This is a genomic window from Gordonia sp. (in: high G+C Gram-positive bacteria) (assembly GCF_052106715.1).
GTDB lineage: Bacteria > Actinomycetota > Actinomycetes > Mycobacteriales > Mycobacteriaceae > Gordonia.
The window spans coordinates 84397-125359 of record NZ_JBQEDL010000006.1 but is presented as its reverse complement, the minus strand read 5'-3'; the positions used below and the strand labels follow the sequence as shown (position 1 = coordinate 125359).

General features: G+C 65.0%; 34 protein-coding genes and 4 pseudogenes. 13 read left to right on the top strand and 25 right to left on the bottom strand.

Going from position 1 to position 40963, the window contains the following annotated elements; all coding sequences use genetic code 11:
• The first annotated feature begins 144 nt into the window (after nt 1–144).
• The gene (locus ACTIMF_RS05045) at nt 145–4965 is read left to right on the top strand and encodes an amino acid adenylation domain-containing protein (protein WP_442349175.1); all 4821 of its coding nucleotides are present in this window, start codon (nt 145–147) and stop codon (nt 4963–4965) included.
• A 285-nt stretch (nt 4966–5250) separates the two neighbouring features.
• Here the strand turns inward: ACTIMF_RS05045 and ACTIMF_RS05040 are convergent, their stop codons facing one another.
• Nucleotides 5251–5742 carry a hypothetical protein gene (locus tag ACTIMF_RS05040; protein WP_442349174.1) on the bottom strand — a complete coding sequence of 164 codons (492 nt, stop codon included), beginning with the start codon at nt 5740–5742 and terminating at the stop codon, nt 5251–5253.
• A 576-nt stretch (nt 5743–6318) separates the two neighbouring features.
• Nucleotides 6319–7200, bottom strand: a complete 882-nt coding sequence (locus ACTIMF_RS05035; protein WP_442349192.1) for an SDR family oxidoreductase — start codon at nt 7198–7200, stop codon at nt 6319–6321.
• An 84-nt stretch (nt 7201–7284) separates the two neighbouring features.
• Between ACTIMF_RS05035 and ACTIMF_RS05030 the strand changes: the two genes are divergently transcribed.
• On the top strand, nt 7285–7857 hold the full coding sequence (locus ACTIMF_RS05030; protein WP_442349173.1) for a TetR/AcrR family transcriptional regulator: 573 nt from the start codon (nt 7285–7287) through the stop codon (nt 7855–7857).
• Nucleotides 7858–7966: 109 nt separating this feature from the next.
• Here ACTIMF_RS05030 and ACTIMF_RS05025 read toward each other — a convergent pair.
• A pseudogene (locus ACTIMF_RS05025) lies at nt 7967–8071 on the bottom strand (transposase); the annotation flags it as partial.
• A 756-nt stretch (nt 8072–8827) separates the two neighbouring features.
• Here ACTIMF_RS05025 and ACTIMF_RS05020 point away from each other — a divergent pair.
• The 5 genes and pseudogenes from ACTIMF_RS05020 to ACTIMF_RS05000 all read left to right on the top strand — a co-directional run bounded on the left by ACTIMF_RS05020 (nt 8828) and on the right by ACTIMF_RS05000 (nt 11830).
• Nucleotides 8828–9457: an HAD family hydrolase gene (locus ACTIMF_RS05020; RefSeq protein ID WP_442349172.1), complete on the top strand. Its 630-nt coding sequence runs from the start codon at nt 8828–8830 to the stop codon at nt 9455–9457.
• A gap of 217 nt (nt 9458–9674) precedes the next feature.
• Nucleotides 9675–9917, top strand: a pseudogene (locus tag ACTIMF_RS05015) (glyoxalase/bleomycin resistance/dioxygenase family protein); the annotation flags it as partial.
• A gap of 82 nt (nt 9918–9999) precedes the next feature.
• Nucleotides 10000–10362, top strand: coding sequence for a metalloregulator ArsR/SmtB family transcription factor (locus tag ACTIMF_RS05010; RefSeq protein WP_442349171.1), 363 nt, complete (start codon nt 10000–10002; stop codon nt 10360–10362).
• Complete coding sequence (gene arsB, locus ACTIMF_RS05005) at nt 10359–11447, top strand: ACR3 family arsenite efflux transporter (protein ID WP_442349170.1); 1089 nt, start codon at nt 10359–10361, stop codon at nt 11445–11447. Before ACTIMF_RS05010 ends, arsB begins: the two co-directional genes overlap by 4 nt.
• Nucleotides 11444–11830 (top strand): arsenate-mycothiol transferase ArsC, encoded by a 387-nt coding sequence (locus ACTIMF_RS05000; protein WP_442349169.1) that lies wholly within the window; start codon nt 11444–11446, stop codon nt 11828–11830. The genes arsB and ACTIMF_RS05000 overlap by 4 nt, the downstream gene beginning before the upstream one ends.
• Nucleotides 11831–12027: 197 nt before the next feature.
• Here the strand turns inward: ACTIMF_RS05000 and ACTIMF_RS04995 are convergent, their stop codons facing one another.
• Complete coding sequence (locus ACTIMF_RS04995; protein ID WP_442349168.1) at nt 12028–12873, bottom strand: helix-turn-helix transcriptional regulator; 846 nt, start codon at nt 12871–12873, stop codon at nt 12028–12030.
• A 92-nt stretch (nt 12874–12965) separates the two neighbouring features.
• Between ACTIMF_RS04995 and ACTIMF_RS04990 the strand changes: the two genes are divergently transcribed.
• Nucleotides 12966–13727: an SDR family NAD(P)-dependent oxidoreductase gene (locus ACTIMF_RS04990; RefSeq protein WP_442349167.1), complete on the top strand. Its 762-nt coding sequence runs from the start codon at nt 12966–12968 to the stop codon at nt 13725–13727.
• A gap of 399 nt (nt 13728–14126) precedes the next feature.
• Here the strand turns inward: ACTIMF_RS04990 and ACTIMF_RS04985 are convergent, their stop codons facing one another.
• The 6 genes and pseudogenes from ACTIMF_RS04985 to ACTIMF_RS04960 all read right to left on the bottom strand — a co-directional run.
• Nucleotides 14127–14942, bottom strand: coding sequence for an ABC transporter ATP-binding protein (locus tag ACTIMF_RS04985; RefSeq protein ID WP_442349166.1), 816 nt, complete (start codon nt 14940–14942; stop codon nt 14127–14129).
• Nucleotides 14939–16003 (bottom strand): FecCD family ABC transporter permease, encoded by a 1065-nt coding sequence (locus ACTIMF_RS04980; RefSeq protein WP_442349191.1) that lies wholly within the window; start codon nt 16001–16003, stop codon nt 14939–14941. Before ACTIMF_RS04980 ends, ACTIMF_RS04985 begins: the two co-directional genes overlap by 4 nt.
• A 2-nt stretch (nt 16004–16005) precedes the next feature.
• Nucleotides 16006–17076 carry an iron chelate uptake ABC transporter family permease subunit gene (locus ACTIMF_RS04975; protein ID WP_442349165.1) on the bottom strand — a complete coding sequence of 357 codons (1071 nt, stop codon included), beginning with the start codon at nt 17074–17076 and terminating at the stop codon, nt 16006–16008.
• A gap of 36 nt (nt 17077–17112) precedes the next feature.
• Nucleotides 17113–17487 carry a hypothetical protein gene (locus ACTIMF_RS04970; protein ID WP_442349164.1) on the bottom strand — a complete coding sequence of 125 codons (375 nt, stop codon included), beginning with the start codon at nt 17485–17487 and terminating at the stop codon, nt 17113–17115.
• An 82-nt stretch (nt 17488–17569) separates the two neighbouring features.
• Complete coding sequence (locus ACTIMF_RS04965; protein ID WP_442349163.1) at nt 17570–18154, bottom strand: hypothetical protein; 585 nt, start codon at nt 18152–18154, stop codon at nt 17570–17572.
• A gap of 243 nt (nt 18155–18397) precedes the next feature.
• A pseudogene (locus ACTIMF_RS04960) lies at nt 18398–18638 on the bottom strand (ArsR/SmtB family transcription factor); the annotation flags it as partial.
• Between ACTIMF_RS04960 and ACTIMF_RS04955 the strand changes: the two are divergent.
• Nucleotides 18636–18839: pseudogene (locus ACTIMF_RS04955) on the top strand (hypothetical protein); the annotation flags it as partial. The pseudogenes ACTIMF_RS04960 and ACTIMF_RS04955 overlap by 3 nt on opposite strands.
• Nucleotides 18840–18848: 9 nt before the next feature.
• Here ACTIMF_RS04955 and ACTIMF_RS04950 read toward each other — a convergent pair.
• The 6 genes from ACTIMF_RS04950 to ACTIMF_RS04925 form a co-directional block, all read right to left on the bottom strand.
• Nucleotides 18849–19613 carry a hypothetical protein gene (locus ACTIMF_RS04950; protein ID WP_442349162.1) on the bottom strand — a complete coding sequence of 255 codons (765 nt, stop codon included), beginning with the start codon at nt 19611–19613 and terminating at the stop codon, nt 18849–18851.
• Nucleotides 19610–21265, bottom strand: coding sequence for an asparagine synthetase B family protein (locus ACTIMF_RS04945; RefSeq protein ID WP_442349161.1), 1656 nt, complete (start codon nt 21263–21265; stop codon nt 19610–19612). The genes ACTIMF_RS04950 and ACTIMF_RS04945 overlap by 4 nt, the downstream gene beginning before the upstream one ends.
• A gap of 72 nt (nt 21266–21337) precedes the next feature.
• Nucleotides 21338–21826 carry a hypothetical protein gene (locus ACTIMF_RS04940; RefSeq protein WP_442349160.1) on the bottom strand — a complete coding sequence of 163 codons (489 nt, stop codon included), beginning with the start codon at nt 21824–21826 and terminating at the stop codon, nt 21338–21340.
• Nucleotides 21827–21845: 19 nt separating this feature from the next.
• A complete protein-coding gene (locus tag ACTIMF_RS04935) occupies nt 21846–22613 on the bottom strand; it encodes a hypothetical protein (protein ID WP_442349159.1) in 768 nt (255 codons plus the stop codon).
• Nucleotides 22598–23644, bottom strand: a complete 1047-nt coding sequence (locus ACTIMF_RS04930) for a hypothetical protein (protein ID WP_442349158.1) — start codon at nt 23642–23644, stop codon at nt 22598–22600. Before ACTIMF_RS04930 ends, ACTIMF_RS04935 begins: the two co-directional genes overlap by 16 nt.
• Before the next feature lie 145 nt (nt 23645–23789).
• Nucleotides 23790–24443, bottom strand: coding sequence for an LGFP repeat-containing protein (locus ACTIMF_RS04925; protein ID WP_442349157.1), 654 nt, complete (start codon nt 24441–24443; stop codon nt 23790–23792).
• A gap of 214 nt (nt 24444–24657) precedes the next feature.
• Here ACTIMF_RS04925 and ACTIMF_RS04920 point away from each other — a divergent pair, with 214 nt between their 5' ends.
• Nucleotides 24658–25221, top strand: coding sequence for a L,D-transpeptidase (locus ACTIMF_RS04920; protein ID WP_442349156.1), 564 nt, complete (start codon nt 24658–24660; stop codon nt 25219–25221).
• Nucleotides 25222–25240: 19 nt separating this feature from the next.
• Here ACTIMF_RS04920 and ACTIMF_RS04915 read toward each other — a convergent pair whose 3' ends face one another.
• A complete protein-coding gene (locus ACTIMF_RS04915; protein WP_442349155.1) occupies nt 25241–25456 on the bottom strand; it encodes a DUF2255 family protein in 216 nt (71 codons plus the stop codon).
• A gap of 273 nt (nt 25457–25729) precedes the next feature.
• Between ACTIMF_RS04915 and ACTIMF_RS04910 the strand changes: the two genes are divergently transcribed.
• Entirely contained in the window at nt 25730–28540 is a 2811-nt protein-coding gene (locus ACTIMF_RS04910) for an aconitate hydratase (protein WP_442349154.1), read from the top strand.
• A gap of 6 nt (nt 28541–28546) precedes the next feature.
• On the opposite strand, the gene ACTIMF_RS04905 is transcribed toward ACTIMF_RS04910, so the two are convergent.
• Nucleotides 28547–29047, bottom strand: coding sequence for a DUF309 domain-containing protein (locus ACTIMF_RS04905; RefSeq protein ID WP_442349153.1), 501 nt, complete (start codon nt 29045–29047; stop codon nt 28547–28549).
• Between the two features lie 123 nt (nt 29048–29170).
• Between ACTIMF_RS04905 and ACTIMF_RS04900 the strand changes: the two genes are divergently transcribed.
• Nucleotides 29171–29914, top strand: coding sequence for an SDR family oxidoreductase (locus tag ACTIMF_RS04900; RefSeq protein WP_442349152.1), 744 nt, complete (start codon nt 29171–29173; stop codon nt 29912–29914).
• Between the two features lie 78 nt (nt 29915–29992).
• Entirely contained in the window at nt 29993–30856 is an 864-nt protein-coding gene (locus ACTIMF_RS04895; protein WP_442349151.1) for a TIGR03620 family F420-dependent LLM class oxidoreductase, read from the top strand.
• A gap of 48 nt (nt 30857–30904) precedes the next feature.
• On the opposite strand, the gene ACTIMF_RS04890 is transcribed toward ACTIMF_RS04895, so the two are convergent.
• The 7 genes from ACTIMF_RS04890 to ACTIMF_RS04860 form a co-directional block, all read right to left on the bottom strand.
• Complete coding sequence (locus ACTIMF_RS04890) at nt 30905–31561, bottom strand: response regulator (protein WP_442349150.1); 657 nt, start codon at nt 31559–31561, stop codon at nt 30905–30907.
• Entirely contained in the window at nt 31558–32850 is a 1293-nt protein-coding gene (locus ACTIMF_RS04885; protein WP_442349149.1) for a sensor histidine kinase, read from the bottom strand. Before ACTIMF_RS04885 ends, ACTIMF_RS04890 begins: the two co-directional genes overlap by 4 nt.
• Nucleotides 32851–32855: 5 nt before the next feature.
• Nucleotides 32856–34433, bottom strand: coding sequence for a nitrilase-related carbon-nitrogen hydrolase (locus tag ACTIMF_RS04880; RefSeq protein WP_442349148.1), 1578 nt, complete (start codon nt 34431–34433; stop codon nt 32856–32858).
• Between the two features lie 132 nt (nt 34434–34565).
• Complete coding sequence (locus tag ACTIMF_RS04875; RefSeq protein ID WP_442349147.1) at nt 34566–35189, bottom strand: LutC/YkgG family protein; 624 nt, start codon at nt 35187–35189, stop codon at nt 34566–34568.
• Nucleotides 35186–36700, bottom strand: coding sequence for a LutB/LldF family L-lactate oxidation iron-sulfur protein (locus ACTIMF_RS04870; protein ID WP_442349146.1), 1515 nt, complete (start codon nt 36698–36700; stop codon nt 35186–35188). The genes ACTIMF_RS04875 and ACTIMF_RS04870 overlap by 4 nt, the downstream gene beginning before the upstream one ends.
• The gene (locus ACTIMF_RS04865) at nt 36697–37452 is read right to left on the bottom strand and encodes a (Fe-S)-binding protein (RefSeq protein ID WP_442349145.1); all 756 of its coding nucleotides are present in this window, start codon (nt 37450–37452) and stop codon (nt 36697–36699) included. The genes ACTIMF_RS04870 and ACTIMF_RS04865 overlap by 4 nt, the downstream gene beginning before the upstream one ends.
• A 126-nt stretch (nt 37453–37578) precedes the next feature.
• Nucleotides 37579–40963 (bottom strand): AMP-binding protein (locus ACTIMF_RS04860; protein WP_442349144.1); only part of this gene is annotated, 3385 nt, incomplete at its 5' end.

The following is a 40963-nucleotide window of genomic DNA, read 5'->3' as shown; positions in this document are numbered from 1 at the left end:
GGCCTTCTCGACAAGCCCCGTGCAGGCGACCTCGCCGCACGGACCGTCGACCGACTGGCCTGCATCGCAGTGCACCGGAGCGCCGCTGACTTCGCCGCTGACACCGGCCGCAGTGGAGCGAGACTCCTCGCCGAAGATCGCCGCGTGATCCGCCTCGATCTCGTCGACGACGGCGCCGACCCGAACCGACTCGATGCGGCGGCCGCTGTCGTCGCCGCCCTTCTCCACGAACCAGACGCCGTCGTGCGTTTGGGCTCGCACGCACAGTGGGTCTCGGATGAACTTGCGCGTGCCAAATCGGACGATCTAGTAGCCGACGGATACTGGATCGACTTCGTCGAAGAGGCGATGGACGCTGAAGAACCCGGTGACAGTCCTCGTGCCTCGGTGCGGACCGCGAGCGCGCACGCGCCGCGCACCGCGTCCGACGGCTTCGTCGACGTAGCCGTGATATCGACTGCGGTGACCGCGACCGCCGAAGCGCTCCTCGCCGCAGGTGCCGACCTCGGCGACGTCTTCATCGTCGACGTCGAGGAGTCTGCCCGCGCCGACGCCGACGCCGCGTTCGTGACCGGCGACCTCGTATGGCGCTATCCGGTGATCGTCGAATCGGGGGCGGAGATCGCGTTGCCGCCCGCCGCCGAGATTGGCGACTACATCGCACTCCGCGACCACAGCGTCCACGCCCAGGGGTTGTTCGCCGACGTTCCGGACGCTGCACTCCTGGTGCGGGTCCATCGCACCGACACCGTGGTGACCGCGGGGGCCGACGCCGGCGCAGATGGGTTCGGCGATCACCGTGCCGTCGTCGTCGTGACGGTCGACCGCGACGGACTCTACGTCCACATCCACCTCGCACACGACTACGACGTCGACGTCGACGTCGACGCGATCGCCACCGCGGTCGCCGACGCGCGGGACGGCGGGAACCGCATCGACCGACGCGTCGTCGATTTCGCCGAGGCCGCGCACGCGCAACGCGAGTCGGCACACCGGGATCTACTCAGCCTGCGCGCCGTCGACCGCGAGCAGTTGGAGATCGGATTCGGTCCACTCGCCGACGTGTGGCCGGTGACGGCACTCGGCGAAGGCCTGCTGTTCCACCTGCGCATGGCGGGCGACTCGGGGGATACCGATCTGTACGCGTCTCAGTCTGTGGTGACCGTCCGCGGTCGTCTCGACGTCGACGCAATGCGGACCGCGATCGCAGGAGTGATGGAACGCCATCCGAGTCTGCGGGCGGCCTTCACCACCGTGACAGGCCGGTCCGTCGCGCTGATCGCCGACACAGTGAACGTGCCCGTCACCGTCTACACGCGCAGTGACGTCGAGCGCGACGGCGTCGAAGAGATACTCGGCACAGAGCGGTTCGCGCCGTTCCGCGCCGACCGGGCCCCGCTTATCCGGTTCGCCCTCGTCCCGACCAGCGACGACCAGTGGCTCGTCGTGTTCTCTTTCGAACACGTGCTGATGGACGGCTGGTCGATCGGCCGGCTGCTCGACGATCTATTCGCGCTCTACGCAGGCGACGCCGTCGAGTCGCCTGCGTCGATGAGGGCCTACCTCGAATGGCTCGACGCCCGCGACGACACGTCCGCGCGGTCGTCGTGGAAGGGGTATCTGTCCGGCGTCGACGAACCGACCATCCTGTACCCGGCGGCGATGGCGTCGCAACCGGATGCACTCGCGGCAGCAGATCATCACCAGGTGCTAGATGCCGCGACCAGCGATCGGATCCGCCGCGCAGCCGCCGACGCTGGCGTCACGCTCAGCACCTTCCTGCAAACCGCGTGGGGCATCACCCTCGGCAGACTGACCGGACGCACCGACGTCGTCTTCGGGACGACGGTCGCCGGAAGGCCCGCCGATGTGGCAGGCGCCGAACGCATCGTCGGCCTCCTGTTCAACACGGTGCCCGTGCGCGTCGACCTGTCGCGGGCGTGCACCGTTGCCGACCAGGTGCGAACTCAGCAGGACGCGTGGATAGGCGTGCTCGACGCCGAACACGTCGGACTCACCGACATCGGCGACGACACCGGCGTGCCGACCCTCTTCGACACGCTGTTCATCATCCAGAACGTGCCCGCGAGCGTGGAAGGCCGCCGCTACGGTGACCTCGACGTCATCGGCCGCTCGATCAACGACGCGACGCACTATCCGGTGTCGTTCGCCGCCGACCCCGCCGAGCGCATCGTACTGCGCTGCGCGTACCGGTCCGATGTCCTCGACGCCGACGAGGCGCGGCTCCTCACTGACCGGTACGTCGACGTCCTCACAGGGATGGCGGGGGATCTCGACGCCGCCGTCTCGCGGATCAGCGTCGCCACTGAAGCAGAACGGGAACTGGTGCTTCGCACCTGGAACGACACCGAGTGCGACGTTCCCGACGTCACCATCGCCGATCTGTTCACGGAACAGGCCTGCCGCACACCCGATGCGACGGCCCTGGTCGCCGGATCAGTGAGTCTCACGTTCGCTGAGATGTCGGGACGTGTCAACCGTCTCGCGCGCCTCCTGATCTCCCGAGGCGCGGGGCCCGAGCAGCGGGTGGTGCTGCTGCTGCCTCGCGACGAACGCATGGTGCTCGCGATGTTCGCGTGCTTCGCCGCCGGGGCGGCCTACGTTCCGGTGGACGCCGACTATCCGCCGGAGCGGATCGCCTACATGATCGAGAGCGCCGGCCCGGCGGTGGTCGTCGGAACCTCGGCGCTCCTGCCTCCGGACGGCAATGTCGCTCGCGGCGAGGTTCTCGACCTCGACGATCGCGGTCTGCTCGCCGAGCTGGCGGGATTCGCCGGTCACGATCTGACCGCAGACGAGGCACTGCGCGCCGCAGGAGACAACCTCGCCTACGTGATCTACACGTCGGGGTCGACGGGCCGACCCAAGGGCGTCGCCGTCGGCTATCGCGGGTTGACGAACATGCTCGTCAACCACAGGGCGAAGATCTTCGACCGTGTGGTCGCCGAACAGGGCGGGCGCAGGATGAGGATCGCGCACACCACGTCGTTCTCCTTCGACGCGTCCTGGGAACAGCTGTTCTGGATGCTCGATGGGCACTGCGTCGACGTGATCGACGAGGACCTCCGTAAGGATCCGGTCGAACTGCTCGCATACTATGACCGGGCCTCCGTCGACGGATTCGACGTCACCCCGTCGTACGGCCAGGTCTTGCTCGACGCCGGGCTGCTCGAGCGCCCTCGCGCCGCCGGCCGGTCGTCGGCCCCCGACGATGCGGGCGTTGTCTTCGTCTCACTCGGCGGTGAAGCGGTCCCGGACGCAGTCTGGACGGCGCTGCGCGATGCGCCCGGTGTCTCCGGATACAACCTGTACGGGCCCACCGAGTACACGATCAACGCGCTGGGCGCCGATGTCGCCGATAGTGCGACGTCCTGTGTCGGTGCGCCGATCTACAACACACGCGCCTATGTTCTCGACGCCGGTCTGTCCCCGGCGCCGCCCGGCACGCCGGGCGAGCTCTATCTCGCTGGTGCGGGCACGGCGCGAGGCTATCTCGGCCAGCCGGGTATGACCGCCGAACGGTTCGTCGCCTGCCCGTGGGGCGACGGTGAACGGATGTACCGGACCGGCGACGTCGCCCGGTGGCGCGACGACGGCACCCTCGACTACCTCGGTCGGTCGGACGCCCAGGTTAAGATCCGCGGATTCCGTATTGAACCGGCCGAGGTCGCCGACGTCATCGCTGGATGCGACGGCGTTAGCCGCGCCGCGGTCCGGGTCATGACATCACCGTCGGGCATGCCTGCGCTCGTCGGATACGCAGTGCCGGACGGCGCGGATCTCGATCCCGGCACGATCCGTGACTCGCTGCGCGACATGCTGCCCGACTACATGGTTCCCGCTACGATCGGCGTAGTCGACGATCTGCCGCTGACGGTCAACGGAAAGCTCGATGTCGCCGCCCTGCCCGAGGTGCCGCTCACCGCGGAGGAGATCGTCGCGCCTATCGGGGCGGTCGAGGAGTTCGTGTGCGCCGTGTTCGCGGACCTCATCGGCGTGCCCGCGGTGTCAGCGACGGCGGACGTATTCGAGTCCGGTGCGAACTCGCTGATCGCCATGAAGGCCGCCGCCAGGCTCAACGACGGCGACCACGGGTTCTCGGTCCGTGTCCGCGACGTGTTCACCACACCGACGCCGCGCGGCCTCGCCGCACTCGCCGAGAGCTCGACCGTCGATGCGTCCGCGGCGCACCCCGCGATCACCGAGTTTGTCGAGTCGACTGCCGGTCGCCGAGTGATCTGTTTCCACGAGGCATTTGGCTTCGTCGCCGCGTACGCGGCGCTCGCAGACCGACTGCCCAGCGGGTGGGGACTGGTCGGCGTCGGCGACGTCGCCGACGTGCCCGGCGTGGAGGAACCCGCGTCGTTCGGCGACCTCGCCTCCGACTACGCCGACGTCGTTCAGTCCGTACAGGACCACGGTCCGTACGATCTCCTCGGATGGTCGTACGGCGGCCACCTGGCGTTCGCCGTCTCCCGGGAACTGCGCCGTCGAGGTGAGGACGTCGTCTCGCTGACGATCGTCGACGCCTACGCTGTCGACCCGGCGGAGGCCGAGCAGATCGACGTCGCAGAATCCGAGCGTCGCGTCCGCGTCATCGCGGGAGCGACGCCCGACACCCCGGCGGCCGAGGTCGTCCGTGCCGCACTCGCCGAATCGCCGATCGTCGGACTCACCGACACCGACCTCGAAGCATCCTTCCGGTCGCACGCGCGGTGCGAACGGATGCTTGTGGAGCCGACTACGGGATCGGTCGACGTGCCGGCGGTCCTCGTGTACTCGCGGGTCGAAGCGGAGTCGTCGACGCCGATCGAGTCGACGTGGACCGCGCATCTGACCGCCGGTGTCGAAGTCGTCGGTGTCGACGCCGCCCATGACGAACTCGTCACCGACCACTATGTGAGCGACTGGATCGAACCGGTGCAGTGCATCTGGGAGGGGTGACACGGACCGCGCTGCCGGTGGACTCCGCCCGGGGCCACAAGAGAAGCTGGGTAGTACTTGACTCCCTCCCAGCTTGACGCTGGCGACATCGGACCACACGGAGCCGAGGTCATCCGCGACCCAGACAGACTCTGAGTGGCGATGCAATCCTGGTCGAACCTGCGCTGATCGGAGAGCGGAGAAACGGTGCAACGTCACTGTGACGTTAACCGAATCCTCCTCCAGGGTTGGATAGGGGAGGAGCGACGTGTCTTTCGCCAAGTGTTCCCGGCCGGCGTCCGCCCGTTACGCGATCTCGATGTCACCGTCGAATCGGAAGGGCGTCGTCTCCGGCGCGCAGCCGCGGAACGACGACGTCGGCGCAGGTCCCATCACGCCGACACGGTCCGCCGCGCCCTTGCGGACCGAGATCTTGACCGCGAGCATGTCCTTCAACGGGTCAGGCACGAGGTTCGGGGCGGTGGCCGAGATCGGGTACACGAGTGCCGCAGCGTCGCCGCGGGTGTCAATGCACGTTACCGGCCCCTTGATTTGGAACGGCACCTTCGACATGCCGTTCATTAGGGTGGCCGTGTAAGTCCCGGACGTCTTTCCAGCGTCGGTGCGGGTGCCTTCGGCATCGATATTCAGCAGGTGGACGCCGGGCATGATCTCCAAGTCGCCGTCGATCGACAGCGACGCGGATTCGGCGGCTTGTGCCGGAGCGCCGGTCGCGCCGAGAACGGCGACGGCCGCGAGCCCGGCGACAGGCAGGAGACGGAGTGTACGAGTGTTCATGACGAGTCCTCCAAGTTGAGGACAGGAACGTCCTCGACTGCTGACGTTACGCCTGAATAATGCGGCGGAGAGCGTTTACTCGGAGAGTGCGTAGCTGATGTTCGGCAGTATTGGCGGTGACCACAAGATGTAGGCGGGCCCTGCGGTGTGAGAATGCTGACCGCGAGATCGGTGGCGATCTGGGCTACGGGTCGCCGAGCGGCGACCAAGTCGAGAACCTTCCGACGAGACTCCTCGGGGTAACTCTTCGGCATGTGTACGACTCCTTCGCTGAGACGTCAAAATCAGAAAGCCAAGAACACCGACTCCGGGCAACCCGGGACATATCACTCAGTCAATTGGATCCGACCTCGCCGACGACCGATTCGTGCGGTAGTGCCAGGCTGCCTGGACTACCCAGTGGTTGGCCTCGAACTCTGCGTGTGGGGTGCTGTACCTTCGGCGAGTCTTTCGGTCTACCGGATGGCTCGGCATTGGGCTCCGCGGTCGCTGTGATGGGTCAGGCTAGTGACGTCATGGCCGACCCGTCTGCGCGCCCACCCGCCACGGCGGCGTAGGCGCATGTCGGCCGCGAGTTCAGGGGCGGATATTCCCCAAGTCAGGCAGCAGGCTCGGATGCTGGGGAGTCCAGCCCAGCATCTCGCGGGTGTGCGCGGAGGAGGCCGGTTGATCGATGCTGAAGATTTCTCCCAATGGTCCGTAGATCTGCGGGTCGACCGATTCGACCGGGACATCCAACCGATCTCCGATGACAGCGGCGATATCTCGAACTGCGTCGCCCTCGTCGGCCACAGCGTGCCAGGCGTGACCGGCCGGTGCATTTTCCAGAACGAGTCGAAAGAGGACCGCCGCATCGAGCGCGTGAACGGCCGGCCAGCGCTGGGAGCCATCACCTGGATAACCGGACACCCTGGACTGACGTGCAATGCTCGTGAGCATCCCGGCGAAGCCCCCATCGCCGTTGTTATGGACGGTGCGCGGCAATCGGACGCTCGCGCTGCGGACACCCTGGGAGGAGAGCTCGAGAACTCTGCGTACAGCGCGACTCCGACCTCCGACTGGGCCGATTTCTGACAACGGGTCGGATTCTGTGGCGGGACGGCCAGGCACAGCTGGTGTGCCTGACGAGGTGACTAGCGGTCGATGGGTGCCGATCAGCGCATCGCCCATCGCAGCGAGCGCTGCCGCCTCCTCCTCGACCCCCGCGGTGAGCGCACCCTCACTGCTGAAATCATTGCTGAACGCAAGGTGCAATACACCGTCCGCTCGCTCAGCGCTTGCGCGCAGGACCTCGAGGTCCGTAAGACTGCCGCGGACAGGCTCTGCGCCCGCCGACGCCAGCGCATTTGCCGAGACGTCTGAGCGAGCGAGTCCGAGGACCGCGTGACCACTCGCGATCAACTCGGCAACCACTGAGGTGCCAATTAGGCCTGTACCTCCGGTGACGAAGATTTCCATTGCCTTGCCCTTCATCTGATGAGACCTTTGTCCCATGACACTACCAGCCGATGCGACAATAGTCTCATCACATACGATGGGCTCATGGCGCGGTGGAAGCCCGGGACACGGGAGCGACTCGTACTCGCAGCGGTCGACTTATTCGCAGAACAGGGGTACGACGCGACGACGGTCGCGGAGATATCTGAGCGCGCCGGAACGACGAAGAGCACGTTCTTCCGATATTTCCCGGACAAGCGCGAGTTGCTCGTCGCTGGCCAGGCAGCTCTTAGCGAACTGCTGACGGAGGGGATCGCGAACGCGCCGGACGGGGCGACGCCACTCGAGGCCGTCGCGGCCGGGCTGGACCGCGCTTCTTCGATGATGGGCCCCATGAATCGTGAACTCGCTCCACGTTTGGCAGCGGCGGTAGCTGCGAATGCCGAACTACAGGACCGCGACGCACTCAAAAGCGTCGGTCTCGCTGCCACGATCACCCAGGCGTTGAAGGCTCGGGGTGTCGATACGGTGAGCGCTCAACTAGCTGCCGAACTCGGAGTGCTCGCCTTCAAGCAAGGATTCAGCAACTGGGTGGAGGCAGATGACGACTCGAGTATGGCGGCGCACGCCGCTCGTGCACTCAACGCCCTTCGCGACGCTGCGTCCACACTCGGCTAGACGAGACTGTCATTTGACAACACAGACACCCAATCCGGGAGCTTGTGACAAGTAGTTGGCGAGGAGCGGCACCCTTCAGCCCATTAGTCGGCGTGTTCAACCAGGTCGTGCCAATGAGCCCGACGGTGGCGTCCTGGTTGGGGAACACGCCCACGACATCGGTGCGACGGCGCATCCCGCGGTTCAGACTCTCCGTGGTGTTGTCGGACCAGATTGGCGACATTCCAGTGGTAGCCGACTCGGCACTGCTCGCTCACGTGACCCTTCCTTTTGCATCAGTTTCGTCACCTGTGACGATTCGTTGCTGGATCGCTTGAAGTCTGCTCAGGCCGGGGAAGTAGAGCGCGGCGGCCGATGAGTAGGCGTGGCCGACCTACTGCTGGACGAACGATGGATCATATCGGCTTCAAGGAAATGGGTGACGCATCACTGGCGCAGACAGTGCATCTTCAACCCGCTGCCCATTCTGCGGCATTTACGTCACTGTGACACTTTGGAGGGGCCGAACCCACCGAGCATGCGACCCAGGAAAGGCGCCAGCCAGGCCCCATTCGGCCCAGTGCGCCAACACTGCGGCCAGTCGACATTCAGGGGCAGTCAGCTTGCGAGACGCTCGCAATTTTCAACGATCGCCACCGCGATGAAAATCCGCACATCCGCGGATGACACGTCGCCAAGCGCGAAGTGTCCGATCCACGATTACGTGACTGAAAGGCATCGCAATTGCATGGCAGTTATCGGCGTTTGCGTTGTACATGCGTTTCGCCTCGTACACCGATAATATACATTATGTCAAGTGTGGTTGACATGATGGAAGTTTCATCGGATGAAGCATGCTGCCACTGTCGGATGACAAGCTAGTTGAGGCGTTGACACCCTAGTTGAGACTCAGTGACAGGCAACTGAGACTTTTGTTGGGATGTCCTGGTGAACAAGGAGTTCCGGTTCGGAGTGGTGAGACTATCGTCTGGTGAGTGATCTGCAGCTACGGAACGGGATCCGCGCCACTGTCTTCGATGTCGGCGAGACGCTGGTCGACGAATCACGGATGTGGGCGGAACGAGCACGTGCAGCGGGCGTAACGCCTTTCGCGTTGATGGGCGTCATCGGCGCGCTCATCGAACGCGGCGAGGATCATCGTCTTGCCTGGGACATCCTCAGCGTCGATGCCTCCACGGCGCCACCGGCGATCAGCGCCGACGACCTGTATCCGGATGCCCTGGACTGTCTGTGCACGGCTAAGGCCGCAGGTTTGATCGTCGGGATAGCCGGCAACCAACCGGCCGGTACCACCGAACAGCTACTCGCACTCGACTTCACAGCCGACGTCGTCGCGTCGTCCGCTGAATGGGGAATCTCCAAGCCGTCCGAGGAGTACTTCACGAAACTGGTCGACGTGCTCGGGCTCGAGGCGCACCAGATCATGTACGTGGGTGATCGTGTTGACAACGACGTCGTTCCGGCACGTGCGATCGGCTTGCGAATGGCGTTCATTCGCCGCGGCCCCTGGGGCTTCGTCCATTCCACTCAGCCGGAAGCGAATATCGCTGACCTGCAACTCGATTCACTCGCCCAGCTCGCCGCGTGGCTGAGCCGCTGACCGACGCCCCGGATAGCTCGGCTTTGCAGCCCCGCCGTTGCGCTGCCATTCCGTCACACTGTCTCACATCTTCTGTCACTCAGCGCCTGGCCAACTACCTTGTCATCCGACACACCTCACCGGTACCGCTCCCCTAGTCCCAGCTACCGGTCATTAGTCCCAGGTGCGGTGTCATCCGACAACCGTGGAGATCACCGTTGTCTCGAAGGCCGCTGGGCGCCTCGCAGGCGAAGAGCTGTTCACCGAGGAGCAGATCAACACCACCTGCTGCTTCGCCACCCAGGACAAAGTGTGGGTCGGCGCACCCGACGGCGAACGCTGGGAGGTCTACACCGTCCCGGCCGACTCGAACACGTTCGGCGAAGCTCCTGCCCTCGCCTCGGAGGGCTCCGACCTGGGCCTGACGCAGGCTTCGCAAGGCTCGTCGGCGTGCTGCACACCGGCCTCCTCGTGCTGTTGACGACAGGTTGATCCCGGGCGCCGCCCAGCTGGGTGGCGCCCTTCGTGTTGCACCCCATATCGACATACATCAATATTGATTTATGTCGAAGTCACTGGAGATTGAGGCCTCATCAGTACGGTGCTCGCCGCTAGTGCGTGAGCCGTTGACACCTGATCAGTCGGTACACGCGGCCGCGGTATTCAAGGCACTCGCCGATCCGGTGCGATTGCAGCTCTTCAGTCTGATCGCCAGTCACGACGGCGGCCAGGCGTGCGTGTGCGACATCTCGCCAGCGGTCGATGTCTCGCAGCCGACGGTCTCGCATCACTTGAAAGTCCTGCGAACCGCCGGGCTCCTCGAGTCCGAGCGCCGAGGATCGTGGGTGCACTACCGGGTGGTTCCGGCCGCCCTCGACGCCGTCGCCGCTATCGTGGCGCCTCTGACTGCGCAGGCCACGCCGTGAGCGTCCCGACGTCCAGCCGCAGCGTCGCTGGAAAGCTGTCGACGCTCGATCGGTTCCTTCCGGTGTGGATCGGGTTGGCGATGGTCGCCGGGCTGCTACTCGGCCGCCTAATACCCGGCATGGATACCGCTATCGACAAGATCCAGGTCGACGGGATCTCACTGCCGATCGCACTCGGGTTGCTGATCATGATGTACCCGGTGCTGGCGAAGGTCCGCTACGACCGCCTCGACACCGTCACTAGCGATCGACGCCTGCTGATCGGATCGCTTGTCCTGAACTGGGTCGTCGGCCCGGCACTGATGTTCGCTCTCGCCTGGCTACTTCTGCCCGACCTCCCCGAATACCGCACCGGTCTGATCATCGTCGGCCTGGCGCGCTGCATCGCGATGGTGATCATCTGGAACGACCTCGCCTGCGGCGACCGGGAGGCCGCCGCCGTGCTGGTGGCGATCAACTCAGTGTTCCAGGTCCTGATGTTCGCTGCGCTGGGCTGGTTCTACCTGTCCGTACTGCCTGGCTGGCTGGGTTTGGAGCAGACCACTATCGATGCCTCGCCGTGGCAGATCGCGAAATCGGTGTTGATATTTCTCGGCATCCCCCTACTCGCCGGATATCTGAGCCGCAGAATCGGGGAACGCCGACGCAGCCACGACTGGTACGAGGAGACCTTCCTACCTCGGGTCGGGCCGTTGGCCCTCTACGGGCTGCTGTTCACGATCGTGCTGCTGTTCAGCTTGCAAGGCGACCAAATCACCTCACGCCCCGTCGACGTTGCCCGCATTGCATTGCCACTGCTGGCGTACTTCGCGATCATGTGGGGCGGCGGCTATCTCCTCGGCGCCTCCCTGTGCCTGGGCTATGAGCGCACTACTACCCTCGCGTTCACCGCCGCAGGCAACAACTTCGAGCTGGCGATCGCCGTCGCGATCGGCACCTACGGCGCTACCTCCGGCCAAGCCTTGGCCGGCGTCGTCGGACCACTCATCGAAGTCCCGGTCCTGGTCGCCCTGGTTTACGTCTCCCTCGCACTCCGACACCGCTTCACCCCCACCACTCGGCCCACCGAAAGGGACTTGCCATGACGCCGTCCGTGGTGTTCATGGCTGAAGGCCTCCTACGACAGGCCGCAGGCGACGCGATCGGGGTTCACTCGGCCGGCACTCGCCCCGGCACCGCGGTCAACACCCTCTCCGCTCAAGCGCTTTCCGACGTCGGCGTCAACATCACAGGCCATACCCCGGTCGGAATCGACCCAGCCTTGCTCGCCCGCATCGACAAGGTCATCACTTTAGGCAGAGAAGCCGTCGTCGACGTCCCCGGCGTCACCGTCATCAACTGGGACACCGACGAGCCCTCCGAACGCGGCATCGACGGCATCGACCGAATGCGCCTAGTCCGAGACGACATCACCACCCGCACACACAAGCTCGCCACCGAACTACTTCATAAACGATCGTCTGAATAGACGACCGAAGCGTCGCCAACGCGCGGCCCGATCTGGCAGCTACGCACGAAGTCAATACGCAGGGTGTTCAGTAGACCTTTGCATCTTGAATCAGATGAATCATGGCTGGACCTGCGTGATCGCCGTTGCTGTCGGCTTTCGTCGCACGAGCGAAGTCCGTTAACCAGGCGCACCTGGGTTTCTGCAGGCCACATCTGCTAGACGAAGCGGCGCGCACCGATCACCGCGAGAAGTTGTAGCTTCTCGACCGTCGCCGACCCCGGCGTGGCAGTGAACACCAGCAACGCCTGACGGCTCTCGGTGTCGATCAGTGTCTGGCAGTCAAGCTCCAGCTCCCCGACCTCCGGGTGCGAGAATCGTTTGCGCCGTGGATGTTTCATTCGAACATCGTGTCGATCCCATACCTCGGCGAACTCAGGGCTGGTGGCGAGCAACGCTTCCACAACCTCAGTCGCCCGCTGACGAGTTGCCGGAGTGGAATATGCACTACGCCACTCGGCCGTGAACACCGCCCCGTGCTCAGCCTGATCCTCAAGCGGGTACACGTCGCGAGTCGCTGGGTTGGTGTACCAGCGATAGGCATTGATGCGATCCAGGCCCGTGTAGCCGGAATGACCGCCGAGCAGAGCACAGGCGAGCGGCGTCTGTATCAGCGTCTCCCCCAGATCGGTCAGCACCATCGCAGGGGTGTCAGACAGTCGGTCGAGGATCCGCTGCATCCCCGGCGCCACGTGCTGCCATGCGCTGCCCGGCTCAGGTGACGGATGGCCGGCCAATCGGAACAGGTGCGCACGTTCGTCGACGGTGAGCCGGAGTCCGCGCGCGATCGCGCCCAGTATCTGCTCCGATGGTTGCGGCCCACGCTGCTGTTCGCGCCGACTCCAGTAGTCGGTCGACATGTCGCAGAGTTGGGCGATCTCTTCACGTCTCAGGCCACGTGTTCGTCGACGAATTCCCTGCTGTAGGCCAACATCTTCCGGCTGTAGCGCCTCCCGTCGACTACGCAGGAAGTCAGCCAGCTGACTGCGATCCATGAATGCCATTGTGCCTCGACTAAATCACTGTATCCGCGGATCGTTGATCCCTGGATAGGCACGCCCTGGAGAGACATCCGTTATCGGTGCACGGTAATTGCATGACCGATAACAAGATCACTCTCATCACCGGCGGCGGACGTGGCCTGGGACGCGCCGCCGCGCTCGCTCTGGCCGATTCCGGGCAGGACGTCGTCATCACCTATCGCGCATCAGCTGAGTCCGCGGCCGATACTGTCGCCGCCATTGCGCAGAAGGGTCGCAAAGCCGTTGCACTGCAGCTCGATACTACCGAATTCTCGACGTTCCACGCCTTCGTCGAACAGCTTCGCGAAGCGCTCGCGGAAACCTGGGGACGCGATAGCTTTGATCACCTCTTCAACAACGCCGGGATCGGCGTCCTGACCCCGGTCGCCGCCACCACCGCTGAACAAGTCGACCAGCTGCTCGACACCAACGTGAAAGGCGTTGTGCTGCTGACCGAAGCCGTGCTGCCGCTGATCGCGGACGGCGGACGCATCCTCAACGTCTCGAGCGGATTGACGCGCTTCACGGGCGGCACCCCGTACGCGGTCTACGCTGCGACAAAGGGGGCGATGGAGGTCTACACCCGCTACCTCGCGGCCGGTCTCGGCGAGCGTGGGATCAGGGCAAACACCCTCGCGCCCGGCGCAACCGCGACCGACTTCGGTGGCGGTTACCTCATGAGCGACGAGTTCCAGCGCGAAGTTGCGAAGGTGACCGCGCTCGGTCGTGGCGGGCAGCCCGACGACATCGCGGCCGCCGTCGTTCTGCTGTTATCGCCGGACGGACGCTGGATCAACGCTCAGAGAGTGGAGGCTTCGGGCGGCGCCTACCTCTGAGCCCACCAGCCCAAGCATCGGATTTCGTCGGCAATCCGACATGATCCGCCATCTTTCTCCTGGAATATGCAGCGATCGAATATGCCGGGCTACCAGCAGTAGATTGGTTATTCGCGCGCGACGCGAATAACTCAATACCATGTAACCCCTCCACCGCCCGTTCGAACAGGCCTCTGCCTGCGACTTCACTCCTAACGATGTCCGCCTACGGCGGCAAGTGCGGTCGCCGAACGATGCGAATCGTGACGCGCCCGCAAGTTCACTCACCAGGCAAGACGCACCATATGGTTGCGTATTTTGCACTCGGAATGCAGAACATCAGATGAAACAATCGCCCACTCCAGCGCTTAACCCGCTACCGGTGAACGCCCGAAGCCGCCCGCGCTACGCCTTCGGTGTTCAGCGTGGGCGGCGAGCCCGCGGAATGACCAGTGGAGTGTGTGACTCGGGGTCGTCGATGATCGTGCACTCCAGCCCGAAGACATTCTCAACGAGTTCGGCGGTCACGATCTCGTTCGGTGCACCCTCGGCGACGATCGAACCGGCCTTCATGGCGATGATGTGGTCGGCGTAACGGCACGCATGGTTGAGATCGTGCAAGACCGCAACCAGCGTCCGTCCGCTCTCCCGGTTCAAATCCGAGCAGAGATCGAGGAGATCGATCTGATAGGCGATGTCCAGGAACGTCGTCGGTTCGTCGAGCAGAATGATCGGAGTCTGCTGAGCAAGCACCATCGCGACCCACACCCGCTGCCGTTGCCCACCGGACAGTTCATCGACCAGCCGGTTGGACAACTCGCTCACACCAGTGGCCGCCATGGCATCGACGACGGCGACCTCGTCGTCGTCCGACCACTGTCGCAGAAGATTCTGATGCGGGTAGCGACCGCGCGCAACCAGGTCGCCGACCCGGATGCCGTCCGGGGCGATCGACGACTGCGGGAGCAGCCCCAGTTCGCGAGCCAACTTCTTGGCCGGATACGAGCTGATCGACTTCCCGTCCAACAGGACTCGCCCGTCGTGAGGAGCGAGCAGCCGGGCGAGCGCGCGGAGCAGGGTGGACTTCCCGCACGCGTTCGGCCCCACGACCACGGTGAAGGCGCCGTCGGGTATGTCGACGCTCAAGCCTTCGCTGATCACCGTCTTGTCGTAGCCGGTGGTCACCTTCTCGGCGCGAAGCCTGCTGGATCGGCGTACGTCGGTCGTGTCGGTCATTGTCGCTTCGCCTCTCTCGCGAGCAGCCAGATGAGATAGATTCCGCCGATCGCGACGGTGATCACGCCGACGGGTAAGCGGGCGGAGAACGCCTTCTGTGCGATGAGATCGCTGGTCGCCAGGATGAAGCAGCCCATCGCACCCGAAGCCACCACGGTGACGCCCGCGGAGCGGGTGAGTCTGCGGGCCAGTTGCGGTGCGGCCAGCGCGACGAAGGCGATGGGACCGGCGACCGCAATCGACAAAGCGGTGAGTCCGACGGCCACGACGATCAGGACGAGCCGGGTGGGCTCGGCCCGCACGCCGAGTGACTTCGCGGCGTCGTCGCCCATTGCGAGCAACGGCATGCGGTACGCGGCGTAGACCGCTCCCACCACAAGCACGGCCGCACCGATGAGGGCGGGACGAGCTTGGGCCCACACGATGCCGTTGAGGGTTCCGGCACCCCACGTGGCCGCCGACATGGCGTTGGCGAGGTTCGCCTTCAAGATGAGCCACGTGTTCGCCGATGACAGGACGGCGCTGACCGCGATTCCGACGATGATCAGTCGGAACCCCTGCACGCCGCGTTTGAAAGCGAGCAGATACACCGCGAACGCGGTCGCTACCCCGCCGACGAGGGCACCGCCACCAATGGCGAGGTAACTGGTCGAATTCAAGGTGAGGATGACGATCAACGCACCGGTGTATGCACCAGTGTTGAATCCGATGATGTCCGGACTGCCCAGTGGATTCCGCGTCAGCGATTGAAAGATCGCTCCGCTGATCCCCAGCGCGCCGCCGAGGACGAGTGCCATGAGCACCCGCGGCAGACGCCATTCGAGGACGACCATCGAGTCGATGTCGTCGCCTCCGCCGAAGATCGTAGCGAGCACTCGCAGTGGCGGGATCGAAAAGTCACCGCTGCCCAACGACACGACCGAGACGGCGAGAGCCCCGGACAGAAGGGCGATGACGACCACCGTGGAACGGATGTCCACTCGGGTCGACACCGTGCCACCGAATCTGCGAAGGATCAGCAGTCGACGACCGAAGTCGATGCCGCCCGAGCCGTGCGTCACGCTCACAGGCCGCTCGCTCGTGCCCGCCGGACCATGATGATTAGAACCGGAGCTCCGACGAATGCCGTCACGACTCCTGCAGGCATCTCACCGGGGCGCACGATCACCCGCCCGATAATGTCCGCTGCCATCACCATGATCGGACCACCGAGTAGCGAATAGGCGAGGATCCATCGCTGGTCTGAGCCGACTATCCAGCGGGCGATGTGAGGCACCATCAGTCCCACGAACCCGATGGGACCCGCAACTGCGGTGGCCGACCCGCACAGCAGAGTCACCGCGACGACCCCGACTGCCCGTGTTCGCCCGATCCGCGCGCCGAGTGCGTGCGCCATATCGTCGCCCAGCGCTATCACGTTCAGCGGCCGAGTGATCAGTATCGCCAGGATCACGCCCGCTGCGATGAACGGGATCACCGACAGTGTCATCGACATGTCCCTGTTCGCGAGCGAGCCCGAACTCCACCAGCGCATCTGGTCGAACGCCTGCGGGTCGAGCAGCGTCACGCCGCTGGTCAGTCCGGACAGCAACGCCCCGATCGCCACCCCGGCGAGGGTGAGACGGACCGGCGTCGCTCCGCCTCGCCCACGCGATCCGAGCGCGTACACGACGACGGTCGCGATCACGGCGCCGAGGAACGAGAACCACACCAACGAGTTCGTCTCGCCGAATCCGAGAACTCCGACGGCCAATGCCACACAGAACGCGGCGCCCGCGTTGACACCGAGCACACCCGGATCGGCGAGCGGGTTACGGGTCAGGGCCTGCATCAGCGCCCCGGCGACCGCCATCGCGACGCCTGCCACGATCGCCAGCACTGTCCGACCGAGGCGTCCGTCGTGGACTAGGAACTGGTCGTACACGGTCGGGTCGTAGGAGAACAGTGCGTCCCACACCACCGGCAGAGGGATGTACTTGGTACCCACCGCCACGCTGAGAAGGCCGATGACCGCCAGTACGCAGACTCCGACCAACCAGCCGACTGCGCGCAACGACGTCGCGGCAACCGACGCAGACGGCCCCGCGGGAGCCTTAGGGCTCTCGCGGGGCGTCTGCACAGCGGCGTCGCTCACACGACCGCCATCGACTCGATCTGAATGGACGGCGTCCTACCTGACCTTCTTGCTCTTCTCGAGAGCATCGGCGAACGCGTTGATCGTCTTCGTGTAGCGGGGGTAGCTCTTGTTGGCGCCGTAGTCCCACAGCACCATCTGATTCGCTTTCACCGCAGCACTCTTCTGGAAGACCGGGAAGCGCTTACCGATATCGGCGAGCTTCACATTCGCTGAGTTCGCGACGTCGTGGTACACGAACATCAGATCTGCGGCGTCCGGCGGGAAGGTCTCCCACGCGTACTTGCGCCAGTATCCGTCATCCGTCGTGCCGGGGCTGAACATCTTCAGTCCCCACCGCTCGTAGTCGCTGAAATCAGGATCGGCCTTCGGGTCGAGAACATACGCGACCTCCAACGGCCACACGCCCATGCCGACGACATCCTGACGTTCGCTCGCGACTTGCTTGAACCGTGCGACGGCGGCATCGAAGTCGTCCTTGATCTTCTTCTGATCATCGCTGTTGACTGACGTTCACGCCGAGCGCGGTGTCGAGCTTCTGGTAGTTCTCGATCGTCTTGGTGGTCGACCCGGTGTCGAGGTTGACCCCGACGGTCGGAGCGATGTCATCCAGTCGGTCAGCCTTCGACGTGTCGTCCTTCGAAGTGAGTTTGCCGAACTGCTCGAACCGAGGGTTGTACTCCCCGACGAACAGGTCGGGCTTCAGAGCGAGCACCTTCTCCATGCTGACCTCGCCCCACTTCTCACCGACCGCCTCGACGCCGTCGAGGTCGAGGCATTTGAGGATGGGGCTCACGCTCAACGGCGTGGTCGACCAGATGCCCACCGGCTTGATTCCGGCGGCGTACAGAGCGGCTGCGGACTCTTCGTCGGCGATGATGCGTGTCGGCTGCTTGTCCAGGTGGATGTTTCGGCCGCGGCCGTCCGTGAACTGAAAGGCGCCGTCGGCGCGGTCCGCGGCGGGTACGGTGTCCGAACTCGCGCACGCAGCAGGGTCTGCGTTGAGATCGACCGGCTCCTTGTCGTCTCCACCGTCCGACCCGCAGGCCGAGACGGCCACAAGTGCCACTGTGGTCACGAACGTCGCAGTCAGTGTCTGGACTCTACGTCGCGCAGATTGGGATCCTTCACTCTTGGCCAGCTTCATCGAACTCCTCAATCATTCCAACGATGTCGTATCGCGCCGCAGACCAGAATGTGGCTCACTTCCCGATTGGGATTAGAGCAGCGTGCCCTAACCTTGGCCGTGTTTCGGGTATCGGTCGACGGGCGAAGGGCACCGACCCCCCGGACCGCGGATGGGAGGAGTCTGCGTCTCGCATCAGGCGTTGTCGATCGTCGTGTCCTGTTCACCGAGGCCGAGATGTTTGATGTGATAGATCGCTTCGTCGAGGAGCATGGCGACGTAGTTGTCATAGAGCCGGTAGGTGACACTTCGTCCGGCACGGGAGCCGGTCACCAAGCCCAGAGCTCTCAACAGTCGAAGCTGGTGAGACTGCGGACTGCTCCATATCGACCGCATCGGCCAATGCGGTCACTCCGCACGGCCCATGGCGTAGCTCGGCATTGCCGCGTCATTCATCATCACTCTCGTGGCGTGGGATCTGACGGCCACGCTCCCCTTGCCGCTGGGTGTCGCAGGTCACGAGAGCTCGACTGTCATCGTCGCACTCGACGGGATGCGACTGTTGTCCCAACGAGCGTGGACGCGGACGGAACCAGGAGGCACGCAAGGCCTCCCGTCGAGTCAACCGCGTCGGTGAAACCGCGACCTACGCGAGGGGCCTCGGAACGTCTAACACGCAGGACTCGGCGCTGGGCAGCTTGTCCGCCAAGAATTGCGTCTGTGCCATCATTCGGTAGCCGGACATCGACTCGCGGAACACCTCGATGGACTCTTCGGGATGCACTGAGTCGATGACCGCATGCGGACCGATGGCGTTGAACTGGTGGCTCACGCCACGGGGCACCTGCATGTCGACGAATGCACAGGGTGGGACGATCACGTTGTACCGAATGCGTTCCAAGCCGGGGCCGGCGTCCGGCACATCGTCGGTGAATGCTTCGAGCTGAAAGTCGGTGACGCCGGGAACGTCGGTGACCACGATCGGCGACAGACTGCTGACTCTGACCTGGGTGTCCGGTCCCGTCATGATCCGGACGAACCGGAGGCCGGTGTGCAGATGCATTCGTGAGCAGAGATCACGGTCGGTCACGTCGTAGAAGTCCATGATGTATCGGTCGGCTACGTAGTCGTCGAACGGCTTGTCGATCATGTAGACGTCGCCCTCCTCAAACACCTGCGATCGAGTGACTCCGTCCTCATCGGGTGTCGTGGCGGCAGCACTCGCGTTTCCTCGAGTGACGACAGCTGCGAAAGCCGAGACGACAGCAAGGGCGACGTCGGCCTCGAGTCGTAACACCGGCGTCACCACATTGCGTGACGCGTCGGTGAACTCGACCAGGTCGATCACCTCGTCGACGGCGTCCGCATCGGTCTTCATCGGCGTCTCTTTCCCGTCGGCATCGCTGTTCATCGGCCCACCTCGAACGACTGCAACCACATCTCCAATGTCAGTACCAACCACAGCTTTCCGCCGTGGCGCGGAAGCAGGGCGCCGTCGTTGCGGAGCCACGCGCGAACCGTCGCGGGATTGAGCAGCCCCCGATCGCGTGCGGTCCGACTCTCGAGCACATCGTGCGTGAGGTCACGCAGCGGACCGTCGAGCCACTGCTGCACCGGGACTCGCATACCGCTCTTCGGCCTGTCGACGATCGTCGCGGGCAGCAGGTCGCGCACGGCCTCTTTGAGAATCCATTTCTCGCTTGTGCCGTACAGCTTCTGCTGCGGCGGAACCCTGAACGCGTAGTCGATCACGTCACGATCGAAGAGCGGCGCATGACCCTCGACGCCGCTGGCGGCAGTCAACCGCTCCACCTTGGTGAGGATGTGGTGAGCACCCTTGGTGCGGAGGTTGGTGTGCAGCAACTGGTTCAGCAGACTGCGCATGGCCCCGCGCTCCAAATACGGCATCAGTACGTCGGTCGGCGGCGCCGTGGTCTCCAGTTCCGCGAGCGCTTCCGCGGTCAGGAGCACAGGGAGGTCATCGAGACACTTGCGGTAGCTCGTGAGGTAGGCCGCCGCTCGCGCCGCCGTCCCCTCCCGGCTGCGGAAGAGTTCGAAAATGAGCATCGGGAGATTCTTGGGGCCACCGAACACCGGGTCGCCGCCCTCCCCGTTCAATACAACCGAATTACCTTGTGCTGCAGCCGCTTCGGCGAGCATGAGGTTCGGGACCGTCAACGGGTCGCCCACCGGGCTGTCGAGCAAAGCGACAGTCTCGGCCATCCGCGACGCGATCGCGTCTCCGGAAACAGTCAGGACGTGCTGGTCGACACCGCAGTACGCCGCGACGAGACCGGAGTAGCCGAGCTCGTTGGGTGTGTCGGTGTCGAACGCGATCGAGTAGGTGGTCACGGGATGACCGTGCAGTTTGGCTGCGAGCGCCGTCACCAGGCTGGAGTCGACACCGCCGGACAGCAAGACACCGACCGGTTCCGCCTCGGGCAGTCGCCGGACCACGGCCTCCTCCAGCCGTTCCCGCAGTCCCAGAGCATGCTGGTGGGCGTCCCGCGGGTCGTCGACCTCCATTGGCTCCCAGAACGTCTCCTCGACGACTCGGCCGTCCGGGCGCAGACGCAGTGCGCGTCCGGGAAGTGCCTCGGCGATACCGCGAAAGAAGGTCTCCGTACCGGGCAGGTACGCGAAGGTGAGGAACGAACGGACCGCGCGGACATCCAAGGCGTTGTCATACCCGGGGGCGCGGGCGAGCTCTCGGATCGATGTGGAGACCGCCCACCGGCTTCCGGTGCGGGCATAGAACAAGGTCCGTGAGCCAACGTGATCGCGGATCAAGACCAGGTCGTCACCGTCGATGATCGCGAGCGCGAACATCCCCTCGACCTCGGCGACACCCGGTAGACCGCGCTCGCGATAGATGTGCAGAAGCAGTTCAGTGGCGGAGACGTCGGCGGGGATGCGTCGTGAGAGCCCGCGCCGGACGGCCGACGCGTTGAACACCGTCGCCTCGCCGACGGCAGTCAGATCTCCGACGACCAGAGGTCCCTCTGCTGCCCCGGGGCCAGGGACGAGTGTCGCGACGCCGTCGATCACGCTGAATCTAGCCACCACTGTTCCTTCTGGCTCCAAGTCCCCTCATCCGAAGTCCCCTCATCCGAAATCCCGTCACCCGAAATCCCGTCACCCGAAATCACCGCCGTCGTCCCCGTCGCCTCCCCAATCGGAGTAGTTGTCGCCGCTCGAGCCGTCACCACTCGATTCGCCCGTCCCACTGTTCGCTTGTAGATCTGCCTCCTGCTCGGGCGTCAGGGCTTCTGGCGGATAGACGAGAGTGCCGATCAGCGCTGCCCCCGCCAGACCCGCGACTGCAGCGCCCATCCGACCGCCGAACCTCGACTTGTTCAGGGTCAGGACGCCGTCGCTCCACAGCGTGCGGCCGAAGCCGTTCTCCCGCCCGTAGATCACGACGCCGTCGCTGTGCGTCCGTTTGACGATCTTGCGGCCGAGCGCCACGTCGATTCCGGTCCGACCGTGGTCGTCATGCCAGCGAACCTCATCGCCGGGAGTCCGACTCCGCCACTCCTGGCGTCCGTCGGAGTACCGGCGGTACACGGTCCCGTCGGTCAGAAGCTCGTCGGTGTAGGCCACTTCGTATGGTTTCGATGTCATCGTGTCTCTTTCGGCACTGCTAACGCTGGGGCCAGGTGAGGAAGCCCGCCGAGCGGGCGGCCGATAGGTCGACGAGCGGTTCGCGGCGCCGATGAACGTCTCGGACCAGGCGATGGACGCTGCGCAGAAGCACTGCGGGAGCGACGGACTCGACCTCGACGTAGCTCGCCGGGTGCCAACCGGAACGGGTCAGGTGCAGGGGTGCGGTCTGTGACCGTCGGAGCCCGATCGGCACGACGACCGCCGACTCCGGGAGCCCTGCCGTCTCAGCGAGTCTCTGAGGCAACGCGAGCCCGACGGGCGAATCGTCGTGCAGGACGTAAACACGCGCACCGTCGCCGGTGACGGAGGCCGTGTCGAGCATCCGCACAAGCCCAGGAGCCAGCGGCAGGTCGTCGGCGCTGAGCACTGGGCACGCGGACTCCATGGGCAGGCCGTTCGCTCGCAGCATGTCGGCGACCGCGGAGGACTGGCAGATGAGCAACCGGGGTAGCGCGTAGTCGAAGAGATCGTCCTCGACAGTCGAGCTCCCCGGGTCAGGTGTTGTGGCCTCGGGCGGGTCCAGAAGGCCATCGATGACGCCGCATCGTTGCAGGCAGGACTCGAACACGCCGATCGGAATCAGAGCCGGCACGGTGAAGGCCAGGCGACGCGGCAGGAGGTGCACGGGCAGCAACAAGCGGCAGAGCTCGTAGTACAACTGACGTTGGGTGAAGCGCAGTCCGGTCGGCCGGCCCGCACGGGCCGCGGCATAGTGCACCACACCGCTGATCAGACGGTCGGCCATGTAAGAAATCCGATGGTCCGGGCTTCGGCAGTGCCGGGCTCGAAGCGATCAACAGCACGATTGACGGCGGCGATCAGTCTGCGCGGCGGCACCGCAGCCACCGGTGTCCACCAACCGATCTCCAACCACGCCCGCTCATCGTCGGAGAGGTCTGTCGGCAACCCGGCCCTAGCATCGCTCGACAACGTCGGCTCACGTAGCCACACGCGAGGCGGCTCGGCGTTCATTGCAGTCTGAGGCGACAGACCGACGTCGACGGCGAGCGAACCGAATCGTCGCCGCGCCTGGGTGACCGAACGCAGGCCGGCGGGGCTTGCATCGTGAATCACCAGGACTGGGATGTTCGGCGGCACTTGGTCAGGGTGCAGCGCGAGGATGAGGTCCCGTTCTCGCACGACATCGTTGCACGAGAGACACACCAGCACGCTCCGGCTGGGGCAGAGCACCGCGTAGCGGGGCGACGTCGCGTGCTCGATCGGTGCTCGCCACTCGTCGATCAGTCCCGGGATCGTGGTGCCGTACACAGACTTCCAGCGATCGGCGAGCGTTGCGGCGAAGTCGTCGAGCGAACCGTCCAGGTCGATGCGATGATTGCGCAGCATCGCCGGACGTCGCAGACCGTTGATGATCATGCTCAGTGCGATCAAGCTGGCCGAGCAGACGAACAGCCACGTGACGAGTGTCCCTCCGGACACCCCGATGAGATCGGGGCCGAAGGCCAGTGCCACCGGCAGGCCCGGAGTGAGCGTCAGAAAGAAGATGAATGCGGGCGTACCCCAGAACGCTAATCGCCATGGCGAGTCGAGGCTCGTCTCGAGCGCTCGTTTGCCTGCTGCGTACCGCAATTGCTCATAGGTGAACCGCAGGTTCTCATCGGTGCGGAGCTTCTCGGCCAGGCGCAGAACGCGGAGGTCGTTCAGGCGCAGCGGTGCGGTCGTGGGGTCCAGGGCGAACTCGCGATTGCACTGGCTGCACGTGGAATCGGGCCGCTCGCGGTAGTTGACATCGACGCCACAGTGCGGACAGATCACCCGACGCTCCTTCGTGGCGGTCGCGACAGCGCCGCGACGTGTCCCCTATTCGGGTCACTATACGAGAGTTTCGCGAAGTCTGCCCTTTCGACTGGTCAACTGTCTAGATGGCGCGGCAACGCGGCGTGAACAGCGGCCGCGGTCATCACTCGGTGGGTACGACCTTCCCGTTGACCGTGACGGTGACTGTGCCGGACTTCGTGTCGTGGGAGATGGAACCGTGCTCGAATCGGGTGGTCTGCACGTGGCCGCGTGTCACAAGATCGCTGGTCACCGGACCGAGCGGACCCGCGGAACCGTTTGTGCCGACGACAGTCGGGACGCCCTGGTCGTTGCGCTCGACGTTCCATGCGTCACGGATCTTGCCGTACGTCAGGTAGGCCGGGGTGCCGGGGTGATCGTTACGAGCTGTGATCACACCGCCCTCGAATTGTTGGTAGACCACGCCGCTCTCGCGGGTCCCCGCGTTGCGGGAGCCGGTGAGCGGAAGTCGCAGGATCTTCTTCTCTGCGGCGGTCGTGGACGAGAAACGTTCGGCGATGGGTCCGGTCAGCGTGACCTCGACGCCACGAGCGCCCCCTACTTTCACGCTCGCCGCTTGTGCGACCTTCGAAGCGCCCGCCGTCGGCGAGGTGTCCGCAGTCGCCTCATCCGAAGCGGAGGTCTCAACTGCGGAGGCCTCAGCCGACGTCGGGGTGCTCTCGCCTGAGTCGTCGGTGCCGCACGCGCTGCCGATCAGCGCGACAGCCGCCGCTCCAACGATGACGCCGACTATGCGAACACTCGCGATACTCCTCATGAGTCCCTTCCGCCTCGCTGTCGACACAGGTTCCGCCTAGGGTGCGACAGACTTGTTCTACGTATGGGTGCCGGATGCACCGCATCGACCGTGTCATAGTGAGCGCCACCACGCGAGTTCGAGTACTCGGTGCGTGTCTGCCGCCCACGGCGGGACTCCGCTGTAGCCTCGACTGTAGATAACGATAGTCGTTTACGTTTGATCGGGAGTTGTGGTGGGTACGACGCTGCGTGGGTACGCATGGGTGCTGGCATTGGGCACGGCCGTGCTGATCATGACTGTCGTCCTCCTCGCGCATTCGACGGTCCGTGCCGCGGCTCGCACTCCGCAGGCGGCCTCGCCGACGACGACATTCGCAACGCCCACTACGACCACCGACCCGCAGTGCGCGCTAGGAAACGACGAACGGCGAATCGTCGTGAGTGTGTCGCAGCAGCGCCTGTGGCTGTGCGAGCACGGACGCTCGATCAAGTCGTCTCCGGTCACAACGGGCCGCTCAGCCACCGGCCATGGAACTCCGATCGGGAGCTGGCACATAGTCAGTCACGAGACCGCACGGTTCCTTGAGGGACCCGGCTACCGAATCCGGGTCACGTACTGGTTGCCGTTCGTCGGCGACGTGGGCTTCCATGACTCGCCCTGGCAACGGTTCCCGTACGGCGACCGGGAACGCTACAAGATGCGGGGATCACGTGGATGCGTCCACGTTCCGGGCCCGATGATGGCGCAGCTCTACCGATGGACGAGAGTGGGTACCGCGGTGACCGTCGACCGTTGAGGGGCGAGGACGACGTAGCTCACTCAGCGAGCTGCCCGAGCGTGGTGGCGGCTGCCTCGTCGGAGACCATTCCGCCGGTCGTCCGGCAATACCAAGTGCGCACATAGACGTCGCCGCCTACGCACACCACCCAGATCGGGGTCCACGAACGAAGCGTTCCGTCTGCGCGACGCACCGCGATCTCCAGCTCGCGGACTGCGTCGAACCGTTCGAGTTGCTCGTCGGTCCAGGTCAACGTACGGCCCGACGACGCGACGAGTCTCGACGAGGGGCAGGACGGTCTATGAGTCTGTATGCCACACCAGATGGTGGTCTCGAGTCTCAGCATCTGTCCAGGCGGACTCGTGGCAGCAGACCTGCTGAGCGTTGGGTTCCCCGTCGGGCGCAGTTCAGCAGCTAATGGCAGCACTTCCGCGTACGGTCGGAAGTAGTCGCCACGAGCACCCGGCTCTCAGCGTTCTCAGCCCCCTTCGAAGCCGTGTGCAGGCGGCGGAAGGTGGACGCTCTGATGATTTCGAACAGTTTCAACGCCCGGGACCAGGTCGACGTGGGTGGCACAGCCTACGAGATGTACCGAGTCGACCGGATCGATGGTTCGAGCCGTCTTCCGTACAGTCTCAAGGTGCTCCTGGAGAATCTGCTTCGTAACGAGGACGGGCGACTCGTCACCGACGCCCAGATCGAGGCATTGCGCGACTGGGACCCGACATCGGAGCACAACCCCGAAATCCAATACACGCCGGCGCGCGTGCTCATGCAGGACTTCACCGGCGTGCCGTGCGTCGTAGACCTGGTCGCCATGCGCGATGCGATGACCGACTTGGACGGCGATCCAGCGAAGATCAACCCGCAGATCCCTGCCGAACTCGTCATCGACCACTCGGTGATTGCCGACGCGTTCGGGCGGCCCGATGCATTCGGCATCAACGCGCAACTGGAGTTCGAACGGAACAGGGAGCGGTACCAACTCCTACGATGGGGCCAGCAGTCGTTCGACGACTTCCTGGTGGTGCCGCCCGACACCGGCATCTGTCACCAGGTGAACCTCGAATATCTCGCGCGCGTCGCCTTCACTCGGGACCGCGGCGGCGTCACCCAGGTCTATCCGGACACTCTCGTCGGGACCGACTCGCATACACCGATGGTCAACGGCCTCGGAGTGCTCGGCTGGGGCGTCGGCGGCATCGAAGCCGAGGCAGCGATGCTCGGTCAGCCGATGAGCATGCTCATCCCCCAGGTGGTCGGCATCAGACTCAGTGGCGAGCTGCCCGACGGCACTACCGCGACCGACCTCGTTCTCACCGTCGCAGAGCTGCTGCGCGGGATCGGCGTCGTCGGCAAGTTCGTGGAGTTCTTCGGGCCGGGCGTCGCCAACGTGCCGCTGGCTACCCGCGCGACGATCGGCAATATGAGCCCCGAGTACGGGTCGACGGCGACGATGTTCCCGGTCGACGCCGAGACCCTCGACTACCTGCGACTCACCGGCCGCGGCGAGCACGAGATCGAACTCGTCGAAGCGTACGCGCGAGAGCAGGGCCTCTGGCACGACCCCGACCACACGCCCGACTTCTCGCTTGTCGTCGATCTCGACCTGTCGTCGGTGGAGCCGTCCATCGCCGGACCGACGCGTCCCCAGGACCGCATTCCGCTGGGCGACGCGCCCCGGACCGTGCTCGGACTACTCAGCGGCGACGCGGACGGATCGCGTTCGGCCACAGACGGCGTCGACAACGCGTCCGCGGACTCGTTCCCGGCGAGCGATCCGATCGCGTTGGGGTCCAGCGACGGCGACGACGCTCCCCCACGACATACCTCGAACGAGCAGCTCACCGCCAACGCGCAGCTCGGCTGGCCCAGCGATCCGGCCGACGTGGTCATCGACGGGACCGCAGCCATCGTCGACCATGGCGACGTCGTCATCGCTGCGATCACCTCGTGCACCAACACGTCCAACCCGGCCGTCATGCTCGGCGCCGGGCTCTTGGCCAAGAAGGCTGTCGAACACGGGTTGCGGACGCGTCCATGGGTCAAGACGACCCTCGCGCCCGGGTCGCGGGTCGTCACCGACTACTTCGAGCGTTCCGGGCTGACTCCGTACCTCGACGAATTGGGGTTCAACCTGGTCGGATACGGATGCACCACGTGCATCGGGAACTCCGGCCCCCTCATCACCGAGGTCAGCGAGGCCGTCGGCGCCAACGACCTCAACGTCTCCGCCGTCTTGTCGGGAAACCGCAACTTCGAGGGCCGTATCCACCCCGAGGTGAAGATGAACTTCCTGGCCTCTCCCCCGCTGGTGATCGCCTACGCTCTCGCAGGCAGCCTGCACACAGATCTGCTCACCGAACCGCTGGGGACCAACGACGACGGCGAGCAGATCTACCTCCGCGACATCTGGCCGACCGGCGAGGAGATCAAACAGGCGGTAGACGAGAACGTCGAAGCCCGGATGTTCACCGACGGCTATTCGGACGTCTACGCCGGCGACGACAATTGGCGCGGGATGAGCGTTCCCGAGAGCGCCGTCTACGACTGGGACGACGAGTCCACCTACATCAGGCGGCCACCGTACTTCGACGGCATGGCTCGCGAACCCGACCCCGTGCGCGACATCGACTCGGCACGAGTACTGGTCAAACTCGGCGATTCAGTGACGACCGATCACATCTCCCCCGCCGGCGCGATCAAGACCGACAGCCCCGCCGGTCGATACCTCGCCGACAAGGGCGTCGCACGGTCGGACTTCAACTCGTACGGTTCGCGCCGCGGAAACCACGAAGTGATGATCCGTGGAACGTTCGCGAATGTGCGGCTGCGTAACCGACTCGTCCCCGGCGTTGAAGGCGGGTTCACTGCCGCGTGGCCCGGCGGCGAACAGACAACCATCTACGACGCATCGACGACCTACCAGGAACAAGGCGTCCCGTTGATCGTCATCGCCGGCAAGGACTACGGTTCGGGTTCCTCGCGTGACTGGGCAGCCAAAGGCACCAGGCTGCTCGGTGTGCGGGCGGTGATCGCCGAGTCATTCGAGCGGATTCATCGCTCCAACCTCATCGGAATGGGCGTGCTGCCGCTGCAGTTCACCGGCGGCGAGACCGCCGACTCACTGCACCTCGACGGCGACGAGGTCTATTCGATCTCTGGGATCACGTCCGGAGACGGACTCGCCGACGAGGTCACTGTGAACGTCGAGAAGGACGGGCAGACGCGTGACTTCACGGCGACCGTCCGGGTCGACACGCCTGCCGAGGCGGCTTACTACCTCAACGACGGAATCCTCCCGTACGTGCTGCGGAGGCTACTGGCCGACGACTGACGTCACCTACTGACGGACATCGCATACCAGCCGCGGCGCCAACTGCGCAGGCTCGAGGCCGACTCCTCGTCGTAGATCGGTCATGGCCTGCTCTGCATAGGCGATGAGGCCTGCCGCGTCGATGTCGTACGGCACCGGACCGTCATGGCTCGCAATGCGACGTATTGCGCGCTCGAACAACGACAGCGCGCCCTTGGTGTTGCCGCGCTGAACATGTGTGATGCCGACCGCCAATTGCGCCAGCCCCTGCCACAACATGCGTTCCTCGTACGGGCAACTCTTCCACGCCCCTTCGAGTACCTCGTGTGCGTTGAACGCGAGGCCTTGATCGAGGAGGTCCTGCGCCCACGTCAACGAGTCAGCAGGAAGCAGATCGAGGTCGTCGGGAATCCGCTCGACGCCGACGCTCCCGAACGGGAGTGGACGGCCGAGTCGGTCGCGGGGCCGTGAATTGCGGGCACGACCGTCGTCGTCACGATCGCGGTCCAAGTCGCCGGGAGTGGGCATGCACCCATCGTCGCACCCGGCCGGCGTCGATGCGCACATCCATTGCCCGGTGACGTCCGGGCCGTACGCTGAACAGTGAGACGGGCCGGTCTCGGCCTCACGAACCCACGCGAAGGAGAGCCGATGAAGATCGCAGTCCTCGGAGCAACCGGAACCGCAGGTCGGCTGGTCGTGCGCGCCGCGCGTGCTGCCGACCACGACGTGGTCGAAGCGTCCCGTGCAAGCGGGGTTGACCTGCACACCGGGGCCGGGTTGTCGGACGCGATCGCGGGCTGCGACGCCGTCATCGACGCGTCGAATCCCTTCCCGACCGACCCTGCCGGCGATGTGGTCTCGGCGTTCGCCGACGCGAGTCGGCGTGTCGCAGACGCGTGCGAGCAGACCGGCGTGCGGGCGCTCGTGCACCTGTCGATCTGCAACATCGACGCCGCGGCCTTCGACGAGTTCGATTACTACGTCGCAAAACGAGCCCAGGAGAAGGTCGTCACGGCGTCGTCGGTGCCGCACGCGATCGTCCGATCGGCGCAGTGGATGGAGTTCGCCCTCAACCCCGCCGCCGTGGAGCAGTCTCACGACCGCGTCCTGGTTCAGGACTGGTTCATCCAACCGATCGCGGTGGCGACGGTGGCCGACGTCCTGGTCGAGACATGCACAGACCGCCGGCATCGCGACATCGCCGGACCCGAGCAGATCAGGCTCCCGGATCTGACCGGTCGGTACCTGCGCGCGATCGACGATCACCGGAAAGTCGAAGGTGTTGCGGCACCGTTCCCCGAAGTCTCCGAGGGCGTCCTCCTCGCCTCGCCGAACACCGAGATCCTCGGTCCGGGGCCGACCGAATGGCTCGCCGGACTGGAGCACGGCTGACCTCCGTTCCGACTGCCTGAAGCAAGAACCCCGCACATCGTTCACACGTCCGTGCGCCGACGCAGGTAGCGTCGAGTTATGGCTCAACGACGCACCAGTGTGTGGCAACCATTCTTCCTGGCCGGTGACAGCCGGAGCGCTGTCGTCGACGCTGCGCGTGAACTCGAGAGCCTCGGGTATTCGCGAATCTGGTCGTCGGCCGGCTTCGGTACTAGTGTGCCGCCGCGCTTTCGCGAGATATTGGACGGGACAACCGATATCGGGGTCGCAACCGGGATCGCCAGTATCTGGCACGTGCCGGCGACCGACGCGGTCGATTTCACCGATTCTGCGACGCGCGCTCACCCCGGCCGCTTCCTACTCGGACTCGGAGCGAGCCACGCCGCAGTGGTGGACGGCGACAGCACCAAGTACCGCAAGCCGTACTCGAAGATGGTCGAGTACATCGACGCTCTCGATGCCGCCGGACAAACACCTGAGCAACGAGTACTCGCCGCACTCGGACCGAAGATGCTGAAACTCGCACGAAACCGTTCGGCCGGGGCACACCCCTACTTCACGACCGTCGAACACACCGTCGAGGCCCGCGAAGCTCTGGGTTCGGATCCGCTCCTCGCGCCGGAAGTCGCGGTCGTCCTCGACGACGACCCGGCCGCTGCGCGTGCCACGGCCCGGCAGTACACGACCGGCTACCTGGCACTACCCAACTACACCAACAACCTGCGTCGCTTCGGATGGTCAGGTGCCGACTTCGCCGACGGAGGAAGCGATCGACTCGTCGACGCTCTCATTCCGTGGGGATCGATCGAGCAGGTGACGGCCGGGATTGAGGCGCACTTCGCCGGTGGCGCCGACGAGGTGACGATCCAGGTCCTCAACGGCGGCAACGCAAAGCAGTTCCCCGCGGAGGAGTTCCGGGCATTGGCCGCCGCTTTGATCTGAGGGCTGGACCGGCCAGCGTCCGCGGCCGCGTTAACCGCCCCGTCGCGCTCAACGGCGGGCGATCCCGTTGCGCCACGCGAAGACTGCGATCTGTGTCCGATCCGCCAACCCGAGTTTGTCGAGCACGCGTCCTACGTGCGCTTTGACTGTCTTGTCGCTCAGATGGAGTCCTGCCGCGATCTGCCGATTGTTCTCACCTTGGGCGATATGGCCGACCACTTCGAGTTCTCGGTCCGTCAGCGAGTCGATCGCGGAGCCGTTCTGATCGGCGCCCCGGAGCCTGCGAACCACACGTGCCGCGATGCGCGGGTGCAACACAGTCTCACCGTGAGCGGTGCGGCGGACAGCGACGGCCAACTCATCCGACCCGACGTCCTTGAGCACGTAAGAGTCCGCCCCGGCACGCAAGGCTGCGAAGACCCACGAATCGTCGTCGAACGACGTGAGGACCAAGGTCTTGGTCTTCGGACTGAACTCTTTGATGCGCCGGAGCGTCTCGATGCCGGAGATACCGTCCATGACAAGGTCTACCAGCGCCACATCCGGCCGATGACGGGCTGCGAGGTCGGCACCTGTTCCACCGTCGTCTGCCTCTCCGACGACTCTGATGTCGTCTTGCGTTGATAAGAACGCGCAGACTCCGCGCCGGACCATTCGGTGATCGTCGACGATGATGACCGTCAACGGAGAGTCGTCGCTGTTCATCTGTCCCCGTTCGTGTCCTCTTCGACGGCAGCACCGCCCACCTCCGCATACACTCTGGTCCCTGCGCCGGGAGACGACGTCACCTGCAACGTGCCATCGGTCGCTTGGACACGTTCGGCCATCGTCTGCAATCCGAGTCCGCTCCGCTGTGCCGCCGTATCGAAACCGCAGCCGTCGTCGATGACCAGCACAGAGATCCGCGACTCCGGGCAGTCGACGGCCACCCTGACCGCGGAGGCCCCGCTGTGCCGCTCCACGTTGGCCAGCGCCTCTTCGACGACGCGGATCACGACGGCAAGGCTCCGAGAGCAATCGGTCCGTGTTCGCACGTCGGCGCACACGTCGAGGACCGTGGTGACGCCACTGCGTCGCGACCATCTGGTGGTTACCGTCTCCAACGCCGCCCGTAGCCCGACTCCGCCGAATCCTGCGGACGGCTGCAATTCGTGGATCACGAGGTTGAGTTCGGCACCAGCCCTGCGGGTCAGTCGATCCGCCTCGAGCAACGAGTCGTCGGCGGCGGCGAGGTCTCGCCTAATCATCGAGCGCGCCGCGCCGATCTGCATGCCTGCGGCGAACACCTGCTGTTTGACGCTGTCGTGCAAATCCTGTGACAGTCGTCGGCGCTCCGCCGTGACGGCGAGGTGCGCGATCTGCGCCTGTGCTTGTTCCAGACTGGTCATCGTGTGTTCGAGGTCGGCCTTCGCCGTGTACAGCCGACGCACTGTGTAACCGAATGCGCCGCACGCCAAGTAGATTCCGAAGTTGAAACCGACCACCAGCCACTCGGCGGGTCCTAGATCCGGCGACGAGAGGCAGTGCAACCCCCACAGCGCTGCGCCCCAGCAAGCGGCTGAAGGCGGACGTAGGACGATCGCCGCCCGGACGGCGAGAAGCATCAGAAGGAAGCCGAACGCTTCGAAGGTGTCTGAACCGAGTCGCATCGCGGTGACCACCGCAACGGTTGCCAGCGCCAATGCGACCGCGTAGCTGCGCGGCGACCGTGCCGCCCGCGAAGCCCACACGATCAGTGCCCCGTACGCGATGCAGAGCAGCACGCTCGCGATGCGAGGGGCCACACCATCGATTCCGGCCGTCCCGATACCGCCCATGAGAACGAGGACCAGATAGGTCATTGCATCGAACGCGTGCGACCGAGGAATGCCGCTTCGGCCGGAATGGGTGGACTGCACTCCCGCGAGGGCACGGATCTGCTCGGCCGGGTGAGTATCGGTCACCGTCTGGCGACGGTGACCGATGTCGCTCCAGAGAGCACGTCGCGCGGCCATCGAGTTCAGTGTCCCACGCGGACGCCCGGCCCGAGTCCACCACGAGACACCCGGCTGGCCCGCACTGCCAACACGCCGGCCCCGACGAGCAGGGCGATCGCCGCCCATGCGAAGGCGTCGCCGACGATGGAGTACGGCGTTCGGTGACCGTTCGTGGGCACTTGGGCGATCATCGTCTGCTGCTCAGTCGACTCGTACTCCACGAAGGCCAACCGGTCCCCGCGCGGGCCGAATGTCGCAGCCGCTCCCTCGTCGTCCTGGCGGATCACCGAGTAGCCCTGTTCGATGGCGCGGATTCGAGACTTCTGAGTGTGCAGCCGTCCGAAGCCCGGCCAATCGGCAGCAGGAGTAAGTACGATGTCGGCGTCAACATCGGCGGTATCGCCGAAGTCCAGGTCATAGCAGATGATTCCGGCCAGCCTCCCGAACTCGGTGTCCAGCGTCGGCACCGGATCCGTGCCGGGCGGCGTCGGTTCCATGCCGACGAGCGGATGGGTCTTGTCGTACTCCCACCGCAGTTCTCCATCGGGCCCGACCAGTGCGGCGATATTCCGCGCGTACGGCTCGACATCGGTGTAGACGGCCGTCGCCAGTTGGATGTAGGCCGAATGCTCGGCGGCGATGGACCCGCCGCGGCGGTACAGGTCGCCGAGATCCTTCTCCATCACCTGGGTCGACGCTTCCGCCCAGACGATGATCTTCGCTCCGGCTCGTGCTTCGCGTGCGCTCTGCGCGAGAAGGTCGGCCGTTACCGGCGCCATTGTGCGAAAGATGAGATCCCCGTCGCCCCCGTGGACCACGTCCTCGGGGTCCGGCAGGTCCGCACTCACGTTCTGCAAGGACCGTGACGGGGTGATTCCCGCAATGCGGACTGTTTCCTTGGTCTGCTCGGCCCACAGCAGGAACGAACCCGCAGCGACGACGAGTGCCAGCGTGGCGGCGAACCACGCCGCCGGACGCAGATGCGGTGTTCTGCTCCAGATCTCGTTGACCACAGGCGCTGTCCAGGCGACGAGGAAACTCACGCCGTACGCACCGGTCAGCGAAGCGATCTGCAACAGTGACAGATTCTCATGCTGGGTGGCCGACAACATCCCGAACACCGTCCCGTACGGGCTGACGGCAGCAATCAGGAATTCAACCGCAACTCGTGCGGAGGGAAAGACCAGGGTGGAGATCACTGTGTGGCGCTCGCGAAGTCGAGTCGCGATCAATCGGTCAGCCAGGAAGGGCAACACCAGTAACGCATTCAGAGCCGATGCGCCGATGATGGCCGCCGTCGGCGGTCCGTCTGTCGGCAAGCGGATGCTCAGGACCCATACGGCCGCGGCGACGATCTGGACTCCGAGTAGGACCGAGGTTCCCGCCAGGATCGAGGTCCAGCGGAACCAGCGCAGCAGCGGGATCGCGAACAGCCACGCTGCGATCCAGATATCTGGGTTGCCGTGCTGTGCGGCAAGAAGTAGGAGCAGCCCGCAGATCAGCAACCACGGCCGCTGTCTGCGTCCCGGCACCTCTGAGCGGTTCGGTAGTTCGGGATCTGACTGCCGAGCATGCGATGGAAGACGAAGCGAAGCGGACATACCAGAACGCTACGAACATCGTCGGCGCGCCGGTAGGGACCTCAGAACACAATGCACAGCGACCGCAGGCGCAGTAGCCCCTCGTTCCGGCGAGCGGGGTGAGGTGACCGAACGGCGAACCGTGACTACGGTTCAGCGGGCGATCACCACGTGCAGATTGCGCGGGCCGTGGACCCCCTCCACACGCTGCAACTCGATGTCCGACGTCGCAGACGGCCCGCTGATCAGGGTGGTCGGGCGTTCGGGCACGAGTCGGCTCATCGCCTCGGGCACTCCGACTTCCACGGTAGACAGATCGACGACGCAGACGTGCAGATCCGGTACCAGGGTGAGCGCCCGACGTCCTTGGTCGGGGCTGCCGTCGAGGAATATCGTGCCGGTCTCAGCGCAGGTCACACGCGAGCCGGTGACGACGCCGTCGAATGAGTCGAGCTGTGTGGCGGGTACGTCCGGCGAGTCGATCACCACGTCCCCGTCGAACTCCGAGAGCCACGAATCATCGAGTCCCGGAGGTAATCCCACGCACGTGACTCCGGCCCCGTGTAGGACACGCGCAACGGTGCCGGGTACATCGCCCGCCGCACAGGGATGCACGGTCGCCTTGTAGTCGAGGAGACGGTCGGTCAGCAGATCTTCGAGTTCTTTGCTTGTCATTGACCTTCCGGTCCGGTATTCGCGAGGAATTTCCCGTCGCACCGGGGGCGCCAGCTTCAGGGCGTCGCGGATCTGTCCGAGTATCACCTCGCGCGAGCTCATTGGCGAGCATCCTTGCGTGCGTCGGCGATCTCCCGACGTCCTTCATCGGAGTTCCACCAGTGCCGAAACGTATGTTTCGGTGGCGACGGGATGTCGCGCGCGTCGGTCCAGCCGCTCAGGGGCGGCGGCAACGTCGAGATCTTCCCCTTCCTCCCTGCCACGAGACGGCCCAGCCCGGCCGCCTTCTGTGCTGCAGTGAATCTCCCCGCTGACGACATCGCGACCGATGCCGCTCGCATCGCGGCCGCCTCGGCCCCGAACGCCGCTCCTTCGACCTTCTGATGCCGCAATTCGACGAGCAGTGACGGGATGTCGATCTTCACCGGGCACGCGTCGAAGCACGCTCCGCACAGACTGGAGGCGAACGGCAACGACGAATTCGGGTCGTGGCTGCCATGCATCCCGGCCAGTTGCGGCGTGAGGACGGCGCCGATCGGTCCCGGATACGTCGAGCCGTACGCATGACCACCGGTCCGTTCATACACCGGACATACGTTCAGGCATGCCGAACAACGGATACAGTTCAGCGCCTCCCGCCCGATCTCATCGGCCAACGCCGCGCTGCGACCGTTGTCCAGGAGCACCAGATGAAACTCCTGAGGGCCGTCGTCGGGCGTGACTCCGGTCCACATCGATGTGTAAGGATTCATGCGTTCGCCTGTCGACGACCTCGGCAGCAGCTGCAGGAACACCTCGAGGTCGGCGTACGTCGGCACCACCTTCTCGATGCCCATCACCGTGATGAGGGTCTGCGGCATGGTCACGCACATGCGTCCGTTGCCCTCGGACTCGACCACCCCGAGTGTGCCGGTCTCGGCGACACCGAAGTTGGTACCCGAGATCGCGACTCGCGTCGTCATGAACTTGTGTCGCAAGAACTTTCGAGCAGCGGCCGCGAGATGAACGGGGTCGTCGTCGAGGTTGGGGTCGACGTCGCTCATCTCTTTGAGGAAGATCTCCCGGATCTCCGAGCGGTTGCGGTGAATCGCTGGGACCAGGATGTGCGACGGAGTGTCGTGGCCGAGTTGGACGATCAGTTCGGCCAAGTCGGTCTCGTACGCATGGATGCCCTCGGACGCGAGATGCTCGTTGAGGCCTATCTCCTGAGTGGCCATCGACTTGACCTTGATGACCTCATCCGACCCGGTCTCGTGAACCAACCGAGTCACGATCTCGTTCGCCTCTACGGCGTCACTCGCCCAGTGCACGACGCCCCCGCGTGCGGTGACCGCGGCCTCGAACTGCTCGAGAAGTTCGGGTAGACGGTTCATCACGTCTGTCTTGATCGCGGACCCTGCGTCGCGCAACTGTTCCCAGTCGGGAAGCTCGCCGGTGACCTGTAGTCGCTTCTCGCGGATCGTGTGCGTCGCCCTGCCGATGTTGCGGCGCAGTTGGGAGTTCGCGAGTTCGTGATGAGCGGCATCAGGGAACGACTCGGTGCCGCGTAGATTCCCCACTCCCTCAGGAGCTCGGGGAGGGAACGCGGGCGTCGGCAGTGCAACCGGGCTCATGCCGTCGCTCCGGAGTGCTTGTCCACCGACGCCAGGATCTCCGCGAGATGTACCGTTCTGGTTCCCATCTGCAGACGCGTCATACCACCGCCGATGTGCATCAGGCACGATGAGTCGCTCGCGCAACAGTACTCGGCTTCGGTGTCGCCGACGTTTCGGATCTTGTCGGCAAGCATGGCGGTGGACGTCTCGGCGTTCTTCAAGGCGAAGGTGCCGCCGAATCCGCAGCACGCGTCGGCCTCGGGCAACTCGACGAGGTCGATGTCGCGCACCTCGCGCAAGAGTCGAAGCGGCTTGCTTCCCACCCGCAACATCCGAAGCGAATGGCAGGTCGGGTGATAGGTGACCCGATGCGGGTAATAGGCTCCGACGTCGGTCAACCCGAGAACGTCCACGAGCAGTTCGGAGAGCTCATAGGTCTTACCTTTGACGGTCTCGACCCCGCCGCACAGGCTCGGCGTTCCGTAGCGGGAGGCGACTATCTCATGTTGATGGCGGACCGACCCGACGCACGACCCGGATGGTACGACGACAGCATCGATCGAGTCGTCGCTGAAGCAGTCGACGTAGTTCTGGACCAACGGCAGCGCGTCGGGCTGATAACCGGTGTTGACGTGCATCTGCCCGCAGCACGTCTGTCCGGGCGGGAACGTGATGTCGTGGCCGAGTCTCGTCAGCAGCAATGCAGTCGATTTCACCGCGTCGGGAAACATCGTGTCTCCGATACACGTGGCGAATAGGGCAATTCGCATACACACCTCCGGGCTAGTGAAGTGGGTCTGTCAAACCGTAACCCCAGTTCCGAACGATGCATCGGAGATTCGGCAACACTCGGGACCGACGTCGCCCGCGTTTCGATGGCAGAGCGTCGATACAGATCACAATGAGTGCGGGTTCGTCGCCTCACTCCATATCGCGAGGGCCCTGGCGAGTGCCTTCGGCGGGCAGTCGGTCGACGAGGTGTGCGCACTAACCTGTCCATCGTCGGCGACGGCGACGACGACTCGATGATCGGTCTCCCAATAGTCGGCGAAGACTAGGGCCACGTCGGCGGGCCGCTCCGTCGACAGTCGGCGCCGCCCTTCACGCGAGTTCCATTCGCGTTCGAGACGTATGTACTGAGTGCTGAGTGGGACGAGACGATCTTCCGCGGGAACGAGGTCGGCGAGAGGCCCGAGTCCGCGCGCAGGGCGCCACTCCACATCGATCGACGGTGACGCGGTCGTCACTGCTTCGAGTGATTCCATGAGGGCATGCGCAAGCCGTTCGCGGTCGTCGATGTGGCGGGAGATCCGGTTCACGCCGGTGACGAACTCGCGGTCGGTGTCTGCAGACCAAGCATGGCTGCGAATATCGAGGTCGCCCGGAGCGGCGTCGTCCGCAGAGGTCCGTGTTGCGGGAGCCGCGACAGATGCGCCGGATGCAGAAACCAGTCGCGAGGCGAGAAGGTCGGTCGATTCGTGGTCAAGAACCAGTGGCGACGCTCGCACGGTGAGCGTTCCGGCGTCACGGTCGACGACCACGAGTACCGGTGCCGACGATTCGTCTGCGCGGTGGGAGGCCTCGACGACGGCCACAGCGCTCACGTCACCGAGCCGGATGCGCGGACGTCCGTGCCGCGACACGGAGACCGTACGCCGCAGTGCGCTGAAATGCGCCGAGAGGTCCGTCACTCGTTGGCGGATCTCGTTCCCACTCAGTCCTCCGGGGAGATCGACCGTGGAGACCGCTTCGCGCATATCCGCGGTGAGCCAGCGTGACGAGGGCGGGAGGGACACAGCTGAGGTCACCGGCGATTCGGGGGTTCCCACTCGAGTTCCGGCAGGCGTGCTCTCGATGCGCGGACAGTCAACGTCAAGGGCGTCGAGCAGCGCGCCGATCGACCGGTGCTCGAACACGTCGGCCGCCGTGAATTCGATGCCGGAGTCGCGGGCACGCCTGCTCAACTCGACCAGATGCATGCTGTTCGCACCCATTGCGAACAGGTCGGCGTCCACGTCAACGCTTTCGCGACCCAAGACCGCGGCAGCCAGATCGGCGACGAGGAGATGTGTCTCGGAGGCATGGACGCGCTGTTCGCCGGCGGCCGTGGTCGCCGTCCGCACTGTTCCGTAGTCGACCTTCCCGCTGGGTAGGGTAGGTAGTTCCTCGACTACGTGCACCGCGCCGAGCGTGACGCCCGGCGGGAGCAGGCGCGACGCCGCGAGTACGACAGTGTGTGGCTCAAGCCGTGACGAGGCGACGATCATCGCAACGAGGATGTCGGCACCCGCCTCGGCGGTCGCTATTGCCGCAGCCGCGGCTCGAACGCCGTCCAGGGAGGTCAGTGCGGCCTCTACCTCTCCCCTTTCCACGCGGACACCGTTGACCTTCATACCGCCGTCGGCACGACCGAGAAGCGTGATGGTTCCTTCGTCGTCGATCCGCGCGCGGTCGCCGGTGCAGAACATCCGCGCACCAGGCGAGTCCGGATCGGCGACGAACGCCGTGGCGGTGGCACCACGGTCGGAGGGGTAACCGTGGGCCAGCGCCGGTCCCGTCACGTACACCGTGCCGACTATCCCTGACCGCACCGGACGGAGTCGGCCGTCGAGAACACGGATCACACTCTCGTCGAGACGGCCGATGACCCCACTGCTCTGAGCCGCAGCAGGCGCCTCGATGACGTCTCCCGCGAGTTCGGCGCACCCGTACGAGTTGCGTACGTCGGCGGACTTCTCCGACAGCGCTGTGATCAGATCAGGGTGTGTGGCCGATCCGGTCAGCACGACTCGTTCGAGCACGGCCACAGACGACGGCGACTGGTTGAGCAAGTTCTCCCACACTGTCGGTACCGCCATGAGATGCCGACATGACGTGGTGTCGACCACGGTCGCCAGGGCGTGAGGGTCGGTGCGTTCATGCGCGTCGGTGACGTACAGAGCGGCGCCGGCGCACAGGGCATCGGCTATCTCGGTGATGCCGTCGACGAAGTTGAGTGAGCTCTTGGCCAGTCGGACGTCACCTAGGTCGATGGGCCACGCCTGCTGTGCCCACCGGATCCGGGTGGCGAGGGCACGATGGCTGACAGCGATCGTCTTGGGTACGCCAGTGCTTCCCGACGTCGTTCCGATATAGGCCACCGACTCCGGGTGCGGGAGCGGCAAAGGGCGATCGGTCGGCATCGTATCCGACCGGGCGGCGAGTCGCTCGATTGGCGAGCCGAGACGGCCCAGCATTTCGATACCGTCACCGTCTACGACCGCGCCCGCTGTCGTAGACGAATCGAGCACGCTGCTGATCCATCCCGATGGGTATGCGAGGTCGATCGGAACCGCGACCATCCTTGCTCGCCAGATTCCGAGCAACGCGATCACTCGATCGACTCCGCCGCAGAGTACCGCGACCCGCGTCTGTGGCTCGAACGCCTGAATCAGGCGACGCGCGAGCGCGTCGGCCGACGCGCCGACGGCGCAATAGGTCATCGTCGTCGGCGGCCCGTCTGGCGATGTGCCGTACAACAGCGCCGTGCAGTCCGCCCTATCGTGGATCTGTGTCCGGACCATCTCGACCACCGTTGTGGCGAGCGCGACTGCCGGTGCTCCTCGTGACTCGGGATGCAACGGTGCGGACACCGAGTCGTCGACGATCCGATCCGATCCGAGAGCGAGGTCGGTCAGGAGATCTGCGGTCAAGCGGGCGATCGCGCGCGCGGACGCCGAATCGACGACCGACGAGAGGTGGTCGACTTCGACCACCGGCGGTATGTCGGCCGTGCCTAGATCTACGGTGATACTGAGAGTGAACTGACTGGTCCCGTTGAACACCGGGTCGCTAACCACCGACATCTGCGTCGGCCGGGTGACCACGCCCGGGTTCGTCCGTGTGGCGATCATGAGCGACGGCGTTCGGTCGGCGTTCCATCGGTTGGCCTGCGCTGCTGTGACCAGGTCGAAATCGACGTCGCGGAAGTCCAGTGCACGGTATGCCGGTGGCGTAGTCATCGCTACCGTCTCCGACAACGTCGCGGTCGGGTCGACGGTGATCGGGATCCGTACCAGGTTTCCGAAGTACCCGACCGCGGCATCCGAGTCCGTCCGGTCCACGACTGGGGTCGCGACAGAGAATTGGCGCGCTCCGGTGGCGGCGTGGACGGCGATCGCACCGGCGGACAGGACGGCCGAAAACACCGAGCCGCGCGCGTCACTCGCAGCTCGCCCGAGAGCAGCACCGTCGGCCCGCACTTCGACGCATTGACGACCACCGGCCGAATGCGTCGGGCCG

What these genes read in the sequence shown, in the direction of transcription:
- ACTIMF_RS04925 (WP_442349157.1), bottom strand. Translation starts at nt 24,443, where the DNA reads ATGAGGAGTATCGCGAGTGTTCGCATAGTCGGCGTCATCGTTGGAGCG.
- ACTIMF_RS04880 (WP_442349148.1), bottom strand. Translation starts at nt 34,433, where the DNA reads ATGTCCGCTTCGCTTCGTCTTCCATCGCATGCTCGGCAGTCAGATCCC.
- ACTIMF_RS04905 (WP_442349153.1), bottom strand. Translation starts at nt 29,047, where the DNA reads ATGCCCACTCCCGGCGACTTGGACCGCGATCGTGACGACGACGGTCGT.
- ACTIMF_RS04875 (WP_442349147.1), bottom strand. Translation starts at nt 35,189, where the DNA reads ATGAGCTCGCGCGAGGTGATACTCGGACAGATCCGCGACGCCCTGAAG.
- ACTIMF_RS04900 (WP_442349152.1), top strand. Translation starts at nt 29,171, where the DNA reads ATGAAGATCGCAGTCCTCGGAGCAACCGGAACCGCAGGTCGGCTGGTC.
- ACTIMF_RS04870 (WP_442349146.1), bottom strand. Translation starts at nt 36,700, where the DNA reads ATGAGCCCGGTTGCACTGCCGACGCCCGCGTTCCCTCCCCGAGCTCCT.
- ACTIMF_RS04995 (WP_442349168.1), bottom strand. Translation starts at nt 12,873, where the DNA reads ATGGCATTCATGGATCGCAGTCAGCTGGCTGACTTCCTGCGTAGTCGA.
- ACTIMF_RS04910 (WP_442349154.1), top strand. Translation starts at nt 25,730, where the DNA reads ATGATTTCGAACAGTTTCAACGCCCGGGACCAGGTCGACGTGGGTGGC.
- ACTIMF_RS05030 (WP_442349173.1), top strand. Translation starts at nt 7,285, where the DNA reads ATGGCGCGGTGGAAGCCCGGGACACGGGAGCGACTCGTACTCGCAGCG.
- ACTIMF_RS04865 (WP_442349145.1), bottom strand. Translation starts at nt 37,452, where the DNA reads ATGCGAATTGCCCTATTCGCCACGTGTATCGGAGACACGATGTTTCCC.
- ACTIMF_RS05040 (WP_442349174.1), bottom strand. Translation starts at nt 5,742, where the DNA reads ATGAACACTCGTACACTCCGTCTCCTGCCTGTCGCCGGGCTCGCGGCC.
- ACTIMF_RS05000 (WP_442349169.1), top strand. Translation starts at nt 11,444, where the DNA reads ATGACGCCGTCCGTGGTGTTCATGGCTGAAGGCCTCCTACGACAGGCC.
- ACTIMF_RS04885 (WP_442349149.1), bottom strand. Translation starts at nt 32,850, where the DNA reads ATGGCCGCGCGACGTGCTCTCTGGAGCGACATCGGTCACCGTCGCCAG.
- ACTIMF_RS04990 (WP_442349167.1), top strand. Translation starts at nt 12,966, where the DNA reads ATGACCGATAACAAGATCACTCTCATCACCGGCGGCGGACGTGGCCTG.
- ACTIMF_RS04970 (WP_442349164.1), bottom strand. Translation starts at nt 17,487, where the DNA reads ATGGGCGTGTGGCCGTTGGAGGTCGCGTATGTTCTCGACCCGAAGGCC.
- ACTIMF_RS04940 (WP_442349160.1), bottom strand. Translation starts at nt 21,826, where the DNA reads ATGACATCGAAACCATACGAAGTGGCCTACACCGACGAGCTTCTGACC.
- ACTIMF_RS05035 (WP_442349192.1), bottom strand. Translation starts at nt 7,200, where the DNA reads ATGGAAATCTTCGTCACCGGAGGTACAGGCCTAATTGGCACCTCAGTG.
- ACTIMF_RS04895 (WP_442349151.1), top strand. Translation starts at nt 29,993, where the DNA reads ATGGCTCAACGACGCACCAGTGTGTGGCAACCATTCTTCCTGGCCGGT.
- ACTIMF_RS04950 (WP_442349162.1), bottom strand. Translation starts at nt 19,613, where the DNA reads ATGAACAGCGATGCCGACGGGAAAGAGACGCCGATGAAGACCGATGCG.
- ACTIMF_RS04985 (WP_442349166.1), bottom strand. Translation starts at nt 14,942, where the DNA reads ATGACCGACACGACCGACGTACGCCGATCCAGCAGGCTTCGCGCCGAG.
- ACTIMF_RS04890 (WP_442349150.1), bottom strand. Translation starts at nt 31,561, where the DNA reads ATGAACAGCGACGACTCTCCGTTGACGGTCATCATCGTCGACGATCAC.
- ACTIMF_RS05010 (WP_442349171.1), top strand. Translation starts at nt 10,000, where the DNA reads ATGTCGAAGTCACTGGAGATTGAGGCCTCATCAGTACGGTGCTCGCCG.
- ACTIMF_RS04935 (WP_442349159.1), bottom strand. Translation starts at nt 22,613, where the DNA reads ATGGCCGACCGTCTGATCAGCGGTGTGGTGCACTATGCCGCGGCCCGT.